Here is a 47,537-nt window from a genome sequence, read left to right on the forward strand (position 1 = left end):
CCGAGCACGATGATCACGGGGATCACGTTCGGGATGATCGCGAGCACGCCGAACTTGAAGGAGCGGAAGACCAGGAAGATCACCGCGAACACGGAGACGAACGCCGTGGCGAAGCTGGAGACCTGCGACGTCACGAGGTAGTGGTCGAGGGTCGCGAACAGCCGGCCCGCTCCGGTCACCGTCGTCGTGATGCCCGTCCCGGCGAACAGCTCACGGGCAATCGCCTCGGCCGACTCGACCTCCTCGAAGGCCTCGTCCGAGCTCATCGACGCCAGCTTCACCATCACCTGCGTGCGCGAGTAGTCGGTCGACACCAGGCTCTCGAGCTCGCGGCGCCCCTCCTCCGACATGCCGAACACGAACAGCTCCTGCGACACGAGATCGGCATCCACCGGCAGCCGCTGTCCCTTGCCTGCGAGGTCGGGCGCCAGTTGCTCGTGCACGCGGGCGACGTAGTCGGCCAGCGACACCACCTTCTTCACGTGCCCGAGGCCCTCGAGGCGCTCGCGCAACGCGTCGATGCGCCGCAGCACATCGGGCGCGCGCAACGACTCGGGCGGTCCCTCGAGCAGCACCTGGAAGCTGTAGATGCCGGAGAGCTCGCGGTCCATCAGCTCGGCCGAGTCGTGGATCGGATGGCCCGGCTTGAAGAACGCCACGTGGTTGGTGTCGACGCGCAGCCGCGCCAGGCCCACGGCCATCACGCCGACGATGGCGAGGGTGGCGAGCACGACGCGCCGGGGGTGCGAGGCGGCGAGGCGCCCGATGGCCCGCATCGGGCCGAGGAGCCAGCGCGACTGCGGCGGCTCCGGCCCGACCGGCGCCCAGGCCAGCAGCGTGGGCATCAGCACGACCGAGATCGCGAAGTCGACCATCACGCCGAGCGCCGCGCCGATGCCGAAGGTGCGCACCGCGTCGACGTGGCTGGTCGCCAGCGACAGCAGCCCGAGCGCCGTCGTCGCACTCGCGGCGAACAGCGGCGTGATCAGGTGGCGCACCGTGTGCATCCAGGCTGCTTCGTGCGTCGCCCCCTCGCGCCGGCACTGCGTGTAGTGCTGGATGATGTGCACGTCGTCGGCGATGGCCAGCACCATCACGAGCGCCGGGAGCATGCTCGTGAGGATGTTGAAGCCGAAGCCGGCCCACATGTAGAGGCCCAGCGTCCACAGCGTGCTGACGAGCACGGCCAGCAACGTCAGCAGCGTGAGGCGCCACGACCGGAACATCACCCAGATCGCCGCGATGGTGATCAGGAGGATCGGCGGCGTGAAGACGACCTGGTTGCGCAGCGTGACGCGGTTGTACGTCTCGCTGATCTCGAGGCTGCCGTTGTAGTGGGCGGTCGCGCCCGTCGGCAGGTGCGCCGACACCTTCGCGCGGATCTCGTCGAGCACCTGTGCCCGCACCGCATCGATGCGCGCCTCGTCGAAGCTCACCACGATCGACAGGACACGCCCGCTGGTCGACACGAGATCGCCGGCGACCAGGCGGTCGCGCAGGGCCTCGCGGCGCACGGCGGCCGCGTCGATCGCGCCGGCCTTCGGCAGCATCGGCTCGACCTCGAGGTCGCCCTCGCCTGACGCGTCGGTGCGGACCACGTTGGCGGTGGCCAGGCTCTGCACGCGACGCACGGCCTGCACGCGCTCGATGTCGGCGGTGATGGCCCGCAGCGCCCCGAGCATGTCCGGGGTGAAGGCGTCTCCGCCGGCGTCCAGCGCGATGATCAGCGTGCGCGAACCCGGGAACTCCTGCTTGAGGCGCTCGTAATCGGCGTAGACCGGGTCGTCCTTGCGGAACCAGGCGCTGACGTCGTTGTCGAGGCTGCGGATGTCGGCCAGGGGCGCGAGCAGGACGGCGCCGAGCAGCGCACAGGCCGCCAACAGGCGCCGCCAGGTCCACAGGCCAGCGGTCAGGCGATCCGCCAGGCCCGACCAGCGATCGCGGGGCGGGTTCATTTCGCGGGCTGCTCGAGGGCGCGGCGCGAGAAGGCGTCGGCGGCGAGCCCGGAGTTGTAGCGCACGGCCGTCACCGTCAGCTCCGTCCGGGTGCGATCGATCTCGTGCGTCATCACCGAGTCCATCACGGTCCAGATGCCGGCCTGCTGCTCGAGGCGCTTCACCACGTACTGCTTGGCGCGGGTACCGCGGCGATCGAAGACGTCGGCCTGCACGACGACGAAGTTGTCGGCGCGGACCAGCGAGGTGGCCACCGGGTAGGCGAGGCTCGCGTCCTTCGCGGTCGACTTGAGCTTGTAGGCAGGCCAGGCCTTGCCGTCGGGCGCCGTCCACGTGGCCTTCGCGTCGACCAGCTCGTAGGTGTAGTCCTCGAGTGCGCGCCCGCCAATCTCCTCGTAGCTGAGGTCGCTGCCCGCGAAGCTCTCCTGCCGCTCGGCGCCGGCGATGCGGCGCACGCGCCCGAGCGCCGGCAGGTACAGGTACCGGTCGTCGTCCTTGCCCGGGCGCTCGTGCACGAGCAGGCCGGTGCCCTTGATGTCGTTCGGATAGGAGAACCGCAGGAGCACGCGGTCGCTGATGCCGTCGGCGGCGCCTGGCGCGCCGCGCAAGGCGCGCATCTCGAGGGTCCGCTCGCGCTGCCGGCCCTGGCGATCGAACAGGCGCATGCGCATCTGGATCACGGCGTCGCGGCCGGTGTCGCGTGCGTCTATCTGCCGTGCGACCCAGTCGCCCGTCAGTGATTCAGTCTTGCTGGCCTGGAAGTCCTCGGCGCTGAGGGAGAGAAAGCTGAGGGCGCCGGGTAGTAAGAGGAGGATTAGTACGAGGAAGAACTTGACCGGGCGGGCCTGGTACTGCGAAGGCTCACCGACCTTGCCGAAAGAGGTCGCTTCCAGCAAGGCTTGAAGGTAGTGGAACGGATACCCGTCGTCCCTCAGCTTGGATGGCATTATGTGAAATCTTTCACAAAGCCGTCAAGCGGAAAAATGCGTCATGACAAGCAATTCCGCAACTGACGGTCCTGAAACGACTTGCGTCATACCAACGAATAGTTCTTCGGGTCGCGATCGCAGCCCAGGATGCGCAAATTCGCCACACCCGATGACCGAAGTCTCAACCCGACCCGTCAGGCGTGCTGGAACAACGCGACCACCGCGCCGGCCGGGTCCTTGATCACCGCGAACGTCCCCGCTCCCATGTCGGTCGGCGGGCGCAGCACCTCTCCACCGTTGGCGACTGCCTCGTCGACGGCGAACTGCACGTCGAGCACCGTGATGTAGACCAGCCACTGTGCGGGCATGCCCTCGTTGATGCCGCGAGCATGGCAGATCCCGGTGACCGGTTTCCCCTCGAGGTCGGTCATGGAGTAGTCGGCATACCCCTCCATGTCGACCTCCTGATACTCCCAGCCGACGACGGCGCGGTAGAAGTCGCGCACCTGGGCGGCATCAGGCACGGTGAGGTCGATCCAACCAATCTGTCCGGGCTGCTTGGGGTCAGACATAAAGGGCTCAGGGCTCAGGGCTCAAGGCTCAGAAAGCCGGTATCGGTCAGGGCTCAGGGGCGACAGGCGACAGGCCTAGGGCGCGGTGGGGGCGATCCCCTCGTACGACGCCACGCGCTCGCGGAACGCTTCGGGAATCGGCGCCGGCCGCTGCGTCCCGTAGTCGAAGAACACCTGCGCTGAACGTCCGCTGGCCACCACCTGGTCGCCGCGCAGCACCTCGTACGCCGCCCAGAAACTGGTGCGCCGCAGTTCGGTCACCGCGACGCGAATGGTCAGGATGTCGCCGGGATAGGCCTGCCCCTTGAAGTCGACGCTCGAGTGGACGATGGCCATGCCGGTGAACGGCACGTCCGGCGCCACGGCCTTCCAGTAGTCGATGCGGGCTTCCTCGAAGAACGTGAGGTAGCTCGCGTTGTTGACGTGGCCGAACGCGTCGCAATCGCCCCACCGCACGCGGAGGGGCGTGGCGAAGCGGAAGGCCGGGGCGCTCACGCGGGAGCCACCTCGCCCATCACGAGCGTCCGCGCCTGCTCCATCTGGTGGCGATACGCCTGCCAGCCGGCGAAGTTGTTGAAGCGGGTGGCATCGGGCATCGCCAGGGCCACGTGCTCGAACGGCGACCAGTGCCCGGCGTCGAGCAGGCGCTGGTGCAGCACCTTGTCGGCCTCGATGTCGCGCGTGCCGACGTGCGTGAGGTAGCTCACCCGCGCGCAGCGCGCCACCGACACCTGCTTCTGCTCCTCGATCGGCAGGTCCCGATCATCGGGGCCCACGAACGGCAGGTGCCACTCGCCCGTCGCCCGCCGCACGGGCGAGGAGGCCTCGTAGGCCACGCGCATGAGGTCGGCCAGCCGCTTGATCTCGGGCTGCGCATCAGGGTGGCAGCGCAACGTGAAGAAGTTGTCGTACGTCGTCGACGACACGATCACGCTCGCCCACATCCACGGCTCGAGCAGGCGGTTGACGATCTGCTTGTGCACGCCGGTGGCGCGCAACTGCTCGGCGTGCTCCAGCGCAGTGTCGCGCGCGCGCAGCCACCCGGCGTGCGCCGCAGCGGCGCCGGCCTCGTCGAGCACCTCGCGCGCCTGCATGCCCGACTGGTTGCGCCCCCACTCCACCGGAATGACGGGGTCGTCGACCAGTTGCTGCATCAGCTTCGCGGTGGGGATGGCGCGCGAGCTCGAGGCGTTGCGCGAGAACATCCGGTGCGTGTTGAACTCGGGCAGCACGAACCGCGGGAAGCGCAGCACGAAGGTCGTGAGGCGCTGGCCGGCCGGGTTGACGCTGTCGAGCAGGACCTCGGCGTGGTAGGCCACGGCTACGCGTCCTCGTCCTCGTCGCGCTCGCTGCGGTGGTAGCGCGAGTACTCCTCGAGGAAGGTCAGCGACTCGAACCGCGCCATGCGGTCGAAGAACAGCACGCCATCGAGGTGATCGGCCTCGTGCTGCACGACGCGCGCCTGGAAGTTGTGCAGTTCCATCTGGAACGGCTTGCCCTTGCGGTCGAGGGCCTCGATGCGGACGTGCGTGAAGCGCGGCACCTTGCCGCGGATGTCGGGAATGCTCAGGCAGCCTTCCCAGTCCTCGGCCTTGTCGGCCGACAGCGGCGTGATCACCGGGTTCACGAACGGCAGCACCCGCATCTTGCCGGCGCCATCGTCGATGCCCGCGACGAACAGACGGACGCCCTCGTGCACCTGCGGCGCCGCCAGGCCGATGCCCTCGTACTCGAGCATCGTGTCCATCATGTCGTCGATGAACTTCTGCATGACCGCGGCACGGACTTCCGCCGGATCGAGCGCGCGTGCGCGGCTGCGCAGCACCGGATGGCCCATGCGGGCGACTTTGAGGATGGACATGAGACGGGGCTGCAGGCTACGGGCGACAGGCTGCCTGAGGTCATCGTACGACGGACCGACGCGGGCACCCCTCGAGGTGCCCCGCGTCGTCCCGCCGAAGCCTTGCGCGAAGGCGGAGCGTCAGGCGATGGTGACGTTCGGATCCAGGTAGACGTCCTGGATCTGGTTGAGCAGCTTGACGCCGTCGGCGAACGGGCGCTGGAAGGCGCGACGGCCGAGGATGAGGCCCATGCCGCCGGCGCGCTTGTTGATGACCGCCGTGCGGACCGACTCGGCGAAGTCGTTGGCCGTGCTCGCGCCGCCCGAGTTGATCAGGCCGATGCGGCCCATGTAGCAGTTGGCGAGCTGGTAGCGCGTCATCTCGATCGGGTGGTCGCCCGGCGTCAGTTCGCTGTAGACGCGCTTGTCGGTCTTGCCGTGCTTGGTGGCCAGGTAGCCGCCGTTGTTCTCCGGCATCTTCTGCTTGATGATGTCGGCCTCGATCGTCACGCCGAGGTGGTTGGCCTGGCCCGTCAGGTCGGCCGACACGTGGTAGTCCTTCTCGGCCGTCTTGAACGCGCTGTTGCGCGTGTAGCACCAGAGCACCGTCAGCATGCCGAGCTCGTGGGCGCGCGCGAAGGCGGCGCTCACTTCCTGGATCTGGCGGGTCGATTCCTCGGAGCCGAAGTACACAGTCGCGCCGACGGCGATGGCGCCCATCTCGAACGCCTGCTCGACCGTGGCGAACATCACCTGGTCGTAGCGGTTGGGGTAGCTCAGGAACTCGTTGTGGTTGAGCTTCACCATGAACGGGATCTTGTGCGCCCACTTGCGCGCCACCGACCCGAGCACGCCCAACGTCGAGGTCACGCAGTTGCAGCCGCCCTCATAGGCGAGCTTCACGATGCTCTCGGGATCGAAGTAGATGGGGTTGCCCGCAAAGCTGGCCCCCGCCGAGTGCTCGATGCCCTGGTCGACCGGGAAGATCGACACGTAGCCGGTGCCGGCGAGCCGGCCCGAGTTGAGGATCTGCGAGTAGTTGCGCAGCACGCTCGGCGAGCGGTCGGTGTGCGCGAACACGCGGTCGATGTAATCCGGACCCGGCAGGTGGAGCGTGTCCTTCGGGAAGCCCTTGGCCGTGTAGGTGAGGAGGGCTTCGGCGTCGGCGCCCAGCAGCGCCTGGATCTCGGATGTGGTGATGGTCGTGGCGGTCATGAATGGTCTCGTGACGAAAGGATGGGCCCCGAGCGGAGTCGAAGGGCCGTGGGAATTGTATCGCGCGAGGCTCCTAGGCCACTGCGGCGGCAGCCCGGTGGCCGGAAAGCACGGCCCCTTCGATCGTCGCGGGCAGGCCCGTGTCGGTCCAGTCCCCGGCGACGAGCAGGCCCTGGACGGGCGTGCTTGGCCCCGACCGCGCCGGCTGCCCCGCCGACAGCGAGAAGGTGGCGTTGGGCTCCCGCACCACCCGCACGCGCTGCACACGGGCCTGGCGCAGGCTGGGAATGGCGTCGGTGGCCTCACGCAGGGCCAGGGCCCCGAGGTCCTCGTTGGACTGCCTCAGGACGTGGTCGGCGCCGCTGGCCACCAGCGTGATGTGCGACGCCGCCTCGCCGAAGGCCCACCGCTTGTCGAACATCCAGTGAAAGGTCCGCTCAGGCAGGCCCACGAACGGCGCCGGCAAGGCGCCCCGCTCGAGCCACAGGTTCACCGACACGATGGACGATGGGGCGCGGACCGCCTCGCGGGCGAGCAGGTCGGCCATCGGGCCCGTCTCGCTGCCCCGCAGGACCCCCGCCAAGCCGAACCACGGCACGGCCAGGATCACCGTCCGCGTCCGGATGGAGGTGCCGCGGCTGTCCACGTAGGCCACCCGGTCGCCGGCCAGCACCACCCGCGACAGCGAGTCGAGCCGGATCTGGCCGCCCCGCGCCTCCAGGTAGGCCCGGGCCGGTTCACCGAACACCTGGTGCAGCGGCCGCGCCGGGATGCCCAGGGCGGCATCGAACGGGTCGTCGCTGAAGATCTGCCCGAGAATCCGCACGAACGGCGCCGCTTCGGCCTGATCGATGGGCTGGTTGAGGGCCGCGATCGCCAGCGGCTCCCACAACAGCGCGACGAGCCGGGGCGTCTGCCGGTAGCGCGCGAGCCACGCCGCCACGGTCTCGCCCGGGAGCACGGGCGCCGCCGCGCCGTCGGTGATCGCCTTCCGCGCCGCCTGCAGCCCGCTCATGATCTTCGTGGCCGCCAGGCGGTCGCCCCAGCCCAGGGCCTTCCAGCGGAGCAGGCCTCCGGCCAGGTGATAGGGCGGCCGCCAGTCCGGGCACGACAGCGTCGAGAGCCGTCCGGCCTTGTCCACGCAGGTGAACGCCAACTGCGGCTGGAACTGCACCGCGTCGCTGGCGCCGACCCTCGCCAGGTACCGCCGCGTCTCGTGGTAGCAGCCCATCAGGACGTGCTGCCCGTTGTCGACCCACTCGCCCGACTCGCGGTCCTGGAAGGCGGTCGCCCGGCCACCCAACTGCCCCCGGGCTTCGAGCACGAGCACACGCGCGCCGCGATCGGCGAGGGCGCAGGCCGCAGCCAGGCCGGCGCAACCCGCCCCGATCACGATCACGTCCGGGGATGTCATTTGGCCGTGCGCAGGGATTCGGGAGCAGGCGAGGCGGCCATCGTCTTCACCCATGTGGCGAGAGCGAGGCGGGCCTTGTGGAACTTCGGCACGCGCACACGCTCGGTGAACACGTCGCAGTCGCGCGCGGTGATGCGCTCGAGCAGGTCGCGGTAGATGGCGCCCATGATCCGCGCGGCCACGAGGCGCCGCGCGTCCTCGGGCGGCAGCGCGGCCTCGGCGCGGGCGAACTGCTCACGGGCGCGCAGGGCTTGCCGTTCGAGCAAGGCCGACACGGCCGGCGTGAGGGTACCGGCGCGCAGGTCGTCCTCGGTCACGCCATGAGCACGCAACTCGTCGAGCGGGATGTACAGGCGCCCGCGCCCCAGGTCCGACGGCACGTCGCGGAGGATGTTGGTCAGCTGCAGGGCCAGGCCGAGTTCCTCGGCGTACTGCCGGGTGCCCGGGTTCTCGTAGCCGAAGATCTCGATGCAGACGAGCCCGACCGTCGACGCGACCTTGTAGCAGTACCCGCGCAGGTCGCAGAAGGTGGCGAACCTGGTGGGCTCGAGGTCCATGGCGCAGCCCTCGATGAGCTGGTCCAGCGGCAGGCGGGGCACGGGGAACCGCGACACGACCGACGCCAGGGCACGTCCTTGCGGGGTCTTCGGGGTGCCCCCATCGAAGCAGGCGGCCACCTCGCCGGCCCACCCCTGCAGGGCAGCGCGCCGCTCGGCGAGCGGCCGCTCCTCGTGCTCGTCCACCTCATCGTCGACGGCGCGGCAGAAGTCCCACACGGCCGTGATGGCCTCGCGGCGGTCTGGCGAGAGGGCCAGGAACGAGTAGGCGAAGTTGGTGTCGCGACCCACGGCTGCGGCACCAATTCTAAGGTACGGGAGTCGGCAGTCGGCAGTCGATCTAGTCACCAGAAGGCGGCGCCTGCAAGGATGCGGGCCATGTCGACCTTCGTGAGCACGGGACGGACGTGCAGCGAGCGCCCGCGGACCTCGAGCGTGCGGCGCAGCACCGTGGTGCCGCCGAGCCAGGTGGCGCGAAGTTCGTAGCGGAGCCGCCCCCGCACCGCATCGCACACCGGACGCCCCTGGTCGAAGAGCGCCTGCGTGCGCGAGCCGAGTTCGGTCACGACCTGCCGCCAGGCCGGGTCGACGGCGTCGGTGTCCAGCGCGTCGGTCGTCGCGCCGTGCGCAGCCATCAGGTCGAGCGGCACGTACAACCTGTCGCGCTCGCGCCAGTCCTGCCCGAGGTCCTGCCAGAAGTTCGCGAGTTGGAGCGCCGTGCACACGGCATCGGACCGCCGCGATGTCGCTTCGTCGTGGACGCCGGCGATGCCCAACACGAGCCGACCCACGGGATTGGCCGACCGGCGACAGTAATCGAGCACCTCGGGCCAATCGGCGTAGCGTGCCTTCGTCACGTCCTGGGAGAAGGCCGAGAGCAGGTCGTCGAACAGTTGCGGGTCGAGCCGACAGCGCTCGATGGTGTCGTGCGCGGCCAAAAACGTCGCGCGCACATCGTCGGCCCCGACGTGGCCGACGGCTGGTGCCTCAGCCGCGGCCGTCGCACCAGAGCGCCGCAGCGACAGCCAGGTGTCGAGCCAGGCCAGGCGCTGCGTCGGCGACGCGGTGCCCTCGTCGGCGAAGTCGTCGGCGGCGCGGGCGAAGGCGTACACGGCCGCCACGTGCGGGCGCATCGCCGCAGGCAGCAGCCGCGACGCCACGGGGAAGTTCTCGTAGTGCCCCGCCGCCACCGCCTGGCAGCGCGCGTAGGCCTCAGCGACGGTCACGGGAGGATCCTAACGGCAGTCGGCAGTCGGCAGTCGGCAGTCGGGACAAGCGCGGGAGCTGGGGGCTCGGCGCTCGGAACCCCGGAGCGCGCGGCCCGGCAACCCTGTCCCAGCCCAAGGCACGCGTCAAGCGTTCGGCGTTCGGAGTTCGGAGTTCGGCGCTAATCGTTAAGCGTTAAGCGTTAAGCGTTACACTGCCGATCCGTGCCACGAACGACCGGGCCCCTGCTTCCGCTGCCCGATTCCAACGCCCGCCGACGGTTCAGGACGACGCTGCTGACGTGGTATCGCGCACAGGGCCGCGACCTGCCGTGGCGGCGCACCAGCGACCCGTACCACATCCTGGTCTCCGAGATCATGCTGCAGCAGACGCAGGTGGACCGCGTGCTGCCCAAGTACGAGGAGTGGCTGGCCAAGTACCCGACCTTCGAGGCCCTCGCCGCCGCGCCCGAAGACGACGTGGTGCAGACGTGGCGACCGCTCGGCTACAACATCCGCCCGCGACGCCTGCAGTCGATCGCGCGCGAGGCCGTGGCCAGTTACGGCGGCCAGTTGCCGTCCGACGAGACCACGCTGCTGTCCTTCAAGGGGATCGGGGCGTACACGGCAGGCGCGGTCATGAGCTTCGCCTTCGGCAAGCGCGCCGCGATCCTCGACACCAACGTCGCGCGGGTGCTGTTCCGCGTGTTCGTGGGCGAGGGCGATCCGAAGTCGCACGCCATGGTGAAGCACCTGTGGGAACTGTCGCGCACGGTGCTGCCGCACAAGCACGTGTTCGACTTCAACCAGGCGCTGATGGACTTCGGCGCCACGGTGTGCACGGCGCGCAAGCCGCAGTGCCTGTACTGCCCGATGAAGCGCTCGTGCGCCTTCCGCACGGGAGGTTCGTAGCCGTCGGCCCTGGCCGACGGTCAGTGCTGCCTCGCTCCCTCGCGGGGGCCGCTGGCCCTCGTGCAGGCGCGACGGCTACACCTGCTGCGAGGCCAGGCGCGGCCCGATCCACCGGTAGTACAAGTAGAACGCCGGGCCGATCAGCACGTACGAGAGCCCGGCCGCGCGAGGGGCCCAGGGCCACGGCCCGAACTGCGCGATGGCCGTCGAGAGCAGGCCGATCGCCACGTACACCAGGCAGGCCCCCATGTGGAGACGCAGGGCGCCGAGGTCGACATCCGCCGGCGGATCGCGGCGCAGGCAGGCCAGGGCGCGCCAGTGCAGCAGGGCCATCAGCAGGAACACCGACACGAACCCGGCCCCGTACATCACCATCAACCCGGGCACCTGATGGCCCTCCACGCCCGCCGGCCGCCCGCCCAGCAGCACCCCGCCAGGCCCGATCAGCATCGTCATCAGGAACTTGAGCGGGTAGACGTAGAACAGCACGACGAACAGCAGCAGGCCGTTCACCCAGATGGTGACGCCATCGTGGACGCCGTAACGCCTGAAGAAGCTGTGATGCTCCTGCCAGATCATCAGCAGGATCGCGAAGGAGGCCGCGAAGGCAGGCAGCGCCCGCACGCTGGCCATCATGTCGGCGTACGTGCGCGGCACCTCCAGCGACACGACGAGCAGCGTGAGCGCGAAGCCGAACACGGCGTCGCTGAAGGCCTCGATGCGCGCGACGTCACGGGACACAGGCATGGCAGCACACCTTCCGGGTACCGGGTACCGGGTACGGGGTACGGGGTACGGGGTTCAGATGGGTCGACGCTGATCAGTATGCTCGTAGCCGTCGGCCATCCGCCTTTGCGCGGGCTACGGCGGACAAGCGGCCGACGGTCAGTGATCCTCGCTTGGGGCCGTCGCGCAAGCGCGACGGCTACGGGCGAGGGCGGGCAGTCAACAGCGCCACGAGGTCGGCGTCGGCCTCGGGGAGCGGCAGCGCCGCGAGTTCCTCACGGCGCACCCAGCGCATCTCCTGTCCGAGTTGCGGCGCCGGCTCCCCGACCAGCAACGCCCCGAAGAAGTGCAGTTCGACGGCAACCTCCGGGTAGGCATGACGCGTGACGAGCAGGAGCGGTCCCACCTCGACGCCACACCCGAGCTCCTCACGGATCTCGCGGACCAGCGACTGCTCGAGCGACTCCCCGGGCTCCTGCTTGCCGCCGGGGAACTCCCAGGTGCCCTCGAGATGACTGCCTGACGCACGGCGCGTCATCAGGAAGGCGCCGTCGCGCTCGATCACGGCAGCGCTGACCACCACGTGGCGCATCAGGGCAGCTTCCGCACCACGGCCTCGTGCGCGCCGACGCGCACGACCGTGTCGGGCTCGAAGGCATCGCGATGCAGCATCGCGATGCCCAGCAGCCCGCCGCGCGCGGGCGACCAGCACACGCTGCTCACGTGCCCCACCGCCTTGTCACCGAGATACACCGCTTCGCCGGGATGCCATCCCGAGGAATCCTGGGCATGCGGGACGTGCTCGACCCACACGAGGCGACGGGCGACACGCCCCTGCCCGCGATGCAGGATGCGGATCACCACCTCCTGCCCGACGTAGCAGCCCTTGTCGAAGCTGATCGCCCGCGACTCCAGGCCCGCCTCGAGCGGGATCGTGTCCTCGCCCATGTCGACCCCGAAGCGGGGCCGCCCGGCCTCGATGCGCGCCGTCTCGATGGTCCTGTCGCTCGCCTGCGGGATACGTGCCTGCAGCAGCGTGCGCCAGATCGCCAGGTCCTGGCGCGGTGCGAAGAGGTCGAAGGCCGGCACGCCGAACTCGCGCGAGGCGGCGACGAATGCACCCGGCACCGACAGCGGCAGCGACGCGGACTCCGGCAGGGCCGCCAGCGTGGAGAGTGCGATGCCCGTGCAGGCCGACGCCGAGGCCGGCGCCGTCGGGCCGATCACGGTGAGGCACCCCATCGTCTCGGTGACGTCGGCGATCGTGACGTCTTCCATGATCACGAACTGGTCGAGCCGGCTGAGCAGCGCGAGCCGCGCCCCTGCGACACATTCGATCAGGAAGCTGTCGCCGCGATGGAACACCCGCAGGTCGGCAATCATCCGCCCCTGTGGCGTGAGGTAGGTGGCATGGGCCCCCTGCCCCGCCTGCAGCGCCGACACGTCCTGCGTGAGCAACCCCTGCAGCCACGAGGCGGCGTCGGGTCCGCGCACCTCGAGCCGCGCGTCGCGCGCGCTGCGGTCGGTCCAGATCGCGTCCCCGTGGAGGGCGCGGTACTCGTCGTCGAAGGTCAGGGCCATGTCCGGGCTGATATCCTGAGCGGATGGGTGCAGTGCTTCGTCATTATACGTGCCTCGTCCTGGCGTTGGCGGCCGCGTGGCACGCCTCGCCGGCAGCGGCGCAGCAGGCGGCCGAGGACTGGACCGCCACGTACCGGATCGTCGTCCAGGGGCGCAACGTCGGCTCCGAGCAGGTGTCGGTGGTGCGCGACGCCGAGGGCCTGGTGATCCGGTCGTCGGGCGGCATCGCCGGCGGCGGGTACGTGCTGCGGAGCGCGGAGATGGTGTACGGGCCGACCGGCGCACCGCTGCGCCTGCGCACCGAGGCCCGCCTCAAGGACCAGCCGCTCATCGTCGACACCACCGTCGCCGACGGCAAGGCCCGCAACGCCGTCACCCAGGGCGAGACGGCCACCGAGGTCACGCATCCGATCGCGGCCGACGCGATCTTCCTGCCCAACAACGTGTTCGCGGCCGCGCAGGGACTGGCCTACCGCGTCAACGCGCTGCCGGCCGGCGCGAAGTTCGCGCTGTACGTCGCGCCGCAGGCACAGGTGATCGCCACGCTCTCGGCCGTGGCCGACGAGCGGATGCAGACCGCCGCCGGCATGTTCGAGCTGCGTCGGCACGCGATCGACATCGACAACGCCGGCACGCCGATGGTCCTGCTGCTGTGGGCCGAGAAGGCCACCGGCAGGATGGTCCGCTACTCGATCACGGCGGCCGGCGTCGACGTGGTGCGCGAGGACCTCACCAGCGTGTTCACGCGCGAGGTGAAGGAGTTCCGCGAGAACGACCAGACGCTGCTCATCCCGGCGCTCGGCTTCAACATCGGCGCCACCGTGTCGCGCCCGGCCGGCAAGGCGGCGCCCGGCAAGAAGGACAAGAACGTCGAGAAGCTCCCGGCCGTGGTGCTGGTCGGCGGCTCGGGCAACATCGACCGCGACACGATTGCCTTCGGCGTGCCCGTGATGGGCCAGCTGGCGGGCCACCTGGCCGACGCCGGCTACCTCGTCGTGCGCTACGACAAGCGCGGCGTGGGCCAGAGCGGTGGCCGCGCCGAGTCGGCGACGCTGTCCGACTACGCCGACGACGTGCTGAGCGTGGTGAAGTGGCTGCGGGAGCAGAAGGATGTCGACGACAAGCGGATCGTCGTGGTGGGCCACAGCGAGGGCGGCGCGGTCGCGCTCCTGGCCGCCACCCGCACCGGCGACCTGCGAGCCATCGTCGCCATCGCCGCCCCCGGCGTGAAGGGCAGCGAGCTCGTGCTCGAGCAGCAGCGCACGGCCCTCGACGGCCTCAAGCTGGCCGCGGACGAGAAGCAGCGTCGCGTCGACCTGCAGAAGCAGGTGATGAACGCCGTGATCACCGGCCAGGGCTGGGACGGCATCCCCGAGGCGATGCGCAAGCAGGCCGACACGGCCTGGTTCAGGAGCTTCCTGATGTGGGATCCGGCGCCCGTGATGAAGAAGGTGGACGAGCCGCTCCTGATCCTCCACGGCGCGCTCGACAAGCAGGTCCCGCTGCAGAACGCCGAGGTGCTCAACGGCCTGGCCCTGCAGCGCAAGAAGGGCACCACCACGCTCGTGATGGTGCCCGGCATCAACCACCTGCTGGTACCCGCGAAGACGGGCGAGGTGTCCGAGTACGGCAGCCTGCAGGGCGCGAAGGTCAGTCCCGACGTCGCCAAGCAGATCGTCGACTGGCTGACGCAGCTGCCAGCCCGCTGATCGTGGCAACCTGAAATCTGACATGTGAAATTCACGAGCGCCGGCTGCGCCTGGCGCGGCGAGGGCCGGGAGGCCAAGCCGCCGAGAATTTCGCATGTCGAATTTCGAATTGCCCCCACGCGGCTATTCGTACCGCAGCGCCTCGATCGGGTCGAGGCGCGACGCGCGCATCGCCGGCAGGAAGCCGGCGATCATGCCGACCACCATCAGGATCGCGGTGCAGATCCCCAGGAGCTCCAGCGAGAGCACCAGGTGGATGTCGGTGCGGCGCGACAGGTCGTCGAGCAGCTCGGCCAGGAACGGCCGCGGGCTGAACACCCACACCATCAGCCACGACGCCGCCACGCCCACGGCCCCGCCGAGGAACGTGATGATGAAGGCCTCGACGAGGAACTGCAGCAGGATCTCGCGCCGGCGCGCGCCGAGGGCCTTGCGGATGCCGATCTCGCGCGTGCGCTCGGTGACCGACACGAACATGATGTTCATGATGCCGACGCCGCCAATGGCGAGCGTGAGCACGCCGACGAACGTCAGCACCATCTTCAGGCCGTTGGTGATGCCGCTGATCATCCCGATGTTCTCGACCGAGTCCTGGATGTTGATGGCGCGCTCGTCGGTGGGCTCGAAGCGGTACTTCTTGCCGAGCACCTCGCGCACCTGCCGCAGCGCCTTGTCCTGCTGCAGCGGGTTCACCGTCTGGATCACGATCGTCGACACGTAGGTCGTGTCCTGCAGTTCCCCCATCGTCGTCCAGGGGATGAAGGCGCAGTACTTGTCGGGCTGGAAGTAGGAGGACATCTGCACCTTGTCCTCCATCACGCCGACGACCTCGAACGGCCGGTTGCCGATGCGGATCGTCTGCCCCACGGCACGCTGCTCGCCGAACAGCTTGCGCGCCACTTCGTAGCCCAGGAACACCACGCGACGCCGCTCCGCCATGTCGTCGTCGGTGAGCCACCGGCCCTGCCCTCGTGCCGGGCGCTCGCCGCGCATCGTGCCGTACGAGGTGGCCACGCCCCGCAGGCCGAAGGTGGACGTCCTGTCGCCGTAGGTCATCGTGAGCCGGTTGAAGTACTCGGGGCTCGCGAACTTGACCGCCGGCAGCTCCGCGAGCGCCGACACGTCCTCGGGCTTGAGGCGGATGCGCCGCCCAGCGCGCTGCCCGCCGGCCTGCATGCTCGTCTGCCCCGAGAACAGCACGGCCACGCCGTCGCCGAACGCGTTGCGGAAGCCGACCATCAGCGCATCGTGGAAGCCGTTGCCGTACGCCAGCAGCATCACCACGGAGACGATGCCCCACGAGATGCCGAGCATGGAGAGCGCCGCACGCAAGCGGTTGCGCGACACGCCGTACACGGCCTCGCGCACGACCTCCTTGAGCATCTGCAGCGTGCGCGCACGGCCACGCACGCGTCGGTGGTGCGTCGGCGCGAGCGGCAGCGATGACTCGATGGCAGCAGCTTCGGGTGGGGTCATTGTCGATCCTGACGGGTAGCGGGTATCGGGGAGCGGGGAGCGATGTCCAGAGGGCGAGCATCGACGGTGGAGTTCGGGCGTGCCCTGTTTCGGTGTTTCCGCTACCCGTAACCCGCTCCCCGCTACCCGCCGGTGCCCTACATCTCGTACCTGAGCGCCTCGGTGGGCGGCAGTTGCGCGGCGCGCCTGGCCGGCAGGGTGGACGACACGATACCGATGAGCACCAGTGAGCCGAGCGCGAGCAGGGCGTTGGGCCACGTGATGATCATCCCGGCGAAGCGGATGGGCAGCGTAGCCAGCGTGTTCACCAGCAAGCAGAGTCCCACGCCGATGGCCATGCCGAGGCCGCCGCTGATCAGCGTGAGGAAGAAGCCCTCCAGGAAGAACTGCCGCTGGATGGCCGCCGTCGTCGCGCCGAGCGCCTTGCGGACGCCGATCTCGCGCGTGCGGTCCTTGACGGCGATCAGCATGATGTTCATCACGCCGATGCCGCCGAGTGCGAGCGTGACCAGTCCCACCACCCGGAAGAAGCTGGCCATCGCCGCGATCATCCGGTCGAAGAACATCGTCTGCAGCGACGTGTCCCAGACGTTGATGGCGTCGCGATCCTCCGGGTTGAAGGCCTTGCGGCGAGCGAGGATCTCGCGGATCTCCCGCTCGAGCGGCCAGTCGATGTCCTCGACCCGTCCCGTCCGGGTCCCCAGCACGCCTTCGAGCCCGTCGATCACGTGCTGTCGGGGCATCACCAGCATCTGGCTGAGGCTGCCGGCGGGGGCGTCCGGGCGCGGCAGGAACTTCTGCATCACCGCGAACGGGATGAAGATCTTGTTGTTGTCGGGGCCGCTGTAGCTGCTGTCCTGGTCCTTGCGCCGGATACGGCCGACGATGGTGAAGGGCGTGCCGTTGACGAGCACCTGCTCACCGACCGGGTTGCGCTCCCCGAACAGCTGCTTGCACATCTCCCAGCCGATCACCGCCACCTGGCTCGCGTTCTGCTCGTCGCTCCAGTTCAGCTGACGGCCGCGATCGACCTCGATCGTCCGCATGAACATGTACGGCGGTTCGACGCCGTGCACCGTGACCGCCGCCTCGTTGTAGGCGCTCTTCACCTTGGTGCCGCGCTGGATCTCCGGGCTCACCATGTTGACCAGGCGGCCCTGCGCCTTGATGGCCCGGGCATCGTCCACGGTGAGCGTGACGTTCCGGCCGGCGCGCTCGCCGCCAGCCTGCATCGTCGTGCGCGAGCCCCACACGATGCTCATGTTCCGGCCGAACTCGCGCAGCACCGCGTCGTTGCCGCGCCGGAAGCCCTCTCCCAGCGCCGACAGCACGACGATCGACACGATGCCCCACATGATGCCGAACATCGTGAGGAAGCTCCTGAGCTTGTTGGCCCGGAGGTTGTCGATGGCCTGGATGAAGGACTCGCGCATGGCTGGGATCAGCGGGGAGCGGGGAACGGGTAACGGGTAGCGGGCGACGGGGTGTGCGGGGCACCGACCCTCGGTGTGGGGGAGAACCGCTCCCCGATACCCGATACCCGCTCCCCGGCTCTTCTATGACGGCAGAATGACCTTGTCGCCCTTCTTCACGCCCTCGAGGAGCTGGGCGCGCGTGCCGTTGCTGATGCCGACCTTCACCGGCACCGTGCGGCGGCCCGTCGGCTGGTTCGGGTCGAACAGGTCCACCGAGGCCTTGCGCTCCGCGTCGTAGGCGATCGCCGCTTCCGGCACGATCAACGCGTTGGGGCGCTGCTCGAGGATGATCTCGGCATTGGCCGTCATGTTGGCCTTCAGCTCGTTGCCGGGGTTGTCGATCGAGACCTTCACCTCGAACGTGGTGACGTTGTCCTTCTCGGCGCCCATCGGCGAGATCAGCGTGACGCGGCCGTCGAACTTGCGGTCCTTGAACGTCTCGACGCTGATGCGGGCGGCCTGCTCGAAGCGCACCTGGCCGATGTCGGCCTCGTCGACCTTGCCGCGCACGAACACTTCCTTGATGTCGCCCAGCGTCATCACCAGCGTCGCCGCGGCGCCCATGTTCAGGATCGACGAGACCGGGCTGCCCACCTCGATGTCGCGCGTGAGCACCATGCCGGCGATGGGCGCGCGAATCGTCGCGTTGCGCAGTTCCTCCTCCGCACGCTCGAGGTTGGCGCGCGCCTGCGACACCTGCGCGCTGGCCTCGGACACGCGCGCAGTCGACACGACCAGCTGGCCCTTGGCGATCTTCTGGCGGTTGACCGCCTGCTCGTAGGTGCTCTGCGCCGCGTCGAGCTCGGAGGCTGGCACGAGCTTCTGCGCCGACAGGTCCTCGGCCCGTCGCGCCGCACGACGCGCGAACTCCACGTCGGGGCCCTCGGCCTCGATCTTGTTCTTCTCGAGCTGCGCACGGGCTGCCTGCAACGCCGCCTCGGCCGCCTGCACGTTTGCGCTCGCCTCACGCACGCGGGCCAGCAGGTTCTCCTTGTCGAGTTCGGCCAGCACGTCGCCAGCCTTGACGACGTCGCCGACGTCGACGTGGAGCCGCTCGATGATGCCGTTGGCCTTGGACTTGATCTCGACCTTGGCGATCGGCTCGACCTTGCCCGTCGCGACTACCGACCGGACCATCGTGTCCTGCTCGACCGTGGCGAGGCGCGACGGCTCGAACGTGGCCTGCGCCGGCGTCATCGACGACCAGGCGTACAGTCCGCCCCCGGCCACGAGGGCTGCCGCCGCGAGCACGCCGAGGCGCTTGTTCATCTTCGTCATCATCGAAACTCTCCGCTCGGGCCGGGTGGCCCGGTGTGCCTGGACGGACACTTGGACGGAAGCGCGAGTCCCCGGGTTCATGCCGGGAGCGGCCGGCGGCGGTGGCCGCCTCGCTCCGGATGCACGTCCCCCTACCCACCACAACGCGCCTCACGGCGATCGGTTAACCGGGCGAGGCCCCCGACATCCCATCGCCCCCCCGCCCTGGTGCCCTGAGCCGAGCCCTTTGGATGCTCTGAGCCTTGGGCCCTGGGCCCTGAGCCGTGAGTCTCTCCGGCAGCGTGTCAGCGCCCGCCTACACGAGAAGAACGATCCGGAGGGGTTGGAAGGGTGCAGCCCGTGACACGAAGCCGACGCGTGGGTCCGACCGCGACGCTGCGGTGCCCCGGAGGAGTACAATCCCGGGCCATGGTCATCGGGATCCCGCGCGAACTGGTACCCGGCGAAGACCGGGTTGCCCTCGTCCCTGGTAGCGTGCCCGCTCTGGTGAAGTCGGGCGCGCAGGTGATCGTCGAGCAGGGGGCCGGCGTCCGCGCCGGGTGCCCCGACGACGCCTATGTCGCGGCTGGCGCGACGCTCGGCTCCCGCGACGAGGTGTTCGCGAAGGCCGACGTGGTGCTGCAGGTGCGCACGGGCGCGGCCGCCGGCACGCACGGCAACGCCGACGTGGCCCGGCTGGGCGCGAAGCACACCGTGATCGCCTTCGCCGACCCGCTGGGGGCCCCCGACGCCGCCAAGGCGCTCGCCGGCACCGGCGCCACCGTCATCTCCATGGAGCTCATCCCGCGCATCACGCGCGCGCAGAGCATGGACGCGCTGTCGTCGATGGCCAACATCGCCGGCTACAAGGCCGTGCTGCTCGCCGCCGCGACGCTCCCCCGCATGTTCCCGATGATGATGACCGCCGCCGGCACGGTGAACCCGGCGCGGTGCTTCGTGATCGGCGCCGGCGTCGCCGGGCTGCAGGCCATCGCCACGGCCAAGCGCCTGGGCGCCAAGATCGAGGCCTACGACGTCCGCGCCGCCGTCAAGGAGCAGATCGAGAGCCTCGGCGCCAAGTTCGTCGAGCTGCCGCTCGACACCGCCGCGGCCGAAGGCCAGGGCGGCTACGCGGCCGCGCAGGACGAGTCGTTCTACCGCCGGCAACGCGAGACGATGGCCAAGGTGGTGTCGCACAGCGACGTGGTCATCACCACCGCCGCCATCCCCGGGAAGAAATCGCCCGTCCTCATCACCGCCGACATGGTCGCGGCCATGCCCCCGGGCTCGGTCATCGTCGACCTGGCCGCCGAGCGTGGCGGCAACTGCGAGCTCACGAAGGCCGACGAGACGGTCATCTCGCCCAACGGCGTCACCATCCTCGGCCCCACGAACCTGCCGGCGACCGTGCCGTTCCACGCCAGCCAGCTCTACGCCAAGAACCTGACGACGGTGCTGGCACACCTGCGGAGCAAGGCTGGCGACCTGGTCATCGACCCGGCCGACGAGATCACCCGCGAGGTCCTGGTGACCCACAAGGGTGAGGTCGTGGCGCCGCGCCTCCGGGAGGCCCTCGGCCTGGCGCCGCTGGCCGCGCCCGTGGCGGCGGGCAGCCCGGCGTAGAATTACCCGCGACACGATGTGGATTCTGCGAACGGTCCAGGGGCATGAGCCTGCACTCACCTTCCGGCTCATGCCCGGCACCATCAAGACGCTTGGCCGCGCCGTCCGCGCCGACTTCATCGTCGACGCGGCGATGGTGTCCCGCCTGCACTGCCGCCTGACGGCCCAGCCGACCGGGCAGCTCGAGGTCGAGGACCTGCAGAGCACGAACGGCACGTTCGTGAACGGCCGGCGTGTCCACAAGGCGACGCTCCTGCCCGGCGACACCCTGCGCGTCGGGCGCGTCGACCTGGTGCTGGTCCACGCCCCGCTCAATCAGGTCGAGACGACGCTCGAGGTCAGCTCCTAGGCGCCATCCTCCGGCCGGGGCGCTGTGCTACCGTGCCGCGAATGGCCCTCCGCACTCGCGCGCACCACTTGCCGATCGCGGCCCTCGCGACGCTGGCCCTGGCGGTCGCCCCGCCAGCCTGGTCGCAGGCGCCGACACCGCCCGCACCCTCGTGGAGTGCGACGAGCGCCGCCGCCGAGCGTTGGTTCGCGCATGTCGCGTTCCTGGCGTCCGACGAGATGCGAGGGCGGGAGACGGGCAGTCCCGAACACCGCAAGGCGGCCGAGTACGTCGCCGCGAAGTTCAAGGCGGCCGGCCTGGCTCCGGGTGCCGGCAAGGGCTACCTGCAGCCGGTGGCGTTCACGTCGCGCCGGCTGCTCGAGGACCGGTCGAGCCTCGACCTCGTGAAGGACGGCGTGGCGACGCCCGTCACGCTCGGCGCACAGGCCATCTTCGGCATGCGCCTCGACCCGGCGCCGAGCGTCGATGCGCCGCTCGTGTTCGCCGGATACGGATTGCAGGTGCCTGAGGTCGGCATCGACGACTTCTCCGGTCTCGACGTGAAGGGCAAGGTGGTGGTCCACCTGATCGGCAGCCCGTCGAACGTGCCGGGCGCCCTCAGCGCCCACTACCAGTCGGCCGGGGTGCGCGCCGAGACGTTGCGCCGCCTCGGCGCCATCGGCCTCATCAGCATCCCCAACCCGAAGACGACCGACGTGCCGTGGGAACGGTCATCGGCGAACCGGCTCGCGCCGGCAATGGCCCTGGCCGACGCGTCCCTCGGCGACTCGACAGGACTGCAGGTGTCGGTGACCTACAACGCCGCGTTTGCCGAGCCGCTGTTCGCGGGGTCCGGCCACACGCTGGCCGAGTTGATGGCCCTCGCCGAGACGCGCCAGCCGCTGCCGCACTTCGCGTTGCCGACGTCGATGCGCGCGCGCGTCGCGACCGAGACGCGTTCGGTCGCCTCGCAGAACGTCGTCGGGCTGGTGCGCGGCAGCGACAGCGCGCTCGCCAGCGAGTACGTCGTGCTCACGGCCCACCTCGATCACGTCGGCGTCGGCGCGCCGATCGCGGGTGACGCGATCTACAACGGCGCGATGGACAACGCCTCGGGGATCGCCACGTTGATCGAGGCGGCGTCGGCCATCGTGGCCGCGAAGCCGAAGCGGTCCGTCCTGCTGGTGGCCGTGACCGCCGAGGAGAAGGGGTTGCTCGGGTCGCGCTACTTCGCACGCCACCCGACGGTGCCTCGGGGGGCGATCGTCGCCAACATCAACATGGACATGTTCCTGCCGCTCTATCCGCTGCGGAAGTTGATGGTGCTCGGCCTCGACGAGTCCGATCTCGGCGACGACGTGCGCGCCGTCGCGCAGGCGGTGGGCCTCGGTGTCCTGGCCGATCCGCAGCCGCTGCGCAACCGCTTCATCCGCAGCGACCAGTACAGCTTCATCCGCGAGGGCATTCCGTCACTCGCGATGAAGGTCGGCGTCGAGCCGGGGTCACCGGAAGCGGCGATCGAGGCGGCGTGGACGAAGGATCGGTATCACGCACCGTCCGACGACCTGCAGCAGCCCATCGACCGCGCCGCTGCAGTCGGGTTCACCGAGGTCATCGGCCGACTGGCCGTGCAGGTGGCCAACCGCCCGGCCCGGCCGGCCTGGATGCCGGAGTCCTTCTTCCGTCGCTTCGCCAAGGCGCCCGGCACGCACTGATCGCCAGCCGGGCTGAAGGAGTTCCTGAGGGGGCCTCGAGGTCAGCCAGCCGCCCTCTGGGGCCATCCATGACGGATGGCGTCGAGCACCACGGCCGCGATGATCACGCCGCCGGTGACGATGCGCTTGGTGGGCTCCGACGCCCCGACCTGCGCGAGGCCGGCCTGCAGCACGACGATGATGAGGACGCCGAGGAAACTGGCGACGACCGAGCCTCGGCCACCGCGCAGGCTGGTGCCGCCGATGACCACCGCGGCGATCGCCGACAGTTCGAGCCCGATCCCGGCGTTGGGGTCGACCGACTCGAGATAGGCGACATGGAACGCCCCGCCGAGGCCGGCCAGGGCGCCCGACAGCGTGAAGACCGCCACCTCCACCGGCGCAGACGCGATCCCGGACAGGCGCACCGCTTCACGGTTGGTGCCGATCGCCACGAGGTAGCGTCCGAACACGGTGCGCGTGAGCAGCAACTGGCCAGCGATCACCAGCGCCACGGCGACCAGGAACGCGGGCGACAGGCCGAGCCACGGCAGCGGAGCACCGATCGCATCGAGCCCGGCGCCGACGAAGACCGACCGGGAGTCGGTGACCAGGTAGGCGCCGCCACGCGCGATCTCCAGCATCCCCAGCGTGACGATGAAGGACGGGAGCGCCCAGCGCACGGTCACGATCCCGTTCACGAGACCGGTCAGCGCTCCGATGCCGCCGCAGGCGAGTAGAGCCAACGGCAGGGGCCAGTGCCACCCGGCCAGCGCCACACCGAGGATCGCGGCGGTCAGCGCCATGACCGAACCGACCGACAGGTCGATGCCTCCGGCCACCAGCACCAGCGTCATGCCGACCGTGATCACGGTGAGCGCAGGCACCTGGTTGGCGAGCGTGGTGAAGGTCAGTCGGGTGAAGAAGTGGTCGGCCGCCGCGCTGAACAACGCGATGAGCAGCAGCAACACCACGACCAGCGCGGCGTATTCGGCCTCCATCGCCTGGTAGCGCCCGGTCGCACGTGGGGGCTGAGGCGCGGCCATCATGCCGGTCGTCCCTGGCCGGCGAATGCGGCCTGCATCAGGACGTCCTCGCTCCAGTCGGCGCGCGCAAACGTGCCGGTGACGCGCCCGGCCGCCAGCACGACGATGCGGTCACAGATCGCCATCAGTTCCTCGAGTTCGCTCGACACGACCACCAGCGCGGTGCCGCGGGCGGCGAGTTCGCGGAGTTGTTCGTGAATGGCCTGCTTGGCGCCGATGTCGATGCCGCGGGTGGGCTCGTCGACGAGCAGCACGGCGCAGTCGCGCAGCAGCCACCGGGCCAGCACGGTCTTCTGCTGGTTGCCGCCGCTCAGTGTGCCAGCGGCCTGCTCGAGGCCGTGCCCGCGCACGTCGAGCCGTGTCGCCAGCGTCGAGGCGACCTGCGTCTCGCGGCTGGCGTCGACCCACGTGCGTGCGCGCGAGACCCGCGCCATGGCCGCCAGCGTGATGTTCGCGCGCACCGGTTGCGTGAGGAGCAAGGCCTGCGTCCGTCGATCCTCCGGCAACAGGCCGATGCCGGCCCGCACCGCGTCGGCCGGACTCCGCAGGCGCAGCGGTGGGCCGTCGCCGAGGCTGACGTGCCCGGCGTCGGGCACATCAGCGCCGAAGATCAGCCGCAGCGTCTCGGTACGGCCAGAGCCCACGAGGCCTGACAAGCCGACGATCTCGCCCCTGCCGGCGTGGAAGCTGACGTCGCGCACGGCGTGGCCACGGGACAGCCCGTGCACATGCAGCGCAACGCCACGATCGCCGTCGCCCGTGGTGCGCGCACGGGTCGGCGACGCCTCCGAAGGCTCCCTGGCGGCCGGGCCGACGGTGAGGTCGAGCAGCACGTCCTGATCGAACGACGCCGCCGTGCGCGTGTCGACCACGCGGCCGTCACGCAGGACGGTCACGCGATCGGCGATGCGTGCGATCTCGTCGATGCGATGCGTGATGTAGAGGATGCCGAGACCCTGCTCGCGAAGGCGTCGGATGTGCCCGAACAACCGGCTGACCTCGGCCGCGCCGAGCGCCGCCGTCGGCTCGTCGAGCACGAGCACGCGGCACTCGCGCGTCAGCGCCGCGGCGATCTCCACGAGCTGCTGCTGCCCGACGCCAAGGCGGTGCACCGGCGTGCGGGGATCGAGGTCGCCGAGCCCGACCGCGTCCAGGGCCTGTCGCGCACGCGTGTGCAACGTGGCGCGATCGATCACGCCGAAGCGATGCGGGAACCGAGCCAGGAACAGGTTCTCGGCCACGCTCAACGAGGCAACGAGGTTCAGCTCCTGCAGCACGACCTGCACACCAGCATCGTCGGCGGCGCGACGTGATGCCGGCGCGTACGGTGTGCCGGCGAGCGTCATCGTGCCGGCGTCCGCAGGCGTCAGGCCGCACGCGATGCGCACGAGCGTGGACTTGCCCGCACCGTTGGCGCCCATCAGCGCGTGCACCTCGCCGGCCCGCACGTCGAGATCGGCGCCGACGAGCACCGGGGCGGCGTAGGCCTTCGAGAGGCCGCGCACGGCCAGCACGATGTCGGTGTTCACCGCTTCGTGACCACGTCGACGGGCGTCTGGCGATCCTCAGGCGGCGCCTGCTTCCGCAGGATCCGCAGCGCGGCCTCGATGCCGAACACCGCGAGCTGGTCGCCGTGCTGATCCGCCGTCGCGAGCACGCGGCCGTCGTCGAGCAGTTGGCGGACTGCCGCGATGTTGTCGAAGCCGACGACCTGCACCTGACCGGTGCGCCCCGCCTGGCGGACGGCGGCGGCCGCGCCGAGCGCCATGCTGTCGTTGCTCGCGAGCAGGGCCTTCAGGTCCGGATGCTCGCGCAGCAGGGCGGCCGAGATCGCGTTGGCCTTGTCCTGTTCCCAGGCTGCGCTCTGCACCGACACCACGCGCATGCCGGCCGTCGCCATGGCGTCTTCGAAGCCGAGCCGGCGCTGCTGTGCGTTGAATGCCGTCGGGATGCCCTCGAGGATGGCCACGGACGCGCCCTTCGGCAGCGCCGCCGCGAGAACCGCCCCCACCGCGCGCGCCCCGGCGCGGTTGTCGGGGCCGACGAACGGCACGCGCAGCCCAGCCGCCGTCAACGTCTCCGCGTCGAGCTTGTTGTCGATGTTGACGACGATCACCCCCTGCTGCTGGGCCTTCCGGAGGACCGGCACGAGCGCCCGTGAGTCGGCCGGGGCGATGACGATGGCACTGACGCGCTGGGCGAGCATCTGCTCGACGAGGGCCACCTGCTGCGTGATGTCGCTCTCGTTGCCGATCCCGTTGACGATGAGGTCGTAGTCCGAGTGGTGCGACTCGTGATGCTTCCGGGCCCCGTCGGCCATCGTGACGAAGAACTCGTTGGCCAGGGACTTCATCACGAGCGCGATGCGCGGGCGGCCGGGAAGCGTCGGCGCTGGCAACTCGGCCTGGCCGTCGCCACCCGAGGGCGCGCCACATCCCACGACGACCACGCCCATCAGGGCGGTCAACCACCAGCGTCTGCGGACCATGGCGGCAATGATAGGCCGGTGGGCAGCCGCCCGCGCGTCGCACACGTCCGCAGCACGGTGGCGGCCAGCGGATACACTTCGGGGCCGTGCCCCGCACATCAATCGCCCTGCTTCTCGCGAGCATGCTGTCGGTGCCGGCGTTCGCAGCCGACCCGATGCACTTCTGGAACACGCCCCAGCGGGGCGCCAACAGCTTCAATGGCACTCCACCGGACGCCGAGTACTTCCGTGCGTTGCGCGGATACGGCGCCACCTGGGTGCGCCTCACGTTCAGCAAGTGGAAGTCCCGCGAGCGGGATTTCCTCTTTGGCAGCCTCGACGACTATCAGCGCCTCGTGCCCGAGGACCTGGCGACGCTTCGTCGCGTGCTGGACGACGCGCATGCGGCGGGACTCAAGGTGGTCGTCACGCCGCTGTCACTGCCGGGTTCGCGCTGGATCCAGCAGAACGGCAACCAGTTCGACGACCGGTTGTGGAACGACAAGCGGTATTGGCGGCAGTCGGCCGCCTTCTGGCGCGACCTGGCCGGGGCCCTCGAGGGTCATCCGGCCATAGCGGCATTGAACCTGATCAACGAGCCCGTTCCCGAGCGCAGGGGTGGCCTGGAGGAACACTCGCCGCCAGAGACGATGCGTGCATGGTACGAGAAGGTGCGCGGTGGCACGCGCGATCTGCCGGCTCTTTACGCGCTGCTGGTTGCGGCGGTGCGGGAGGTCGATGCGGAGGTTCCGGTGATGCTCGACGGTGGCTTCTACGCGGCCGCCGACGGATGGAGTTACTGGCCCGCGCCACTCCGGGATGACCGGCTGCTGTATGCCTATCACATGTACGAGCCGTGGGCGGCGACCAGCGCGCCTAACATCAAGCGTCAGGTGCCGTACCGGTATCCAGGACGGGCCCCGTTCGGTGGGACCGACGTCGAATGGAACGCGGCCCGCATCGAGTCCTACTTGCAGCAACCTGTCGACTGGGCGAAGCGGCACCACGTGCCGATGAATCGCCTGGTGGCCGGCGAGTTCGGCTGTGTGCGGACCTGGAGCGACTGTCCGCGCTATCTCGAGGACGTGCTTGCTGCGCTGGAGGCGGACGGCGTGCACTGGGCGTTCTACGCGTTCCGCGAGGACACCTGGGACGCCATGGACTACGAGCTCGGCGCCGGCAGACTGCCGTGGCAATACTGGGAGGCGCAGGAGAAGGGGAAGCCCTACGTGCTGCCGCGCGGACCCAACACGGTGTTCGACCCCATCATGCGCAGGCTCGCATCAGGAAGGCCGCGCTGTGCGTGTCGCCGTGATCCAGGCCATGGCCTCCGCCGGTGTGAGGATCCGCACGGGCGACCGAGGAAAGTCCTTAGGGTTGCGCGTGACGAGGGCATCACACTTCGCGCGGCGGGCCGCGGCGGCCGTGACGGCGTCTTCGAAGTCCTTCCAGCCGAGCCCCACCGCCGCACGCAGGACCACGTCGTCCACGGGGGCCACATCGAAGACGCCCAACAGCGCGTCGGTCGTGTCTCCGGCCATGCGGACGCCCACCGCGCGCGCGTTCAGGTAGTGGATGGTGGTCACGGCATGCGCCGCCAGCAACCCTTCGGCGCGTCCCTGTTCCACCGCCGCCCAGACGGCGGCTGATGCGTCGGCGAACGGGCGACGATCGAGGAGCACGTCGAGTACGACATTGACGTCGAGCAGGAGCCGCTTCACCGGTACTTCCGCTCGAGATAGGCGTGGTAATCGCGCGTGGTGCCGCGGCGCAGGGAACCGCGCAGCCGCGACAGCACCGGCGGGACCTCCATGCGGTCGGGGGCGGGAGCCGAGGCGAGGTCGAGCATCTTCTCGACCAGTCGCGACACCGACGTGCCGTTGGCTCTGGCGTACCGCTTGGCGCGTTCGATGACCTGCGCATCGACGCTCAGTGTCAGCTTCCGCATACGTACGAATCTAGCACAATCCGTACGTATGCGGCATGCAACGCGCGATGCGGCCGTTCACGCGAGTCCAGCGCACGGTGCCGGCCTCGTCGGCCGGCGGCGCGGACCGCGGCCAGCCTGTCATGAGAGCGAGACACGAACGGCGACACTCCACCGACGCTGGTCCCGGCGGCGGCCTGGTGTTGCCTGCCGCCACACAAGGGGCATACCATCCGCCTCCAACCGCGTCTGCCTCCAATGAACCGATTCCTCGCGCTGGCAGTTCTCGCCGCACTCACCGCTCCGGACCGCGTGGTCGCGCAGGGGCGGGAGACCGACACGCTCAGCACGTCGTCACCCCTCGCGCGTGTCGCGTACCTCACGCAGCTGGATCGGCTCGATGACACACGAAGCGACGATGCGCGCTGCGGTGCGGCGGCATCGCTGAACGCGTTCGTGCTGCTGGGCGGCAGCATCGACACGGTGGCACGTCTCTTCGGATTGCCGCCCGACCACACGATCGCCACCGCACACCGGGTGCAGGAGCGTCTCTACCTGCACGCTGATGTCGACGGCGTGGCAGGGGCGATCGGATCGACCAAACCCGTGACAGACGCGAGCGGCGCGATCGTCTCGTCACGGCGATCGGCCAGCGACGAATTCCATCGCATGCTCGATGTGCTCGGGCTGGACGCCGAACCGCTCTTCGGGGTGACGCTGGCCACTGTCGCGGAGCGTGACCGCGCAGTGCACGAGTATCTGCGACGCAATGCGCACGCGGTCTTCATCGTCGGTGCCGATGCCGATCTCGGCAAGGGAGCACGCCCGAGCCGCGCACCCACCGCAGGGTCGGCCAATCACTACATTGTCGTGGCGCGAGTGGACGGAGCGTGGCAGAAGGTGGATAGCTGGTACCGCCCCGGCCAGCGAACGGTGTCGCGACTGACCGAGGCCGAGGTGCGCGGCTTCCTCCATCGCACCCCCGTGACGCCATGGGGCATCACGCGCGCGCCGAACAGAGCGCCACGACTGGCGCTCGCGGGCTACGACCTGCCCCCGGAGGGACACGATCTGGTGCCGACTGCGGCGCGGGTCGCAACGGTGGCGCGCCGCGCGGTCACACCATTGGCACCGCTCGATCTCTTCCGTCTCGAGACGGTGAGCGATCCGCAGCTCTCGCCGGATGGCACGCGCGTGGTGTACGTGCGGCAGAGCCACGACATCATGCGCGACCGGGCGGTGACGCAGCTCTGGATGGTGAACGCGGACGCATCGGTGCACCGGCGCCTGACCGCTGGCGACGGAGAGGATCGGGCACCCCGATGGACGCCATCGGGCGATGCGATCATCTATCTGTCGAGCGTGGATGGGACCACACAGCTGTTCCGTCGCGACGTCGGCAGTGAGCAGACCGTGCGGCTCGCCAAGCTGCCGGCCACACCGGAGTGGTTTGCGCTCTCGCCCGATGGAGCGCAGATCGCGTTTGCGATGCTCGTCGCATCGCCGCCACACGTCCCGGCGGGAATGCCCTCGGCACCGTCTGGGGCCACATGGGCACCGGCCGCGATTGTCGCCACCGACCTGCGGTACCGCAGCGACGGGGCTGGACTGCTGCCGAGCGGTCGCGCGGAACTGTTCGTGATGCCGTCAACCGGCGGCACGGCGCGACAGGTCACCTCCGGTGGCGCCCTGCAGTACGGACGGGCGTACGGCGCGACTCCCGGCATCTGGACGCCGGACGGCGCAGCGCTCATCGTCACCGCCAACGGTGATCCGTCACCCGACCTGACGTCGCGCTCTTCGGATCTGTTCGAGGTGCGGGTCAGCGACGGCGCGGTCACGCCGGTGTTCCGTCGGCGCGGCACGAACCGGTCGCCGGTGGTGTCTCCAGACGGCAAGTGGCTCGCATTCGTCAGTGTTGAGGATGCCGGGCACGCCTGGACCCAGCCGAGGCTCTGGCTGATCCCGCGTGGTGATCACGCGACACCGCGCCTGCTGTCGGCCGGGTTCGATGCCGCAGTGGACAACCCGCAGTGGCTCCCCGATGGCAGTGGCCTGCTGTTGCTCGCCGATCGCGAAGGGCGGGTCGGGCTCTGGCGCGTCATGCTCGATGGCTCGACGACATTGATGACCGACTCGCTGGCCAGCGGTCTCGACGCCTACGGCGGCGGGCAGGCGTTCTCGCAGAGTCGCGGCGGCGCAGTGGCGCTCACGCGAGGCTCGGCAGCGACACCAGGCGACATCTGGTTCGCCGCCGCGGCTGGTGCACTACCGACGCAGCTGACCGCGGTGAATGATGATGTGTTCGCCGACCGGCTGGTGGGACCGGTCTCGTCGTTCTGGGCGACATCGTCCAGGGATGGCCAGCGCTTCCAGTCGTGGATCATCACGCCTCCCGGCTACACACCGGGACAGGCGTATCCGATGATCCTCGAGATCCACGGCGGTCCCTTCGCCGCCTACGGTGATCGCTTCGACATCGAGAAGCAGTGGATGGCCGCGCAGGGCTACGTGGTGCTGTACGTGAATCCACGAGGCTCCACGGGTTACGGCGAAGCGTTCGCCCGGATGATCGACAAGGCCTACCCCGGCGATGATGCCGACGACCTGCTGACGGCGGTCGACACGATGGTGGCTCGCGGCGTTGCCGATCCGGCGCAGCTCTACGTCACTGGTGGCAGCGGCGGTGGTCTGCTGACGGCCTGGCTCACGGCGCGCACCACGCGCTTCCGTGCCGCGGCGGTGTTGTATCCGGTCATCGACTGGACCAGCGAAGTCCTGACGGCCGACAATGGCTCGCATTTTCAGGGCCGCTGGCTGCGCGGCACACCATGGGAGAACCCGACACACTACTGGGAGCAGTCGCCACTGTCGCGCGTGGCCAGCGTGCAGACGCCGACACTCGTGATGGGCGGCGATGCGGACCATCGCACGCCGTTCGGGCAGTCCGAAGCGTGGTTCACGGCGCTGCGGCTGCGCGGTGTGCCAACGGAACTGGTCCGCTTGCCCGGTGCGCCCCACGGTGCGCGGGCCCGGCCCAGCCACCACATCGCCAAGGTGGCCTACATCACGGACTGGTTCTTCCGGCAGCGGAACGCCGCGTGTTGCGCGGTGCACACGCCGCCAGTGCCATCCCGGCGCTGACGGCACTGGTGGACTCCATGGCCCGTGGTGACCTGGACTGCGTCGACCCACTGTTCGTGCAGCGCGCTGGTCTGCCGCGCCTCGCGCGCACCAGAGCCCATGTCAGGTAGGACGCTGCGCGACGTCCGCGCGCAGCGTGTCGCCGTCGGCAGGGGGGCTGACGCGATCACGCTGAACGTGCGTGTCGGCGCACACTCCGGGCCGCCCGTGCTTCTGTTGCATGGTCATCCGCAGACGCACCTGATGTGGCATCGCGTGTGGCCGTCGCTGGCACCGCATTTCACGCTGATCGCGCCAGATCTGCGTGGATACGGCGACTCCGGCAAACCCGCAGGCGCCGTCGATCACTCGACCTACAGCAAGCGCGTCATGGCCGCCGACCTCGTGGCGCTGATGGCGTCGCTCGGCCACCATCGGTTCCTTGTCGTGGCGCACGATCGTGGCGCGCGTGTGGCGCACCGCCTCGCGTTGGACGATCCGGATCGTGTGCGTGCGATGGTCCTGCTCGACATCGCGCCGACCCTGGCGATGTACGAGCAGACGAGCGACGCGTTCGCTCGCGCGTACTGGCACTGGTTCTTCCTCATCCAGCCGGCCCCGTTGCCTGAAGCGCTGATCGGACTGAACGGGGCGCTCTATGTGCGGAGCCTCCTGGGCGGCAGGCACGCCGGTCTCGCTCCATTTCCTGCCGATGTGCTGGCAGAGTACGAGCGGTGCGCGAGCGACCCGGCCACGGTCCACGCGATCTGCGAAGACTATCGCGCGTCCGCGGGCATCGACCTCGCACACGACCGTGACGACCGCGCCGCTGGTCGTCGACTGCGCGTGCCACTCAGGGTGCTCTGGGGGCAGCACGGCGTCATTGCCCAGTGCTTCGATGTGCTGCACGAATGGCGACGTGTGGCCGAATCGGTCGATGGCCGCGCACTCGAGTGCGGCCACTACCTGGCGGAAGAAGCGCCCGACGCCCTCTGCGCCGACATCCTGCCCTTCCTGGCCACCCACACCCGCTGACCTGAGCCAGCACGAATCGAATCGCCGGCTGGACTACCGCGTGCTTCCGCGGTCGCAGCGCACGACACCGTGAGCGGCCGCCGCGATTGGCGCGCAGCAGGTTCCAGCCAGGGAGTTCGCCGATAATGACGACGTGAAAGCCCTGCTGACCCGCATGGCCCTCGTCCTGTTCGGTGGCCTGGTGCTGGCCTTGGCCTCCTTCGTCTGGGTGCAGGGCGGGCCCGAACGCGGGCGACTCGCGCGCCTGAAGGCTGAAGGCACGCTTGTGCAAGGCACGATCGCGGGTGTCGAAGACGAGCGGCGGCAGGCGACATCGCCGACAGGCGAGACGATCAGTGGGAAGTACGAGACCTACCGCATGGCGAGGGTGCGCTACACGTTCGGTGGCGTCACGTTCACGCCCGACCAGCAATTCGAACTGGCCGGCGACCTTGCGAATCTCACTGTGGGCAGCCCTTTCGCAGTGATCGTGCTGCCTGATGTACCCGACAAGCCCTTCTCCACCACAGACAGCATTGCCACCACGCGCGTGGCCGTGGTCCTGCTGCCGCTGATGCTGGCCGCGGTCGGCGTCCTCAGCCTGTGGCGCGCCCTGTCGCGGCGTCGCCGCTGACCTCCTGGCCACCCCTTGCCGCCAGCGACGTGGCAACGTTTCGCGTGCGGTGTCAGGCAGGACCTCGCGGCTCTCGTGCCGACCGCCGCCGCTTCAGCGTCTCGAACTCTTCGTGCAGGCGATCGAGCTCGTCATCGGACATGTTCTCGAGCTGCACGAGGTCGTTGCGGGCGCCCGTCGTGCTGCGGAGGAGCTCGTCGAGCTTCAGCTGCAGCGCGCGCGTGTCTCGATTCTGCGTGTTCTGCAGCAGGAACGCGACGAGGAACGTCGCCTGCGACGCCAGGGTGTTCATCGTCAGTTGCCAGGTGTCCGAGTACTGGAAGACCGGCCCGAGGACGAGCCACACGCCGGTCACGATCACGGACCCGACGAACGTCCATGGCGAGCCGATGATGACGGCGGTGCGGTCGGCGATGCTCCGGAAGGTGTCGCGCATGTCGACACTGTAGACGCGTTCGCGCGGCAGCTCACCGTGCGGCGGCACCTGCGCTTTGCCCCGGCACGCTGCCTGTCGAGCTGCAGCCATGTCGACGCGACGGGCCTCGAACACGGATTCCTGACGAGGCACAGACCATCAGCCTCATGGGCACGACGCCGGGTTCGCTCGTCTGCCCCGTCGCCGCCTGACCTTCGACGAGCTAGGGCTGTCCGGCGGCTGCGTGTCCCTGACCGCCTCGCCGTGCGCCCTGCGTTCGGCGTTCGGCGTTCGGCGTTCGCTAGATCAAGAACGGATTGGTCCGCCGTTCCTGCCCGATCGTCGTCGTCGGTCCGTGCCCGGGATACACGATCGCGTCGTCGCCCAGCGGCAGCAGCACCTCCCGGATCGAGCGCAGCAGCGTGGCGTGATCACCCCCCGGCAGGTCGGTGCGGCCGATCGAACCGGCAAAGAGGGTGTCGCCGACGAACAGGCGGTCGGCCGGTCCGTCACCCACACCCACCTGCAGGCAGACCTGTCCCGGGCTGTGGCCGGGCGTGTGATGCGCCGTCAGGCGACACTGGCCGAACGTCCACTCGGGCTGCTGGTCGAACCAGGCGTCGATGGGAGGCTGGGGGCGCATCCTGAAGCCGAACGCCACCCCCTGCTGCACGGCCCGCTCGTAGAGGAACAGGTCGTCCTTGTGCAGGACGAGCGGCACGTCCCACTCGGCCTTGGCCTCGTTGCAGCCGGCGATGTGGTCGAGGTGCGAGTGCGTGAGCATGATGTAGCGCACCGAGACGCCCGTTCGACGGACAATGGCGATCAACTGGTCGACCTCGGCACCGGGGTCGATGACGATGGCCTCGCCCGTCACCGGGCAGGCCACCACGTAGCCGTTCTTCTCGAACGGCGGCACGGCACACGATTCGATCAACATGTCGGTCTCATTCGAACACGTCCAGGCGGCAGCCCGCCGCATCGCGCCCTTCGTCACGCGCACGCCCCTGCTGAGAGCGGAGGCCCTGTCGGCCGCCACGGGACGCGACGTGTGGCTCAAGCTCGAGACGCTGCAGCGAACCCGCGCCTTCAAGCGGCGCGGCGCCGTCAACGCGCTGCTCGCGCTCGAGGAGCGCGAGGGCACGCTGCCGCCGCTCGTCACCGCCTCGGCCGGCAACCACGGCGTCGCACTCTCGAGCATCGCACGTGAACTCGGCGCGCAGCTCACGATCTACGTCCCGAAGGACGCCCCGCGCGCCAAGCTCGATCGCCTGCGGGGGCCCGGCATCACGATTGTCGCCGACTGCGTCGACTACGACGCCGCGGAAGCGCGCGCCATCGCCGCGAGCGCCGCAGGCGACGGGCTGTTCATCTCGGCCTACGCCCATCCTGACGTGATCGCCGGGGCCGGGACGATCGCCCTCGAGGTGCTCGAAGACATGCCAAACGCCGGCGCGATCATCGTCCCGACGGGTGGGGGCGGCCTGCTGTCGGGGGTGTCGATCGGCGCGAACGGCCGCGTGCCGGTGATCGGCGTGGAGCCGGAAGTGAACCCGGCCTTCACGAGCGCGCTCGCGGCTGGGCACACCACCACCATCACGCCCGGCGAGTCGCTGGCCGACGGGCTGACGGGCAACCTCGAGCCCAACGCGCTCACGTTCGACCTGGTGCAGGCGCGCAGCGTCCCCGTGCGCCTCGTGCCGGAAGCCTGCCTCGTCGACGGCGTGCGCGCGCTGTTCGCGCACGAGCGCCTGGTGGTTGAAGGGGCGGGTGGCATCGCCGTCGGCGCGCTGCTCGGCGGCGTGCTCGACGACCTGCCCGACCCGCTGGTGCTGCTGATCACCGGCGCCAACATCGACGCGCCGACGCTGGCGCGCGTGCTCGCCTCGTAGCCGGCCGCGTGCAAGGCAGGCCCACGCAGCCATCGGCGGCCCTTGGATGAATAGGGCAGAATGGGCGCCATGAAATCGGTGAGCGCCCTGATCGCCGTCCTGATGTTCGCCTTCGGCAGCACGGGCACTGCCGCGAGCATCAGCATCCTGTTCATCGGCAACAGCTTCCTCTATGGCACGGGATCCGCGGTGCGGTTCTACCGCTCGGCGACCGTCACCGACCTGAACGACGAAGGCATCGGCGGCGTCCCGGCGCTGTTCAAGTCGTTCACCCAGCAGGCCGGGCTCGATTACGACGTGGCGCTCGAGACGCGTGGCGGCAGTGGGCTCGACTTCCACCTCGCCAACAAGCTGGACGTGATCGGCGCGCGGGGCTGGGACACCGTCGTCATGCACGGCTTCAGCCTGCTCGATGCCCAGAAGCCCCGCGATCCGGCCAAGCTGGTCGCCACGACGAAGCAGATGGCCGACGTCCTTCGCGGCAAGAACCCGAACGTGGCCATCTACACCATGGCGACGTGGGCGCGCGCCGATCACGTGTACCCGGCGAAGGGGGCCTGGACGGGCGAGACCATCGAGACGATGGCGCGGGACATTCGCGCCGCGTACGACAAGGCGGCTGGCCCCGCTGGGGTCAAGGCGGTCATCCCGGTCGGAGAGGCCTGGACCCGCGCCATGCAGGCGGGCGTGGCCGACGCGAATCCCTACGACGGCATCGAGGCAGGCAAGCTCAATCTCTGGACGTACGACTCGTACCACGCCAGTACGGCGGGGTACTACCTGGAGGCACTGGTGATCTTCGGCAGCGTGACGGGGCGGGATCCGCGGTCGCTGGGCGAGGCCGAGTGCTCGGGATTCGAGCTGGGGCTGTCGCGCGCCGAAGTCAGCGCGCTGCAGCAGATCGCGTTCGATCAACTGGGCAGCACGGTGACGGCGGCGCCGAAGGTCACGGCCAAGCCCGTGACCGCCGAGCGCTGCGCTGCCAGATAGGCCACGCGGCCCAGGCGAGGCCGATGGGCCGTGGACATGCCTACTTCGTCAGGGAATCGAGGTACCTGGTCGCGAACCTGCCGTACGGTGGCCACATGAACCTGATGGCCGAGAACGACGCCTGGTAGAACACGGGGCGCATCTTGGAGAAGGTGAGGAAGCCTTCGTAGCCGTGGTACTGGCCCATGCCGCTTTCGCCAACACCGCCAAACGGCATGTCGTGTTGTGCCGTGTGGTAGATGCAGTCGTTGACGGTCACTCCGCCTGACATCACGTGGGTGATCAGGTGCTGGACCTTGCGCTTGTCGTTGCTGAACGGAAAGAGGGCCAGCGGGCGAGGTCCTGCGTTGATCGCCGTGATGGGTTCTTCGATATCGGTGTAGCCGATCACCGGCATGACCGGGCCGAAGATCTCGCGGGTGCGCAGCTCACAGTCAGCCGGAGCGTTCAGCACGATGTGCGGAGCAATCTTCCGGGTGGTGGCATCCCATGGTGTCCCGGGGATGAGCTGTACCAGTGTGGCTCCCTTGTCGCGAGCCTCTTCCAGGGCGCTGGTGATTCGCGTGAACGCCCGCTCGTCGATGATGGAGGTGTAGTCGGGACTGTCCAGCGTAGGGTAGCGGCCGCTGACGATGGTCCTGGCCAGGGCCACGAAGTCCTGAACCTTTCCGTGTGGGACGTACGTATGGTCTACGGTCGTGCAGACCTGGCCGGCATTGAAGCACTTGCCGAACAACAGGCGCTCGGCGGCGGTCTCGAGGGGGAAGTCGTCGCAGATGATGGCAGGGGACTTTCCGCCCAACTCCAGCGTGACGGGGCACAGGTTGCTGGCGGCTGCGGCCATCACGGCGCGTCCGGTGGCACCCGAGCCGGTGAAGATCAGGTGATCGAACTTCAGTTTCGAGAACTCCACGCCGACGCCGCCGGTCTCGTCGAAGAACGCCAGCTTGTCGCGAGAGAAGTACCTCGGAATCCGCTCGATCAACAGCGCGCAGGTCTGCCGGGAGTTCTCGCTCATCTTGACCATGGAGCGGTTGCCGGCGGCAAACGTGCAGATCAGGCCGTTGAAGCTGGTCCAGATCGGGAAGTTCCAGGGAATGATGGCGCCGACAACGCCCAGCGGTTGGGCAGTGACGCGATTGGACGCGCCCATGAAGGTTTTCAGGTCGATGTGGCGCTTCTGCGGCCTCATCCAGGCCTTCAGGGACTTGATGGCGTGGTCCACCCCGTCGATCACGTTGACGATTTCGGCAAAGAGCGACTCGTGCCTGGATCGGTGTCCGTAGTCCCTGCTGATGGCGTCTGCCAGGTCGTCGCGGTTGTCCACGACGAACGCCTTGAGCTTCAACAGGTCGGCCTCGCGTTCCGCGAAGGTGGGGTAGGGGTGCGCCAGGTAGGCGTCGCGTTGCATCTGCAACGTGGCCTGGAGCTCGCCGCGCACGGCGTCGATGGAGGCTGGGCCCGGCTGGGGCATGACGGACATGAGGGTTCCTCGTTGTGGAAACGTCGACCGGATCGTACGCTCGTTGGCACATGCCTGTAGCGGTAGACACCCCAGTGCAGCAGCACATCGCGTTCGATCAACTGGGTAGCGCGGTGCCGCCGTCGCCTCGTCACGTGTCGCGAATGGCGCCTCACCCTCACCCTGCCCCTCGTGGTACGGACCCGTTCGCTCGTCGGGGCGTGCTCGTTGGGGAAGGCATGCGCAACCAGAGGGCCACCTAGACCATGGCTCGGTTGCTCGTCGTACGCCAGCGCCCGGACGATGACGACATCGTGACGCGCCTGCCCGGGCTCGAGGACCTTGACGTCGAGTACGTCACGGGCGCGGCAGCGGGCCTCGAGCGCCTGTCGGCCAAGCCGTTCGACACGCTGCTGATGAGCCCGGTCTCCACGTTCGACGAGGACCTCGCGTTCCTGCAGCAGGCGCGTGCGCTGCGGCCCGGCATCCGTGCGATCTTCCTGGCCGACTCCGCAACGCCCGAGGCGGTCCTCGCCTCGCTGCGGGCAGAGGTCTTCGCCGTGTTCACGCGGCCCTTCGACGCGGCCCACATCGCGAACCTCGTCGGGAAAGCCGTCGAGGCCGACAACGGCACCGAGTACGGCATTCGCGTGATCGGCGCGACGCGCGACTGGATCACCCTGCGTGTCAGCGCGCAGCTGGTGACGGCCGACCGTCTCGTCACGTTCATGGATGAGTTGCATCGCCGCCTCTTCGACGAACCGGAGATGGACCACCTGCTGCTCGCGTTCCGCGAGATCCTGGTGAACGCCATCGAGCACGGCGCGGGCCTCGATCCCGAGAAGGACGTGCGCGTGGACGCGATCCGGACCAGGCGGGCGCTGGCGTTCTACTTCCGCGACCCCGGGCCCGGCTTCGCACAGGATGCGCTTCCGCACGCCGCGACCGGCAACGACCCGCTGTCGCACATGCAGCGGCGCATCGAGGCGGGCCTGCGCCCCGGCGGCTACGGGATGCTGCTCACCCGCAGGCTCGTCGATGAGGTCATCTACAGCCACGCCGGCAACGAGGTCCTCCTGCTGAAGCACCTCGGCTGACCGCACGCGCTCGCGATCGGGCGCCTTTCATCGAAGGGAATCCGCTGATCACGCCGGCGAGATTGGCGGACGCCGTCCAGTTCCCTGGGACGGCCGAGTCCGAAGAGCCGTCGCACCGGAGCCGCCTCGGAAAGCAACACCTGCAGGTGCTGCCGTAGCATGACGATGTGCCTGTCCCGTTCGCCGGAGGTTCCGAGCCCTGCTCCGCGTCGTTTGCCGAGCCGTTGCCAACCCGGCACGAACGTCCAGAGGCCAGGGCTGGTAGCGCGGCATGACGTTCACGGCACTACTCCTGCACAACCCGCAGTTCCGCCGCGTGTGGATCGCGCAGGTGGTGAGCCAGCTGGGCGACTGGTTCAACGCCGTCGCGGTGTATGCGCTGCTGCTCGACCTCACCGGCTCGGCTACGCTCGTGGCGGCGATGATGGTGGTGCAGTTGCTGCCACTGGCGCTGATCAGCCCGATCGCCGGCGTGGTCGCCGACCGCATGTCGCGCCGCACGCTCATGATCGGCGCCGACCTCGCCCGCGCCGTGCTGTTTGCCGGCCTGGTGTTCGTGCGGTCGGCCGACCAGATCTGGCTCGCCTTCCTGCTCGTGACCCTCGGCGTGATCGCCACCGCGTTCTTCGAGCCGGCACGCACGGCGATGCTGCCCGACGTGGTGCCGCGCGAGCACCTGATCACCGCCAACGCGCTCTCGGCGGCGACGTGGGCCGTGATGCTCACCATCGGGGCGTCGGTCGGCGGGGCCGTCACGGTGCTCGTCGGGCGCGACGCGGCCTTCCTGTGTAACGGGCTGTCGTTCCTCGCCTCGGCCGCCGCCTTGCGGGGCCTGCACGTCGAGGAGACGCACCACACGCACGCCGCGAAGGGCGCGGGCCTCGGCATGCGCGACGGCCTCGCGTACCTGCGCGAGCACCCCGCGACCATCGCCCTGCTGAGCATCAAGGCGGTCTGGGCCGTGGCCGGCGGGATGATGCTGCTGCTCACCGTGTTCGGGCAGCGCGTGTTCCCGACCACGCCGGGCCAGACAGCCGCCCTCGGCATCGGCGTGCTCTTCGCGGCGCGCGGCGTCGGCGCCATCGGCGGCGCGTTGCTGGCGCGGGCCGCGCAGGCCCGCGACGAGCGCCGCCTGCGCGCGCTCGTCCCGTGGTGCTACGGTCTGGCGTCGCTGGGCTACCTCGCCCTGGCCAACGCGCCCACGCTGTGGACCGGCGCGGCGGCCGTGGTGTGGGCCCACGTATTCGGCACGCTGCTGTGGGTGCTCAGCTCCGTGCTGCTGCAGTTGGTGGTCAAGGCGCGGGTGCGCGGCCGCATCTTCGCCATCGAACTCGCGCTCCACACGTTCGTGTCGGCCGCCGCGATCCTGCTCACCGGCTACGGCCTCGACACGCTGCACATCGCGCCACGGACCCTGGCGACGTGGATCGGCGCCTTCTTCCTCGCACCAGCTGCCGCATGGGCGGCATCACTGGCCGCGTCGAAACGCGGCGCGTAATGCCGTCCATGCGTCATGCGTCATGCGTCATGCGTCATGGGGCATGAGGCATGAGGCATGAGCAATCACTTCGGCCGGCTCGGCCTCAACTCCACGCGGCTCGGCAGGCTCCGCGCGCTGCTGCCCAGCAGGTCGAACACCACCTGCGCCACATCGTCTGCCGACAGCTTCCAGTCGGTGCCGGCGGCATCGCCACCCGCGGAGAAACCCGTCTGGACCGAACCGGGCATCACCGTCGACACGCGGATGTTGTCCTGCCGCACCTCGAGCATGAGCGACTCGGCGAAGGCGTTCAGCCCGGCCTTCGACGCGCAGTAGGCCGCCCCACCCGCGAACGAGTTCCTGCCTGCCAGGCTGCTGATGTTGATGATCCAGCCGCCGCCCCGCTGCTTGAGCGCCGGCAGCGCCGCCTTCGAGCACAGGAACACGCCCGTGAGGTTGGTGGCGATGAGCCGGTGCCAGTCGTCCACGGCCATGTCGGCCACCGGCACGAACGTCCCCACGCCCGCGTTGTTGATGAGCGAATCGACACCGCCGAACCGCTCCGTGGCGGTCCGGACGAGCGCCTCGGCCGTGGCCGGGTCGGCGACGTCGCCCTGAACGGCCGCGACTGCCGACGTCCCGAGCTCGGCGACGACGGCATCCAGGTCGGACCGGGAACGACCCGAGAGCACCACCCGGGCGCCGCGGGCGACGAACCCGCAGGTGAGGGCGAGCCCGATGCCCCGGGATCCCCCGGTGACGATGGCGACGTGGCCGGCGAGTTGAGGCTGGGAAGTCATGCCCTTACACTACTGGGGTCGCGCGGCTAGCGCCACGCCCACGTCCATGCCCTTCGTCGCCATCCTCGGAGCCGGCCCCCTCGGCGGCGCTCTCGCCTACGCGCTGGCCTCGCGCGGGCGTTTCGACGAGGTCAGGCTCATCGACCCCGAGAAGACCCTGGCCGCGGGCAAGGCCCTCGACATCCTGCAGTCTGGCCCCGTCGACGGCTACAGCACGCGCGTGACCGGCAGCGCCTCGCTCGACGCAGCCGCTGGCGCCTGGGTGACGGTGCTGGCCGATCCGATCACCCCGGACCCGCTGAACCACCTCAAGGACCTGCACAAGCGCTCGCCAGGCGCCGTGATCGTGTGCGCCGACAGCGCCCACCATCTCGTGGTGGCGCGCGCCGTCGCCACCGGGGCGGTCCCCCCAGACAGGCTCGTGGGCAGCGCGCCCACGGCCGCCGCCGCCGCTGCGCGAGCGCTCCTGGCCCTCGATGCCGATACCAGCCCGTCCGCGGTGCATGTCGGGATCGCGAGCGGCGAGGCACGGCCGTGCGTGGTCGACTGGTCGCGGACCTCGGTCGACGGCGCGCCTGCCGAGAATGCCTGCCGGCGCGACCAGCGCGACCGCGTGAACGCCCGGCTGGCCGGCCTGTGGCCGCTCGGCGCCTACACGCTGGGCGCTGCCGCCGCGCGGGTGGCAGAAGCCGCCTGGTTCGGGTCGCGGCAGGCCTTCCCCTGCTGGTGGGTCACCGACGGCGGCGTGGCACCGCCCGCCGTGTCGCTGGTGCGCTTTGCACCAGGTGGACGAGTCCGGGTACTCCCGTCCGGAGTCCCCGCCGGGCTCACGGGGTCGGGCGCGGGCCGCTGACGTGCTCACGTCCCTGCTCATCGTGGCCTCGATGGTCGCGGTGACGGCCCTGTATGTCGCGGCGGAGTTCGGCGCGGTGTCGGTGCGCAAGAGTCGCATCCGGCAGATGGCCGAAGACGGCCACGCCACCGCGAAGCGCCTGCTGCCGATCCTCGAGGACCCGGCCGCGCTCGACCGCTACATCGCGGCCTGCCAGGTGGGCATCACCCTGTCGAGCCTCATCCTCGGCGCGTACGGCCAGATTGCCTACGGCCCGGCCATCGCCGCACAGCTGCAGTCTCGGCTCGGCCTCGACCCGCTGGCCGCGGCATCGGCCGCCGCGGTGGCCATCCTGCTCGTGCTCACGGTCGGCGCGATGGTCGCCGGCGAGCTCGCACCCAAGTCGCTGGCGCTCGAGTACCCCACCGAGACGGCCCTCTACACCTACTGGCCCATGCGCTGGTCGCTGTGGCTGCTCGGGCCGTTCATCTGGTTCCTCAACGGCTCGGGTACGCTGATCCTCCGCCTGCTGGGCAGCGCGCAGGGCACGCATGGCCACGTCCACTCGCCCGAGGAGATCGAGCTGCTGCTCGCCGAGAGCCACGACGGCGGCCTGCTCGAACCCGACGAGCTGCGTCGCCTGCAGCGCGCGCTCCGCTTCAGCCTGCGGACGGCCAGCCAGCTGATGACGACGCGCGACCGCATGCAGTCGGTCGACGTGACGACGCCGGTCGAGCAGGTGCTGTCGATGGCCCTCGACTCGTCGCAGGCCTACGTGCCGATCTACCGCGACGCGCCCGACAACGTCATCGGCTTCCTGAACACGAAGCGGCTGCTGGTCCGACACGTCGAGGGCCGGCCAGCGCGGTCGGTGCGCGAGTTGCTGCAGCCGGCGCCGCGGGTCGAGGAGGCGATGACCGGCGATCGCCTGATCGCGGAGCTCCGGCGGCACCGCACGCACCAGGCCATCGTCGTCGACGCCAGGCAGGCCGTGGTCGGCATGGTGACGCTCGACGACATCCTCTCGTCGCTGCTCGGGCCCACCCCCGACGAGTTCACGCAGTCGACGCTGCGGACGCCGGCCCCGCGCGCGACCGGCGCCGCCCGGGGGCGCGCGTGATCACGCTCCTGGTGATCGTGGCGGTGCTCGTGCTGCTGAACGGGCTCTTCGTCGCCGCGGAGTTCGCCATCGTCGGCACGCCGCGCGTGTCCATCGAGAAGCGCGCCGCGGCAGGCGAGCGGATCGCGCGGCGGGTGCACCAGGTGCTCACCGACCCGCGCCGGCAGGACCGCTACATCGCGACGGCGCAGCTCGGGATCACGCTCGCGAGCCTCGGGCTGGGCATGTACAGCGAGCACGAGGTGGCCGAGCGGCTCGTGCACCTGTTCGAAGGCCTCGGGGTGGCGCGGTACGTGGCCGCGCACACGCTGGCGAGCATCGCCGCCGTGGCGCTGCTGACCTACGCCCACATCGTATTCGGCGAGATGGTGCCCAAGTCCATCGCCCTGCAGCGCGCCGAACGGACCGTGTTGTGGATCACGCCGATCATGCTGGTGCTGCAGGCGATCTGCTACCCGCTGGTGCTGGTGCTGAACGCGCTCGGCAACCTGCTGCTGCGGCTCATCGGCGTGCGGCGACAGGAACGCTCGCACGAGCACCTCTACTCACCCGAGGAGCTGTCCTACATCGTCACCGAGAGCCAGGCCGGCGGCATGCTGCGCGAGGAGTCGGGCCGCATCCTGCGCGAGCTGTTCGAGTTCGGCGACCTCACCGCGCGCGAGGTGATGACGCCGCGCGTGCGCCTGGCGGCGCTGCCGCTCGGCGCCGACGTGGCGACGGTGACCGAGACGGTGCGCAAGGCGCCCTACACGCGGTACCCGGTGTACGAGGGCGACATCGACCAGCTCACCGGGATGGTGAACGTGAAGGACCTGCTGCTGCTCAAGGCCAGCGGGTCGGTGCTCACGCCGGCGATGGTCAGGGCGATCCCCGCAGTGCCGGAAACCGCGACGCTCGACGTGGTGCTCGAGACGCTGCGGCAGGCACGCGCGCAGATGGCCGTGGTCATCGACGAGCACGGCGGCACGGCGGGCGTGGTGACCCACGAGGACCTGTTCGACGAGGTGATCGGCGAGGTGGCCGAGGGCGCCACGGAGAAGACCAGCATCTACCGCGACCCGGCCGGCGTGCTGCACGTGAGCGGCACGTCGCGCGTGGAGGAAGCCGGCGAGGCGCTGGGCGTCGAGCTGGAGCACGAGGAAGTCGACAGCGTGAGCGGGCTGATCCTGGCCGTGCTTGGGCGTCCGCCACACGTCGGCGACGTGGTCAGCTACGACCACGTGCGCTTCGAGGTCACCGAGGTCGAGGGGCGGGGCGTGAAGTGGTGCGTCGCCGAGGCCGAACCTTCGGGCGACGAGGCGGCTTCGAAGTAGCGCGCTCGAAAAGAAAAAGGGGCGAGCGGCCTGACGGCCACTCGCCCCGAGCATTGTGCAATCTCGAATGTCGAATTGCTGTAGTCGGTCCTACGACGCGACCGAGTGCAGCGACAGGCCGGTGCTGAAGTCGGCGAGACGCTCGCGGAGGATCAGCCGGCCGCGGTGCAGGCGCGACTTGAGCGTCTGGCTCTTCACGTTGAGCACCTGGCTGGCCTCTTCGGTCGACAGGCCGTGGATGTCGCGCAGCACGATGGGCGTGCGGTAAATCTCCGGCAGGCCCTTCATGGCCTGGGCGAGGCGGCCGCGCAGCTGCCCGCGGAGGACGGCCTCGTCGGCCATGCTCGACCAGTCGGCGGCCTCGCGAAGCCGGCGCACGCCGTCTTCCTGATCCTGCCCCTGCATCTCGTGCTCGGACACCTCGGCGGGGCGCGTGAACTTGCCGTTGCGCAGCCGCGACATCGCGGTGTTGAACGTGATGCGGTAGATCCAGCTCGACAGGGCCGCGTCGCCGCGGAACGCCTGGACCTTGTTGACCACCTTCATGAGGACGTCCTGGGTCACTTCCTCGGCGTCCTCGCGGTTCTTCATGTATCGAAAAGCCAGCTGATACACCTTGCTGCCGTACACGCTTGCCAGCGTCTCCACGGCTCCGGGTGCTCCGGCCTGCAGTTGCTCGATCAGGGCTCGCTCGCTCTGGCTATCTCGCTTCATCTCGCCTCCGTCCACAAGAACACCGGAGACGAGGAAGTTATTCCCGTCGTCGAAACGCATCGTCCTGTTGGCTCCGCCCAGAGAGTATCCGCTATCCAAGGATGGCCTTCCGGAACAGGACTAGACCTTGGTCGAGCCCTCCCCCTGGTCGAGGCCCGGGTGGTCCTGCTCGACCGGAGGTGGGGCGATCAGGGGCGGCTCAGGCCGAACACGTCGCACAGGTGGCCGACGACGAGGTCTTCGACCCGGGCCATGGGGGGCGCGGTGCCGAGGAGCCGCCCGAGCGAGGTGACCCCGCGGTCGGTGATGCCGCAGGGCACGATCAGCCCGAAATGGGACAGGTCGGTGGTGACGTTCAGGGCGAAGCCGTGGCTGGTCACCCAGCGCGACAGCCGCACGCCGATGGCGGCGACCTTCTCCTCGCCCACCCACACGCCGGTCAGGCCGGCCTTCCGGTCCGCGGCGATGCCGAGGTCGGCGCAGACCCGGATGAGGACCTCTTCCAGGTCGCGGACGTAGCGGTGGGCGTCCATCCGGTCGGGCCGGAGGTCGAGGATCGGGTACCCGACCAGCTGGCCGGGGCCGTGGTAGGTCACGTCGCCGCCCCGCCCGGCCTCGAAGAGCGAGACGCCCAGCCCCGCCAGCTGCGCGTCGGAGGCCAGCACGTGGTCGCGCGACTGGCGCACCTTCACGCCCAGGGTGATGACGGGCGGATGCTCGAGCAGGACCAGCGTGTCGGGGATGGTGCCGGCCTTGCGGGCCGCGACGAGCTCGGCCTGCAGGGCGACGCCGGCCTCGTAGGGCACGAGACCGGCGCGCCGGACGTCCAGCGGCGTCATCAGCTCCAGGACTCGAGGGTGGCCTTGACGCGGCTCATGAACTCGTCGGCTACGGCCCCGTCGACGAGCCGGTGGTCGTACCCGAGCGTCAGGTAGCCGCGCTGGCGGATGGCGATCATGTCGTCCACCACCACCACGCGCTTCTCGATGGTGCCCACGGCCAGGATGGCGACCTGGGGCTGGTTGATGATCGGCATCCCGAACAGGGTGCCGAACGACCCCGGGTTGGTGATGGTGAACGTGCCGCCGGCGACGTCCTCGGGCTTGAGCTGCTTGGCGCGGGCGCGCCCGGCGAGATCGGCGATGCCCCGGGCGATGCCGAGCAGGCTCAGCTCGTCGGCCTTGTGCAGCACCGGGACGATGAGGCCCCAGTCGAGGGCAACGGCGAATCCGAGGTTGACCTGCTTCTTGTAGGCGACGCGGTCGCCGTCGATGGCGGCGTTGACCACGGGCGTCGCCCGCAACGCCTGCGCGACGGCCTGCGAGATGAACGACAGGTAGGTGAGGTTGACGCCCGCCTGCGCGAACTCGGCCTTCAGCGCCTGCCGGGCGGTCGCGACCTTCGTGAAGTCGATCTCGAACACCGAGTGCACGTGCGCCGACGTGCGCCGGCTGTAGATCATGTGCTCGGCGATCTTCCGGCGCATGACCGACATGGGCTGCACGTCCACCGGCTCGCCGGGCTGGAATGCCGGGATGTGGAGGCCGCCGCCGGTCGGGACCGCGCCTGTCGCGTGGGTGCGGTCGTCGAGGTACTGCAGGATGTCGGTCTTGGTCACCCGGCCGCTGATGCCGGAGCCGTGCACGTGCGTCAGGTCGACGTGGTGCTCTTCCGCGATGCGCCGCACCAGCGGTGACGACTTCTGGCGGCGCCGCGCGATGGTGGCATCCTCGGCCGTCGGCTCGGCCGGCGCCGCGCTGGCCGCCGCGTCCTCGCGCGCAGCGGCCTCGGATGCCTCGGCCGAGGCCGATGAGGCGACATCCTGGCCCGCAGTGGCGGTCGCAGTCGCCGCGGCCGACGCACTGGTCGCCGTGGCGTCAGGCTGCGGTGTCGGCTCCGGTGCGGCGGGCGCCGTGGCTGCCGCGGGCTGCTCGCCCACCTCGCCGAGCACGGCGACCACCGTGTCGATCGGCACGGTCTCGTTCTCGTGCACGCGGATCTCGAGCAGCACGCCCGCCGCCGGCGACGGAATCTCCGCGTCGACCTTGTCGGTGGAAATCTCGAACAGCGGCTCGTCGCGATCGACGGGGTCGCCGACCTTCTTGATCCAGCGGACCACCGTTCCCTCGGCGACCGACTCCCCCATCTGGGGCATCACGACGTGTGTAGGCATACGTGCTCGGGTACGGGCTACAGGGCTACGGGCGGCAGGCTACCTGGCTGGCGCGGCCACAGGAGGCCTGCCGCCTGTCGCCTGCAGCCGCCCTGTGACTTGCTACATGTGAATCGCCGCGCCGTGCGTCGCGTGCGCCGCCTCACCCACCGCCTCCGACATCGTCGGGTGCGCCTGGATGGTGCGGATGAGCTCCTCGACGGTGCACTCGAGGCGCAGCGCGAGGGTGGCCTGCGAGACGAGCTCGGTGGCGCGTGGGCCGATCATGTGCACGCCGAGGATCTCGTCGTACTTGGTCTCGGCGACGATCTTCACGAACCCCTCGGTCTCGTTGGCGATCTTGGCGCGGCCGAGCACGCCGAACGGGAACGTGCCGACGCGCACGTCGTAGCCGCGCTCCTTCGCCTGCGCTTCCGTGAGGCCGACGCTGCCGATCTCGGGGTCGCAGTAGGTGCAGCCCGGCACGTGGTCGTAGTTGATCGGGCGGACGTGGTGACCGGCGATGCGCTCGGCGGCGAGGATGCCCTCGGCCGACGACAGGTGCGCGAGCTGCTTGTGCGCGCCCGTGCC

Annotated in this window: 43 protein-coding genes and 2 pseudogenes; 16 read left to right on the forward strand and 29 right to left on the reverse strand. The window is 69.7% G+C overall.

Going from position 1 to position 47,537, the window contains the following annotated elements:
- The 10 genes from ACIRDX_RS06120 to hpnC all read right to left on the reverse strand — a co-directional run.
- Window positions 1-1,955 (reverse strand): RND family transporter (locus ACIRDX_RS06120; RefSeq protein WP_396624518.1); only part of this gene is annotated, 1,955 nt, incomplete at its 3' end.
- Window positions 1,952-2,902 (reverse strand): outer membrane lipoprotein-sorting protein, encoded by a 951-nt coding sequence (locus ACIRDX_RS06125; RefSeq protein ID WP_396624519.1) that lies wholly within the window; start codon window positions 2,900-2,902, stop codon window positions 1,952-1,954. The genes ACIRDX_RS06125 and ACIRDX_RS06120, both read right to left, overlap by 4 nt.
- A 176-nt stretch (window positions 2,903-3,078) precedes the next feature.
- The gene (locus tag ACIRDX_RS06130) at window positions 3,079-3,456 is read right to left on the reverse strand and encodes a VOC family protein (protein ID WP_396624520.1); all 378 of its coding nucleotides are present in this window, start codon (window positions 3,454-3,456) and stop codon (window positions 3,079-3,081) included.
- Between the two features lie 75 nt (window positions 3,457-3,531).
- A complete protein-coding gene (locus ACIRDX_RS06135; RefSeq protein ID WP_396624521.1) occupies window positions 3,532-3,951 on the reverse strand; it encodes an acyl-CoA thioesterase in 420 nt (139 codons plus the stop codon).
- The gene (locus tag ACIRDX_RS06140; protein ID WP_396624522.1) at window positions 3,948-4,775 is read right to left on the reverse strand and encodes an FAD-dependent thymidylate synthase; all 828 of its coding nucleotides are present in this window, start codon (window positions 4,773-4,775) and stop codon (window positions 3,948-3,950) included. Before ACIRDX_RS06140 ends, ACIRDX_RS06135 begins: the two co-directional genes overlap by 4 nt.
- A 2-nt stretch (window positions 4,776-4,777) precedes the next feature.
- Window positions 4,778-5,317 (reverse strand): peptide deformylase, encoded by a 540-nt coding sequence (gene def, locus ACIRDX_RS06145; RefSeq protein WP_396624523.1) that lies wholly within the window; start codon window positions 5,315-5,317, stop codon window positions 4,778-4,780.
- A 120-nt stretch (window positions 5,318-5,437) separates the two neighbouring features.
- The gene (locus ACIRDX_RS06150) at window positions 5,438-6,511 is read right to left on the reverse strand and encodes a class I fructose-bisphosphate aldolase (RefSeq protein WP_396624524.1); all 1,074 of its coding nucleotides are present in this window, start codon (window positions 6,509-6,511) and stop codon (window positions 5,438-5,440) included.
- 73 nt (window positions 6,512-6,584) lie between these two features.
- Entirely contained in the window at window positions 6,585-7,925 is a 1,341-nt protein-coding gene (hpnE, locus tag ACIRDX_RS06155; protein ID WP_396624525.1) for a hydroxysqualene dehydroxylase HpnE, read from the reverse strand.
- Window positions 7,922-8,773: a presqualene diphosphate synthase HpnD gene (gene hpnD, locus ACIRDX_RS06160; RefSeq protein ID WP_396624526.1), complete on the reverse strand. Its 852-nt coding sequence runs from the start codon at window positions 8,771-8,773 to the stop codon at window positions 7,922-7,924. Before hpnD ends, hpnE begins: the two co-directional genes overlap by 4 nt.
- A 53-nt stretch (window positions 8,774-8,826) precedes the next feature.
- The gene (gene hpnC / locus ACIRDX_RS06165; protein ID WP_396624527.1) at window positions 8,827-9,708 is read right to left on the reverse strand and encodes a squalene synthase HpnC; all 882 of its coding nucleotides are present in this window, start codon (window positions 9,706-9,708) and stop codon (window positions 8,827-8,829) included.
- Between the two features lie 204 nt (window positions 9,709-9,912).
- Between hpnC and ACIRDX_RS06170 the strand changes: the two genes are divergently transcribed.
- Window positions 9,913-10,599, forward strand: a complete 687-nt coding sequence (locus tag ACIRDX_RS06170; protein WP_396624528.1) for an A/G-specific adenine glycosylase — start codon at window positions 9,913-9,915, stop codon at window positions 10,597-10,599.
- Window positions 10,600-10,674: 75 nt separating this feature from the next.
- On the opposite strand, the gene ACIRDX_RS06175 is transcribed toward ACIRDX_RS06170, so the two are convergent.
- The 3 genes from ACIRDX_RS06175 to ACIRDX_RS06185 form a co-directional block, all read right to left on the reverse strand.
- A complete protein-coding gene (locus tag ACIRDX_RS06175; protein WP_396624529.1) occupies window positions 10,675-11,346 on the reverse strand; it encodes a TMEM175 family protein in 672 nt (223 codons plus the stop codon).
- 178 nt (window positions 11,347-11,524) lie between these two features.
- The gene (locus ACIRDX_RS06180; protein ID WP_396624530.1) at window positions 11,525-11,917 is read right to left on the reverse strand and encodes a (deoxy)nucleoside triphosphate pyrophosphohydrolase; all 393 of its coding nucleotides are present in this window, start codon (window positions 11,915-11,917) and stop codon (window positions 11,525-11,527) included.
- Window positions 11,917-12,906, reverse strand: a complete 990-nt coding sequence (locus tag ACIRDX_RS06185; protein ID WP_396624531.1) for a YgfZ/GcvT domain-containing protein — start codon at window positions 12,904-12,906, stop codon at window positions 11,917-11,919. Before ACIRDX_RS06185 ends, ACIRDX_RS06180 begins: the two co-directional genes overlap by 1 nt.
- Before the next feature lie 23 nt (window positions 12,907-12,929).
- Here ACIRDX_RS06185 and ACIRDX_RS06190 point away from each other — a divergent pair, with 23 nt between their 5' ends.
- Window positions 12,930-14,615, forward strand: a complete 1,686-nt coding sequence (locus tag ACIRDX_RS06190; protein ID WP_396624532.1) for an alpha/beta hydrolase family protein — start codon at window positions 12,930-12,932, stop codon at window positions 14,613-14,615.
- Window positions 14,616-14,738: 123 nt separating this feature from the next.
- On the opposite strand, the gene ACIRDX_RS06195 is transcribed toward ACIRDX_RS06190, so the two are convergent.
- The 3 genes from ACIRDX_RS06195 to ACIRDX_RS06205 form a co-directional block, all read right to left on the reverse strand.
- Entirely contained in the window at window positions 14,739-16,091 is a 1,353-nt protein-coding gene (locus ACIRDX_RS06195) for an ABC transporter permease (RefSeq protein WP_396624533.1), read from the reverse strand.
- A gap of 137 nt (window positions 16,092-16,228) precedes the next feature.
- On the reverse strand, window positions 16,229-17,524 hold the full coding sequence (locus ACIRDX_RS06200; protein ID WP_396624534.1) for an ABC transporter permease: 1,296 nt from the start codon (window positions 17,522-17,524) through the stop codon (window positions 16,229-16,231).
- A 123-nt stretch (window positions 17,525-17,647) separates the two neighbouring features.
- Window positions 17,648-18,847, reverse strand: a complete 1,200-nt coding sequence (locus ACIRDX_RS06205) for an efflux RND transporter periplasmic adaptor subunit (RefSeq protein ID WP_396624535.1) — start codon at window positions 18,845-18,847, stop codon at window positions 17,648-17,650.
- 405 nt (window positions 18,848-19,252) lie between these two features.
- Between ACIRDX_RS06205 and ACIRDX_RS06210 the strand changes: the two genes are divergently transcribed.
- The 3 genes from ACIRDX_RS06210 to ACIRDX_RS06220 are packed head-to-tail and all read left to right on the forward strand — an operon-like array spanning window position 19,253 to window position 22,489.
- On the forward strand, window positions 19,253-20,446 hold the full coding sequence (locus ACIRDX_RS06210) for a Re/Si-specific NAD(P)(+) transhydrogenase subunit alpha (RefSeq protein ID WP_396624536.1): 1,194 nt from the start codon (window positions 19,253-19,255) through the stop codon (window positions 20,444-20,446).
- A 16-nt stretch (window positions 20,447-20,462) separates the two neighbouring features.
- Entirely contained in the window at window positions 20,463-20,795 is a 333-nt protein-coding gene (locus ACIRDX_RS06215; protein ID WP_396624537.1) for an FHA domain-containing protein, read from the forward strand.
- A gap of 41 nt (window positions 20,796-20,836) precedes the next feature.
- On the forward strand, window positions 20,837-22,489 hold the full coding sequence (locus ACIRDX_RS06220) for a M28 family metallopeptidase (RefSeq protein WP_396624538.1): 1,653 nt from the start codon (window positions 20,837-20,839) through the stop codon (window positions 22,487-22,489).
- A 41-nt stretch (window positions 22,490-22,530) separates the two neighbouring features.
- Here the strand turns inward: ACIRDX_RS06220 and ACIRDX_RS06225 are convergent, their stop codons facing one another.
- From ACIRDX_RS06225 to ACIRDX_RS06235, 3 genes are read right to left on the reverse strand one after another with little or no spacing between them, the layout of a single operon-like run.
- Entirely contained in the window at window positions 22,531-23,517 is a 987-nt protein-coding gene (locus tag ACIRDX_RS06225) for an ABC transporter permease (protein ID WP_396624539.1), read from the reverse strand.
- Window positions 23,514-25,043, reverse strand: a complete 1,530-nt coding sequence (locus ACIRDX_RS06230) for a sugar ABC transporter ATP-binding protein (protein ID WP_396624540.1) — start codon at window positions 25,041-25,043, stop codon at window positions 23,514-23,516. The genes ACIRDX_RS06225 and ACIRDX_RS06230 overlap by 4 nt, the downstream gene beginning before the upstream one ends.
- Window positions 25,040-26,011 carry a sugar ABC transporter substrate-binding protein gene (locus ACIRDX_RS06235; RefSeq protein WP_396624558.1) on the reverse strand — a complete coding sequence of 324 codons (972 nt, stop codon included), beginning with the start codon at window positions 26,009-26,011 and terminating at the stop codon, window positions 25,040-25,042. Before ACIRDX_RS06235 ends, ACIRDX_RS06230 begins: the two co-directional genes overlap by 4 nt.
- Before the next feature lie 113 nt (window positions 26,012-26,124).
- Between ACIRDX_RS06235 and ACIRDX_RS06240 the strand changes: the two are divergent.
- Window positions 26,125-27,270, forward strand: a pseudogene (locus ACIRDX_RS06240) (glycoside hydrolase family 5 protein); the annotation flags it as partial.
- Here ACIRDX_RS06240 and ACIRDX_RS06245 read toward each other — a convergent pair.
- A complete protein-coding gene (locus tag ACIRDX_RS06245) occupies window positions 27,265-27,702 on the reverse strand; it encodes a PIN domain-containing protein (protein WP_396624559.1) in 438 nt (145 codons plus the stop codon). The pseudogene ACIRDX_RS06240 and the gene ACIRDX_RS06245 sit on opposite strands and share 6 nt — an antisense overlap.
- A complete protein-coding gene (locus ACIRDX_RS06250; protein ID WP_396624541.1) occupies window positions 27,699-27,929 on the reverse strand; it encodes a DUF6364 family protein in 231 nt (76 codons plus the stop codon). The genes ACIRDX_RS06245 and ACIRDX_RS06250 overlap by 4 nt, the downstream gene beginning before the upstream one ends.
- A 237-nt stretch (window positions 27,930-28,166) precedes the next feature.
- Between ACIRDX_RS06250 and ACIRDX_RS06255 the strand changes: the two genes are divergently transcribed.
- The 3 genes from ACIRDX_RS06255 (at window position 28,167) to ACIRDX_RS06265 (ending at window position 32,679) form a co-directional block, all read left to right on the forward strand.
- Window positions 28,167-31,052, forward strand: a complete 2,886-nt coding sequence (locus ACIRDX_RS06255) for a S9 family peptidase (protein WP_396624542.1) — start codon at window positions 28,167-28,169, stop codon at window positions 31,050-31,052.
- 99 nt (window positions 31,053-31,151) lie between these two features.
- The gene (locus ACIRDX_RS06260; RefSeq protein ID WP_396624543.1) at window positions 31,152-32,066 is read left to right on the forward strand and encodes an alpha/beta fold hydrolase; all 915 of its coding nucleotides are present in this window, start codon (window positions 31,152-31,154) and stop codon (window positions 32,064-32,066) included.
- Window positions 32,067-32,199: 133 nt separating this feature from the next.
- On the forward strand, window positions 32,200-32,679 hold the full coding sequence (locus tag ACIRDX_RS06265) for a DUF3592 domain-containing protein (RefSeq protein WP_396624544.1): 480 nt from the start codon (window positions 32,200-32,202) through the stop codon (window positions 32,677-32,679).
- A 52-nt stretch (window positions 32,680-32,731) separates the two neighbouring features.
- Here ACIRDX_RS06265 and ACIRDX_RS06270 read toward each other — a convergent pair whose 3' ends face one another.
- Together ACIRDX_RS06270 and ACIRDX_RS06275 are read right to left on the reverse strand one after the other, a co-directional pair.
- Window positions 32,732-33,115, reverse strand: a complete 384-nt coding sequence (locus ACIRDX_RS06270) for a low affinity iron permease family protein (RefSeq protein WP_396624545.1) — start codon at window positions 33,113-33,115, stop codon at window positions 32,732-32,734.
- 280 nt (window positions 33,116-33,395) lie between these two features.
- Complete coding sequence (locus tag ACIRDX_RS06275) at window positions 33,396-34,034, reverse strand: MBL fold metallo-hydrolase (protein ID WP_396624546.1); 639 nt, start codon at window positions 34,032-34,034, stop codon at window positions 33,396-33,398.
- Between ACIRDX_RS06275 and ACIRDX_RS06280 the strand changes: the two genes are divergently transcribed.
- Together ACIRDX_RS06280 and ACIRDX_RS06285 are read left to right on the forward strand one after the other, a co-directional pair.
- Window positions 34,033-34,986: a threonine/serine dehydratase gene (locus tag ACIRDX_RS06280; protein ID WP_396624547.1), complete on the forward strand. Its 954-nt coding sequence runs from the start codon at window positions 34,033-34,035 to the stop codon at window positions 34,984-34,986. The genes ACIRDX_RS06275 and ACIRDX_RS06280 overlap by 2 nt on opposite strands.
- Before the next feature lie 69 nt (window positions 34,987-35,055).
- Window positions 35,056-35,976 (forward strand): PEP-CTERM sorting domain-containing protein, encoded by a 921-nt coding sequence (locus ACIRDX_RS06285; protein ID WP_396624548.1) that lies wholly within the window; start codon window positions 35,056-35,058, stop codon window positions 35,974-35,976.
- A gap of 40 nt (window positions 35,977-36,016) precedes the next feature.
- Here ACIRDX_RS06285 and ACIRDX_RS06290 read toward each other — a convergent pair whose 3' ends face one another.
- Complete coding sequence (locus ACIRDX_RS06290) at window positions 36,017-37,450, reverse strand: coniferyl aldehyde dehydrogenase (protein WP_396624560.1); 1,434 nt, start codon at window positions 37,448-37,450, stop codon at window positions 36,017-36,019.
- A gap of 254 nt (window positions 37,451-37,704) precedes the next feature.
- Here ACIRDX_RS06290 and ACIRDX_RS06295 point away from each other — a divergent pair, with 254 nt between their 5' ends.
- Both ACIRDX_RS06295 and ACIRDX_RS06300 read left to right on the forward strand, forming a co-directional pair.
- A complete protein-coding gene (locus tag ACIRDX_RS06295) occupies window positions 37,705-38,535 on the forward strand; it encodes an ATP-binding protein (RefSeq protein WP_396624549.1) in 831 nt (276 codons plus the stop codon).
- Between the two features lie 271 nt (window positions 38,536-38,806).
- Window positions 38,807-40,033, forward strand: a complete 1,227-nt coding sequence (locus ACIRDX_RS06300; protein ID WP_396624550.1) for an MFS transporter — start codon at window positions 38,807-38,809, stop codon at window positions 40,031-40,033.
- A 65-nt stretch (window positions 40,034-40,098) separates the two neighbouring features.
- Here ACIRDX_RS06300 and ACIRDX_RS06305 read toward each other — a convergent pair whose 3' ends face one another.
- On the reverse strand, window positions 40,099-40,815 hold the full coding sequence (locus tag ACIRDX_RS06305) for an SDR family oxidoreductase (protein ID WP_396624551.1): 717 nt from the start codon (window positions 40,813-40,815) through the stop codon (window positions 40,099-40,101).
- On the opposite strand from ACIRDX_RS06305, the gene ACIRDX_RS06310 reads away from it, so the two are divergent.
- The 3 genes from ACIRDX_RS06310 to ACIRDX_RS06320 are packed head-to-tail and all read left to right on the forward strand — an operon-like array spanning window position 40,814 to window position 44,080.
- Window positions 40,814-41,668, forward strand: a complete 855-nt coding sequence (locus ACIRDX_RS06310) for a hypothetical protein (protein ID WP_396624552.1) — start codon at window positions 40,814-40,816, stop codon at window positions 41,666-41,668. The genes ACIRDX_RS06305 and ACIRDX_RS06310 overlap by 2 nt on opposite strands.
- Window position 41,669: 1 nt before the next feature.
- Window positions 41,670-42,767, forward strand: coding sequence for a hemolysin family protein (locus tag ACIRDX_RS06315; protein WP_396624553.1), 1,098 nt, complete (start codon window positions 41,670-41,672; stop codon window positions 42,765-42,767).
- Window positions 42,764-44,080 carry a hemolysin family protein gene (locus ACIRDX_RS06320; protein WP_396624554.1) on the forward strand — a complete coding sequence of 439 codons (1,317 nt, stop codon included), beginning with the start codon at window positions 42,764-42,766 and terminating at the stop codon, window positions 44,078-44,080. Before ACIRDX_RS06315 ends, ACIRDX_RS06320 begins: the two co-directional genes overlap by 4 nt.
- Window positions 44,081-44,170: 90 nt before the next feature.
- Here ACIRDX_RS06320 and ACIRDX_RS06325 read toward each other — a convergent pair whose 3' ends face one another.
- The 4 genes and pseudogenes from ACIRDX_RS06325 to ACIRDX_RS06340 all read right to left on the reverse strand — a co-directional run.
- Entirely contained in the window at window positions 44,171-44,854 is a 684-nt protein-coding gene (locus tag ACIRDX_RS06325; RefSeq protein ID WP_396624555.1) for an RNA polymerase sigma factor, read from the reverse strand.
- Window positions 44,855-44,982: 128 nt separating this feature from the next.
- Window positions 44,983-45,633: a lipoyl(octanoyl) transferase LipB gene (gene lipB, locus ACIRDX_RS06330; protein WP_396624556.1), complete on the reverse strand. Its 651-nt coding sequence runs from the start codon at window positions 45,631-45,633 to the stop codon at window positions 44,983-44,985.
- Entirely contained in the window at window positions 45,633-46,967 is a 1,335-nt protein-coding gene (locus ACIRDX_RS06335) for a dihydrolipoamide acetyltransferase family protein (RefSeq protein ID WP_396624557.1), read from the reverse strand. The genes lipB and ACIRDX_RS06335 overlap by 1 nt, the downstream gene beginning before the upstream one ends.
- A 102-nt stretch (window positions 46,968-47,069) precedes the next feature.
- Window positions 47,070-47,537 (reverse strand): annotated as a pseudogene (locus ACIRDX_RS06340) (dihydrolipoyl dehydrogenase); the annotation flags it as partial.

Source organism: Luteitalea sp. (assembly GCF_044337415.1).
In the GTDB taxonomy this organism is placed as follows: domain Bacteria; phylum Acidobacteriota; class Vicinamibacteria; order Vicinamibacterales; family Vicinamibacteraceae; genus Luteitalea.

Bases quoted from the DNA above. Each gene is read 5' to 3' on its own strand.
- lipB (WP_396624556.1), bottom strand. From the start codon at position 45,633: ATGACGCCGCTGGACGTCCGGCGCGCCGGTCTCGTGCCCTACGAGGCC.
- ACIRDX_RS06215 (WP_396624537.1), top strand. From the start codon at position 20,463: ATGTGGATTCTGCGAACGGTCCAGGGGCATGAGCCTGCACTCACCTTC.
- ACIRDX_RS06290 (WP_396624560.1), bottom strand. From the start codon at position 37,450: ATGCCCCAGCCGGGCCCAGCCTCCATCGACGCCGTGCGCGGCGAGCTC.
- ACIRDX_RS06305 (WP_396624551.1), bottom strand. From the start codon at position 40,815: ATGACTTCCCAGCCTCAACTCGCCGGCCACGTCGCCATCGTCACCGGG.
- ACIRDX_RS06205 (WP_396624535.1), bottom strand. From the start codon at position 18,847: ATGATGACGAAGATGAACAAGCGCCTCGGCGTGCTCGCGGCGGCAGCC.
- ACIRDX_RS06210 (WP_396624536.1), top strand. From the start codon at position 19,253: ATGGTCATCGGGATCCCGCGCGAACTGGTACCCGGCGAAGACCGGGTT.
- ACIRDX_RS06335 (WP_396624557.1), bottom strand. From the start codon at position 46,967: ATGCCTACACACGTCGTGATGCCCCAGATGGGGGAGTCGGTCGCCGAG.
- ACIRDX_RS06270 (WP_396624545.1), bottom strand. From the start codon at position 33,115: ATGCGCGACACCTTCCGGAGCATCGCCGACCGCACCGCCGTCATCATC.
- ACIRDX_RS06190 (WP_396624532.1), top strand. From the start codon at position 12,930: ATGGGTGCAGTGCTTCGTCATTATACGTGCCTCGTCCTGGCGTTGGCG.
- ACIRDX_RS06225 (WP_396624539.1), bottom strand. From the start codon at position 23,517: ATGATGGCCGCGCCTCAGCCCCCACGTGCGACCGGGCGCTACCAGGCG.
- ACIRDX_RS06275 (WP_396624546.1), bottom strand. From the start codon at position 34,034: ATGTTGATCGAATCGTGTGCCGTGCCGCCGTTCGAGAAGAACGGCTAC.
- ACIRDX_RS06255 (WP_396624542.1), top strand. From the start codon at position 28,167: ATGAACCGATTCCTCGCGCTGGCAGTTCTCGCCGCACTCACCGCTCCG.
- ACIRDX_RS06185 (WP_396624531.1), bottom strand. From the start codon at position 12,906: ATGGCCCTGACCTTCGACGACGAGTACCGCGCCCTCCACGGGGACGCG.
- ACIRDX_RS06220 (WP_396624538.1), top strand. From the start codon at position 20,837: ATGGCCCTCCGCACTCGCGCGCACCACTTGCCGATCGCGGCCCTCGCG.
- ACIRDX_RS06285 (WP_396624548.1), top strand. From the start codon at position 35,056: ATGAAATCGGTGAGCGCCCTGATCGCCGTCCTGATGTTCGCCTTCGGC.
- ACIRDX_RS06300 (WP_396624550.1), top strand. From the start codon at position 38,807: ATGACGTTCACGGCACTACTCCTGCACAACCCGCAGTTCCGCCGCGTG.
- ACIRDX_RS06150 (WP_396624524.1), bottom strand. From the start codon at position 6,511: ATGACCGCCACGACCATCACCACATCCGAGATCCAGGCGCTGCTGGGC.
- ACIRDX_RS06130 (WP_396624520.1), bottom strand. From the start codon at position 3,456: ATGTCTGACCCCAAGCAGCCCGGACAGATTGGTTGGATCGACCTCACC.
- ACIRDX_RS06280 (WP_396624547.1), top strand. From the start codon at position 34,033: ATGTCGGTCTCATTCGAACACGTCCAGGCGGCAGCCCGCCGCATCGCG.
- ACIRDX_RS06260 (WP_396624543.1), top strand. From the start codon at position 31,152: ATGTCAGGTAGGACGCTGCGCGACGTCCGCGCGCAGCGTGTCGCCGTC.
- ACIRDX_RS06175 (WP_396624529.1), bottom strand. From the start codon at position 11,346: ATGCCTGTGTCCCGTGACGTCGCGCGCATCGAGGCCTTCAGCGACGCC.
- ACIRDX_RS06200 (WP_396624534.1), bottom strand. From the start codon at position 17,524: ATGCGCGAGTCCTTCATCCAGGCCATCGACAACCTCCGGGCCAACAAG.
- ACIRDX_RS06295 (WP_396624549.1), top strand. From the start codon at position 37,705: ATGGCTCGGTTGCTCGTCGTACGCCAGCGCCCGGACGATGACGACATC.
- ACIRDX_RS06125 (WP_396624519.1), bottom strand. From the start codon at position 2,902: ATGCCATCCAAGCTGAGGGACGACGGGTATCCGTTCCACTACCTTCAA.
- ACIRDX_RS06250 (WP_396624541.1), bottom strand. From the start codon at position 27,929: ATGCGGAAGCTGACACTGAGCGTCGATGCGCAGGTCATCGAACGCGCC.
- def (WP_396624523.1), bottom strand. From the start codon at position 5,317: ATGTCCATCCTCAAAGTCGCCCGCATGGGCCATCCGGTGCTGCGCAGC.
- ACIRDX_RS06180 (WP_396624530.1), bottom strand. From the start codon at position 11,917: ATGCGCCACGTGGTGGTCAGCGCTGCCGTGATCGAGCGCGACGGCGCC.
- ACIRDX_RS06195 (WP_396624533.1), bottom strand. From the start codon at position 16,091: ATGACCCCACCCGAAGCTGCTGCCATCGAGTCATCGCTGCCGCTCGCG.
- hpnE (WP_396624525.1), bottom strand. From the start codon at position 7,925: ATGACATCCCCGGACGTGATCGTGATCGGGGCGGGTTGCGCCGGCCTG.
- ACIRDX_RS06310 (WP_396624552.1), top strand. From the start codon at position 40,814: ATGCCCTTACACTACTGGGGTCGCGCGGCTAGCGCCACGCCCACGTCC.
- ACIRDX_RS06325 (WP_396624555.1), bottom strand. From the start codon at position 44,854: ATGCGTTTCGACGACGGGAATAACTTCCTCGTCTCCGGTGTTCTTGTG.